This window comes from Rhizobium sp. ERR 942, assembly GCF_007828395.1.
In the GTDB taxonomy this organism is placed as follows: domain Bacteria; phylum Pseudomonadota; class Alphaproteobacteria; order Rhizobiales; family Rhizobiaceae; genus Rhizobium; species Rhizobium dioscoreae.
In genome coordinates, this window is the sequence record NZ_VIUA01000002.1 from 1,029,882 (window position 1) to 1,085,131 (window position 55,250).

A 55,250-nucleotide genomic window follows, 5' to 3' on the forward strand; every position below is an offset into this window, starting at 1 on the left:
GCAACGACGAGACCGGTATATCCGCCCAGGGAAAATCCGTAGAAGCCGATCCGCTGCGGATTGATCTTTCCGGCATCGGGAGACGCATCAAGCATGAAATCGACGGTCCGCTTGATGTCGGCAGGTCGCTCGATCAATACGCCAAGACCGTTTGCCCGGCTCATGTCGGCATGATTGGCGTGCGGATGATTGATGGCAACGACAATGAAGCCAGCGTCGGCAAGCGCTTCGGCGGTATCGTGATGGCCGAGATACCAGCCGCCATAGCCGTGCGAGATGATGATGAGCGGCAGCTCCTCGCCTGCAATTGGACAATCCGGCGTTGCCGGTATTGCGAGAGCACCGATCTTCACTTCTGTCGGAGGGGTAGCGCAAGGAGACCATATGGCGGCGTCGATCGCCGGATTATCCCCATCACCTGAGATGCGAATGAATTTCAAACCTGCCGCATATCCCGATGACGCGACAAGAAAGAGCGCGGCCGCGAGGGCAAGGCTAAAGCGGATCATGACAACTGCTCCATTTAACCAGAAATATACGCTGCGCGATGGGCTGTGATGGCAAGGCGCGCCGGTCGGTAGGTCAGTTGACGCGAAGGCGGCATATGTCGGCTATGAAAGCCATCGAGCTATCTTGCATAAACAGATAGCTTGTTATATTCGTTCTGTAAAGCTGAGGCGTTCATGACTGACTCGATCCAAGTTCAATTGCGGAAGGGCGTGCTCGATCTTTGCGTCCTGGCCGTGCTCTCGCGGGGCGAAAGCTACGGCTATGAAATTGCGAGTACGCTGGTTGCTGCGGTCGGCATGGGCGAAGGAACGATCTACCCGCTGATGCGCAGGATGCAGAATGACGGACTGGTTGCGACCCGCATCGTCGAGTCGAGCAACGGGCCGCCGCGTAAATATTATCGGCTCACGCCGCTGGGGCGCTCGATTTTTGAAGCGCATCGCCGCGACTGGCGCTCGCTAGCAGGCTCCGTCGACAAGCTACTCGAGGATTTGCCGTGACCAGGGAAGCATTTTTGCGCGCGCTGAGATTGGGACTTGCAGGCCTGCCTCCTCACGAGGTCGATGATATCGTGGCCGACTATGCCGCCCATTTTTCCGAATCCGAGGCCTCTGGCCGAAGCGAGGAGGAGGTTTCCGCCGCTCTCGGCGATCCGGCCAGGATTGCGCGAGAGCTGCGTGCGGATGTCGGACTGCGCCGCTTCGAGGCGCATTGGAGCGTGCCGAACCTGTTGGCTGCCATGATGGCGCTGGCCGGCCTTGCCATCGTCGATATCTTCTTCCTGCTGCCTTTGCTGTTTGCGGCGATATTCGTCACGCTCGGCCTTGCGATCGCATTGGTGGCCGTCGGCGCCGTTGGCCTGAAGATCATCGTCACGACCGTGTTGTTCCATATCGGCCTGCCTTCCGTCGGCATGCTGGCCCGCCTGCTTGTCGGTGCCGGGCTGGTGAGCTGCTTCGTGGGTGGCGGCGCTTTGCTGCTGATGGGTTTGAGTTTGGGTATCCGCATGCTCGGGCAATATGCCCGCCTGCATTTCCGCTTGGCGCAAGTGGACGAAGGTCGAGCTTGAGCGCCGGACTGCACATCGTTGGAGGAAACGGACAATGAACGGGAAATTGGCGACTGTCGCGACGACCGGACTGATTTGTGCATTCGTCTTTCTTGCGCTCGGCATCGGACTTTCCGGGCCGGATTGGGCAAACGCAGCGCATTGGTGGGGTGGCATGCAATCCAGCTGCGGATCTGCGGCTTCCGGCCGGCAGCAGGTTATCCTGCCTTTCAGCTCCAGTGGCAGCCTGACGATCGATATCCCGGCCTCTGTTCACTATCAGCCGGGCGGAAAGGCGGAGGCCGTCATCACCGGCGATCCCGCGCTTCTCGATCATGTGCGGCTCGAGGGTGGAAGGCTGAGCATGGATTGCAATCCGGGTTGGTCCAACTCCAAATTCGATGTCAGCCTGTCGGGGCCGCTCGTCACTGATTGGAGGGTGCGGGGCAGCGGCGATCTCGCTCTGTCGCAGCTCGATCAGGCAGATCTGCGCCTGAGGATCTCCGGAAGCGGCAGCGTCATGGCCACGGGAAGCGCACGCTCGGTGGATCTGGATGTATCGGGTTCGGGCACCGCACGTCTCAAGGACCTGGCCGCTCAATCCGTGAAGATCAGAATTCACGGCAGCGGCGATGCGGAAGTCGCCGCTGCGGCGGATGCAGACATCTCGATCAGCGGAAGCGGCAATATCGAATTGTACGGACGTCCCGTGCTGCGGCGTTCCGAGATCAGAGGCAGCGGTCGCCTGGTGCAGGTGCCGTAATCCATTGCGAGAAAGCGCACCGCGTGACGACGATCCTTGCCGTCGGCTTTGATCGATATCATGCGATCGCCTTGCTTTGAATGATTCTCATGTTAATCAGTGAGGGCCGTAATCGAAGCGAACATGCAAAAGATGCAAAACAGAACAGACAGTGGCGTGAGGCCGCGCCCCGAACCTGAAACCGCAGCAAAACAAGCTAAGCGGCCGCTGCGCGATCGCCGCCGCTCGCTGGCGATCGGACTTCTGCGTGCCCGTGAAGCGATCATGAGCCATTTCCGGCCGATCCTGGCGGCGCATGAAGTAACCGAGCAGCAGTGGCGTGTCATTCGCATTCTCTATGAAGGCGGCGAGCTTGACGCGACCGAATTGGCCGACAAGGCATCCATTCTAGCGCCGAGCCTCACGCGCATGATCCGCTCGCTTGAGGAGCGCGGCTTCATCACCAAGCACAAGGATGATGCCGACGGACGCAGAGTATTGCTGCAGATCACCCCGGCAGGGCAGGCGATCGTCGAGGACGTCATGCCGGAAAGCCAGAAAGTCTATGCCGATATCGATGCCCGTTTCGGCGAAGAGCGGGTGGAGAAGCTGCTCGATATGCTGGAGGAGCTTGCCTCGCTGAAATTGGAGAACGGCCCGGCCGGTGAGGAATGAGGTCTCTTCGATTTTATTAATGTGTTAAATATTTGATTGACGCGTCAGGAGATCTGTAGCAGTCTTCCGCGGTGCTGACACTGTTGGGAGGCGGAGTTGGACCTGCTACAAAATCGCAGCCTGGTCGACCGGACCTGGTCGCCGACGCCCTACGACCAGTGGGTTGACGATCTTCAGAGCATTTGCGGCAACTTCAATCCGCACACGGTGCAGCGCGGTGATAGCGTCATAGGCACGGCCAGCCGCATCGACGTCTGCGGCATGGAATTCGCCCATGTTTCCAATGATCTCGACTATGTTCATCGCGATTGGGATGACATTCGCCGCGATGCCAATGAGCACCTGTTCCTGATCCTGCAGCTGGAAGGCGTCTGCGGCGTCGAGCATTCCGGCCAGCAGAACATCCTCGATGTCGGCGAATGCATTCTTGTCGACTCGACGCGACCGACAACCTTCTATTTTCGCGGGCACTTCTCCAATCACCTGTCGCTGCATCTGCCCCGGCAGCTGATGTATTCCGAGAGCAAGATCGATTTTGATATTGCGCGCAAGCTCGAGGCGAGCGATCCGATGGCAATGATGCTGCGTGCATTGATCGCCAAGATGATGACCACGCCGGATAATGAAGCAGCTTCGCCCTATCTTCGCCAGCTGATGTTCGACACGACCCGTCAGGCATTCCTCTCCACAGGCGCCCAGACGGCAAGCCTGAATTCCCTGCATGAAAGTGCCAGCAAGCGCATGCAGATGGTCGATATCCTCATCGACAAGCATCTGACCGATAGCGACCTCAGCGCCAAATGGCTGGCGACACGGCTCGGCATTTCGATCCGTACCCTGCAGCAGGATTTTCAGGGCATGGGCATGACCTGCACGACGGTCATTCGGGACAAGCGGCTGCGCTTTGCGCGCGAAAAGATCGAGCAGCTCAAGGAGCAGCGCAGTCCGACGACGATAGCCGAAGTCGCCTATTCGGCCGGGTTCAATGACATTTCCTATTTCAATCGCAGCTTCAAGGAGCTGTTCGATTGTGCGCCAAGCGAGCTGCTGCGCGCCGCAGAGCCGGCCCATAGATCGGACTGAACCGCGGGGCTGCGCTTCAGTCCAAGACGAGGCGCGTTTCTCCCCAAGACGGGTTTTGGGGCAAAAGCCATAGTCCTCCCGAAAGTCACGGGAGGAAAATGTCGTGAAGCAGTACACCCTGCTTATCGGTGGCGAGCCTGTTGCCACGTCCCATCATGCGCCGGTAAAAAACCCATCGAATGGCGACGTGGTCGGCTTTATGCCGCTTGCCGGCGAAGCGGATCTCGATCGCGCCGTTGCCGCGGCCGCGCAAGCCTTCAAGGGCTGGTCGCAGGTATCGAGCGGGGAACGTGCGGCGGCCTGCCATGCCGTTGCGGAAAAGATCAGCGAGCACGCCGAGGAGCTGGCCCAGCTGCTCACACGCGAACAGGGCAAGCCGCTCAATGGTCTCGGCTCTCGCTTCGAGATCGGTGGCGCGCTGGCATGGACGCGCCATACTGCCGAGCTGGATCTGCCAATCGAGATCCTGCAGGACGATAATGAAGGCCGCGTCGAGCTGCATCGCAAGCCGATCGGAGTCGTCGGTTCGATCACGCCCTGGAACTGGCCCGTGATGATCGCGTGCTGGCATATCGTGCCAGCCGTCCGTGCAGGCAACACCGTCGTCATCAAGCCTTCGCCCCTGACGCCGCTGTCGACCATCCGTCTCGTCGAAATCATGAATGAGGTTCTCCCACCCGGCGTCGTCAACGTCGTCACCGGCGAAAACAGCATTGGTGCCGCCCTTTCCGCGCATCCCGGCATCGCCAAGATGACCTTCACCGGCTCGACGGAAACGGGCAAGAAGGTCATGGCGTCTGCGGTTGCGACCCTCAAACGCCTCACGCTGGAACTCGGCGGCAACGATGCCGGCGTCGTTTTACCTGATGCCGATCCGAAGGCCATTATCGAAGGCCTTTTCTGGGGCGCCTTCATCAACAACGGCCAGACTTGCGCGGCGCTGAAGCGTCTCTACGTGCATGACAGCATCTATGAGGAAGTGTGCCGTGGTCTTGCGGACTATGCTTCCAAGATCGCCGTCGGCGACGGGCTGGACGAGGCAAGCATTCTCGGCCCCGTGCAGAACGAGATGCAGTTCAACAAGGTGCGCGAACTGGTCGAGGATGCGCGCGCCAATGGCGGGCGCATCCTGACCGGCGGCGCACCGATGGATCGCCCGGGCTATTTTTATCCAATCACGCTCGTCGCCGATGTAGATCATGGCGTGCGCCTGGTCGATGAGGAGCAGTTCGGTCCGGCCCTGCCGATCATCCGCTACAGCGACATCGACGAAGTGGTTGCTCGCGCCAACCAGAATCCTGCCGGGCTTGGCGGCTCCGTCTGGTCCTCCGATGTCGAGAAGGCGAAGCGCTACGCGATGCAGCTCGAATGCGGCTCGGTCTGGATCAACAAGCATGGCACGATCCAGCCGAACGCACCCTTCGGCGGCGTCAAGCAGTCCGGCATCGGCGTCGAATTCGGCGCGGAAGGGCTGAAGGAATTCACCACGATCCAGACCGTATTGAGCTGAGCCATGACGACTTACGACTATATCATCGTCGGTGGCGGTTCTTCGGGTTGCGTGCTGGCAAATCGGCTTTCAGAAAATCCGGCGCATAAGGTGCTGCTGATCGAGTCCGGCCGCCGGGATTCCGACCCATGGATCCACATTCCTGCGACCTTCTTCAAGGTGCTGGGCAAGGGCATTGACATCCATCCCTATGCTTCGAACCCCGACAAGGGCCTGAATGGGCGTCCGAGCGTCGTGCCGCAGGGCAATGTGCTCGGCGGCGGCAGCTCCGTGAATGCGATGATCTATATTCGCGGTCATCGCAACGACTACGACACCTGGTCGCAGATGGGCTGCCAGGGCTGGTCCTACGAGGATGTGCTGCCGGCCTTCCGTTCTCTGGAAAACAATGAGCGGCTGAACGGCCAGTACCATGGGAAAAAGGGCGTTCTGCGTGTCTCGGACCCGCGCCATCGCCATCCATTGAGCGAGGCTTTCATCAAGGCGGCGACCGAAATCGGCATTCCGCATAATGATGATTTCAACGGCGCAGATCAGGCCGGTGTCGGCTTCTATCAGAGCACCACCTATGGCGGTCGTCGCTGGAGCTCGGCCCAAGCCTTTTTGCGCGAGGCGGAGAAGCGGCCGAACCTGACCGTGCTGACGGAGCGCAAGGTCGGCCGTATCCTGTTCGAAGGGCAGAAGGCCGTCGGTGTCGAGCTGCTCGATGGCACAGTCTTCAGGGCATCCCGCGAGATCGCGCTGACCGCTGGTGCTATCGCAACACCGAAGATCCTCCAGCTGTCCGGCGTCGGCGACGGCGCGCATCTTTCCTCGCTGGGCATCAAGATCGTTGCCGATCTGCCGGGTGTCGGTGCCAATTATCAGGATCATCTCGAGGTGCCGGTGCAGGGCGAGACGCGTGAGCCGATCTCGATCCTCGGCCATGACAAGGGGCTGCGGGCCGCCGGCCATATGCTGCGCTATCTGACTTCGCATCGCGGCCTGCTGTCGTCCAATGTCGTCGAATGCGGCGGTTTCATCGATACGTCAGGCACCGGCCAGCCGGATGTGCAGTTCCACGTCCTGCCTGTTTTGATCGGTTTCGTCGATCGTGATCCGGAACCAGGCCACGGCTTGAGTATCGGCCCATGCTATCTGCGGCCGCGCTCGCGCGGCTGGATACGATTGAAGAGCGCCGATCCGACCGAGCAGACGGATTTCAATGCCAATCTGCTTTCCGATCCGGCCGACCTTGAAACCCTGGTGCGCGGTGTGGAAACGGCGATCCGCATCCTCGACGCGCCGGCGCTTGCCAGGCTGGTCAAGCGCCGCGTGCTGCCGAAGCCGGGCGTCGAGAAAGATCCCGAAGCGCTCCGCGATTACATTCGCCAGTCCTGCAAGACCGTGTTCCATCCGGCGGGAACGGCCCGTATGGGCCGGGCGGACGATCGCATGGCCGTCGTCGGGCCGGATCTGAAGGTCCGTGGGATCGAGGGTCTGCGCGTTTGCGACGCCTCCATCATGCCGACACTGGTATCCGGCAACACCAATGCACCGACGATGATGATCGCGGCCAAGGCTGCGGCTTTCATGACTGGAAAGGCGATTTCCGGCTGAACCGGACGTCGGGGAAGAAAAGAGCCCGTGGGGAGCGGGACAACAAACTGGAGGAGACAATGCCTATCAATCTAAGAGGGCTGGCAATCGGCCTTTTGCTGACGCTCGCATCGGCGTTCAGCGCGCATGCGGCCGCATCCTGCGGCGACAACACCGGCAAGCCGGCAACCGGCAAACCGATCATCATCGGCGCCATTACCGGCAAGACCGGGCCGGATGATTTTTCCAACTCCACCAAGGCGGCAAAGGCCTATTTCGACTGCCTGAATGCCAATGGCGGCATCAAGGGCCGGCCGGTCAAATATCTGGTCGAGGACGATCAGTGGAATCCGGAAATCGCCGCGCAGCTCGCCGCCAAGCTCGTCAACGACGAGAAGGCCGTGCTGATGGTCGGCAATTCCAGTTATGTCGAGTGCGGAGCCAATGCCGATTTCTACAAGAAGTCGGGCATCCTTGTCGTCGCCGGCGTCGGCGTGCCGCGTGAATGCTATTTTGCTGAGAATTATGCGCCGACCAATGCCGGGCCGCGCGTCTCGATGCTCGGCGCCATGGGCTATGCGCTCGACAAGCTGAATGCGAAGTCCGTCGTCTGTATCGGTCCGAACATTCCGAATGTCGGCACCTGGTCCTGTGATGGCGTGATGCTGCTTGCCAAGGAGAAAGGTTTTGCCGCGCAGACGATCCTGATGGATCCGGGCTCTGCCGATGCCACATCGATCATCCTGCAGGCGGCTGCAAGCAAGCCGGATGTCATCGTGCTCGGCCTGTCGAAGGGCGTGGCCGTGCCGCTGCTGACGGCTGCCGAAGAGCAGGGGCTCAACCAGACGATCACCTTCCTCAGCGCGGCCTCGGCCTATGATCTCTCGGTTCCGGCTACCATTGGTTCGGGTTGGGACGACAAGTTCTATGTCAACATGGAATTCAACGATCTGAACGCGCAGACGCCGGACAATCAGAACTGGCTCGCCGTCATGGACCAGTACGGCCAGAAGTCCGACCCGCGCGATACCTTCGCTCAGGCCGGCTATCTCGCAGCTCGCATCGCCGAAAAGGCACTGATGACGCTTGACCCTGCCAAGATCGACCGTGAGACGGCTTCTGCCGCCGTGCGAGAGGTCAAGGACTTCAAGAGCGATATCTTCTGCGCTCCCTGGTACTTCGGCGATGGCCAGCCGCGCCACAATGCCAATTCGACGACACGCATGGCGGTTGCCGAGGGTGGAAAGTGGAAAGTCGTTTCCGATTGTGCCCTATCGCCCGATCCGGAGCTGAAGGACGTGCGTGCTTTTGAAAAGTCCGCCGGCATCAACTGAGCCCAGACGCTTGTCTCGGTTCCGCGGCAAATCCGCGGAACCGAACGACCCGAAAGGATCGATTTATGAACATCCTGCCTTTCATCATATCCGGGCTTGGGATCGGCGCTGTTTACGCGCTGTCCGGCGTCGGCCTGGTCGTCCTGTTTCGGGCGACTGGCGTTCTCAACTTCGCATTCGGTGCCTTCGGCGCGATCGGTGCGCATTGCGCCTGGCAACTGTTGGAGTGGAAGATGCCGCTCGCCGTCGCCATCCTCGCCGCCGTTGCCGTCTCGACGACGATCAGTTTTCTTTATGGTCGGGTCCTCGCGCCCATGCTGTCGCATCGCGATATCGTCGTGCGCGCCGTCGGGACCCTGGCACCGGCGTTGATCCTGATCGCGATCATGGGTGTCATCTGGGGCGAGCTGCCGCGCCGCCTGCAATTCCCGACCGACCAGATGTTCATCTCTCTTTTCGCCGTGCGCCTGACCTTTACGCGTATCATCGCCATCATTCTTGCCGTCGTCATGGTCATTGCCATCACTCTGCTTCTGACCCGCACACGCCTTGGTCTCGATATGAGGGCGCTTGCCAATGATCGCGATCTCAGCGCCATGCTTGGCGTGCGCATCCTTTACACGGAAACCGCCGCCTGGATCATGACCGGCATCTTCGCCGGTCTTGCCGGCCTGCTGCTTGCCGATCTCGTCCGGCTACAGGGCACCTTCCTGACCTTGCTGGTGATCCCGGCGATCGCCGCAGCGATCCTCGGTCAGTTGCAGTCGCTGTGGCAAACGGCCGTCGCCGGCATTCTGATCGGTATTGCCGAGGCCGTGCTGACGCCTGTCGCCTGGATATCGCCCTATCGCGCAGCAGCACCCTTCATCATCGCGCTTGTCGCGGTCACCATTCTCGGAGGCACGGCCAGGGCCGCGTTGAAGGACCGATGACCGTTCAGGAGCAAACAATCACCCCAACAGCCGGAAGCATATCGATGATGCGCCTGCCGAAGCAGCTTCTTCACGTGCCTGTGACGATGCTGATCTTCTCGCTCGTCGTCGCTTTGCTCGCCAATTCTTTCTGGCTCTCTGCCGCCACATCCGCGGTTGCTCTGTCGCTGTCCGTTGCCGGGCTTGCCATCCTCTATGGTCAGCTCGGTCTCGTCTCCCTTTGCCAGTTCGCGCTTGTCGGCGTTGGCGGCTGGGTGACGCTTCGTGTCGGCCATGCCTTTCATCCGCCTTTTGAATTGAGCCTGCTTGCGGGCGGTATGGTTGCTTCGATCGTGGGGCTGGTATTCGGCTTGCCCGCCTTGCGCCTGCGCGGTCTTTATCTTGCGCTGGTAACGCTGATGCTGGCGGGCGCTTTTCAGATCGTCATCAGCGCCTGGGGCTTTCCGGATGGCGGTCCCGGCTTCCTGGGGCGCGCCGATGGCTCCGGCCGTGCAATGCTCGCAAGACCAATAGTCGCCGATGGTGAGGTCTCCTATTTCCTCTATGTCTGTGTCGTGGCAGCGATCGGCCTGCTGATCGCGCAATGGCACAAACTTGCCCGACCCGGCCGCGCATGGGCGCTGATCCGCAAAGGCGAGACGGTTGCGGTTGCAAGCGGCGTCAATGTGCTCATTTACAAGGCCTGGGCCTTCGCGTTGAGCGGCTTTCTTGCCGGTCTTGCGGGTGGGTTGCTCGCAGGCAATGTCGGTCAGCTCGACGGGCGTGCCTTCGGCGCCTTCGAGAGCCTCAATCTCTTCGCACTTGCCATCGTCGGTGGCGTCTTCAACTGGTACGGCGCCGTCATCGCCGGTTTGTTGCTGCGTGCCGTGCCGGCCCTGCTCACGGATCTCGGCATTGATGGCTATGTTACGATCGGGATCTTCGGCGTCGCCCTGTTCCATGCGCTGGCGACCGCACCGACGGGCATTGCCGGCCAGATATCGGCTCTTATTGTCCGGTTGAATGCCGTTCTTTCCACGGGGAGGGCACGATGATCAAGATCGACAATCTCATCGTCCAGTTCGGTGGTGTCCGACCGATTAATGAGCTGAGCGCGGCGCTGACAGCGCCCGTCGCCGGTCTCATCGGCCCGAACGGCGCAGGCAAAACCACGTTGCTCAATGTGCTCTCCGGTTTCGTGAGGCCGATCCAGGGATCGGTCTCGCTCGACGAGCGGCCGCTGCTGGCGATGACGCCCCTGCAGCGCGTGCGCGCCGGCCTGCGACGCTCGTTCCAGACAGAGCAGGTGGTGGAGGATCTGACCGTTGCCGGCAATATTGCCGCGATCGCCGATCATGTCGTTGGCACTGGCCACCATGCCCGTGCGGTCGAGCAGGCCCTTGCCTTTGTCGGGCTGACCGATGTCGCCGAGAGGCCCGGCCAATCCCTCAATCTCTTCCAGCGCCGTCTCGTCGAGCTGGCAAAATGCGTTGTCGGCGAGCCGAAGCTTATCCTGCTTGATGAACCGGCAGCGGGTCTGACGGAAGAAGAGGGCAAGGCTTTTCGCGAGCTGGTGCTGCGCATCCCGGCGGAATTCAGAGCACAAGTGCTGATTATCGACCATGATGTCGATCTCATCCGCTCCATGTGCAGCGAAACGATGGTGCTCGACTACGGCAAGCTTCTGGCGCTTGGCCCGACACAGACCGTGCTTGCCGATCCCAATGTGCGACGCGCCTATCTAGGGGAGTTCTGATATGGACGCCACGTCGGAAATCAGCGTCGAAAATCTCGTCGTCGAGCGCGGCGGCAAGCGCGTAATCCATGACATTTCGTTTTTCGTCCCGGCTGGGAAGATCACGACACTGCTTGGGGCCAACGGCGCCGGAAAGTCGAGCACGGTTATGGCCATGGCGGGCGTCCTGCCGCGTGGCGGTTCCGTATGCCTCGCCGGCGCGGCGCTCGAAGGGTTCTCGCCTGACCGCATTCGCCGCGCTGGTCTTGCACTCGTGCCGGAGGGACATCGCGTGCTCGGGCAGCTTTCCGTCGAGGATAATATTCTCGTGGCAGCGCTGGAGACATCGGCGGCTGCCCGACGAGAGGGACTGGCTCATGCCTATGAGATCTTTCCCGAACTATCGGAACGGTGGCGTCAATCGGCATCGGATCTTTCCGGCGGCCAGAAGCAGATGGTGGCGATGGCGCAGGCCTTCGTCGCCAAGCCGCGCTTCATGATCGTCGACGAGCTGTCGCTCGGCCTTGCACCGGCCGTCGTCAAGCGGTTGGCCGAGGCGCTGAAAATCGCCGCCGCGCGCGGCATAGGCGTTTTGCTGATCGAGCAGTTTGCCAATCTCGCCCTCGATCTTGCCGATCAGGCTCTTGTGCTGGAGCGCGGACGCCTGGTCTTTTCCGGCGCCGCGGCGACGCTCAAGGCCCAGCCGCACATTCTGCACGGCGCCTATCTGGCAAGCTGAGGCGAAGGAGCCTTCATGACATTCTCTGCCGATCTTTTTGCGAGGCGAACGGTCGTCATAGCCGGTGGTACATCTGGCATAGGGGCAGCGACCGCGCAGAGCTTTGCTGATCTCGGCGCCCGTGTGGTGAGTTTCGGGCTCGGTGCCTCGATCGCGCCAACAAGTCGGCAGATCGAGTATCGCGAACTCGATGTACTGAAGCCTGGCGCGCTGGAAGCCTTCTTCTCCTCGGTCGAGACAATCGATATTCTCGTCAATTGCACCGGTGTTAGCAGGGATCGGGGCGAATGGCAGAAGACCGCATTCGACGAGGTGATGGCGATCAATCTCACGTCGATCATGGATTGCTGCCGGCTAGCCCGTCCGCGCATGCGGGCGGGGTCGGCGATCGTCAATATAGCCTCGATGTATTCGACCTTCGGCGCTGCTGATCGGCCGGCCTATGCGGCAAGCAAGGGCGCGATCGTGCAGCTGACGAAATCGCTCGCCCAGGAATACGCCCAGGCGGATATCCGCGTGAATGCGGTGGCACCCGGCTGGATCGTCACGCCATTGAGCCGCGCGCTGTTTGCCGATGAACGATCATCGACGCCGATCCTGCGGCGTATTCCCGCCGGCCGCTGGGGCGCTTCCGAAGAAGTCGCCGATGCGATCGTCTTTCTATCATCTGATGCCGCGCGCTATATCACCGGCGCCTGCCTGCCGGTCGATGGCGGTTATCTCACCTCCTGAGGACAGCAATCATGACCGCAGCACTTCACCGGCATGTCGATAGCGCCAGCGGTCGATCGTTCGCAGGGCTGGCGCGTAATCTCTTCGGTAATGTCCGGCTTGATTTCAGCACGGCGGATGAGGAAAAGAGCTGCATGACCTCTGCCATGCTGGGTACTTGCCGGCTGACGCGGCTGGAGGCGGATCGGCATGTCGTCTTCGGCGATCATGTGACGGCAACGCCGAATGATCCCGACGCGATCAAGCTGATCGTGCAGACTGAGGGCTGCGCTTCGCTGACGCAGGGCGGATTGCATGCGCCCGTCTCGCGGAATGCGCTTGTCGTCTACGATCCCAGCCGCCCCTATATGCTGACGAACAGTACGCCGGTCCGCCAATTGTTGCTGCAATTGCCGCGCCATAGCCTGCCCGCGACGGCCCTAGAACGGTTGTCGCAACCTTTCACGGCGCATGCTGATAAGGATGGCATGTGCCGGATCCTTTTGTCGCTGATGGATTCGACCATTCATGAGATCGATCATCTTGACGAGGCCAGGCGCGCAAGTGTCGGCCAGACCATGCTCGAGCTCGTGCGCACCATGATTGGTGCCGACCTGCAGCAGGCAACACCGGTCGCAAACCCCCTTCACACACTGCTGCAGCGGATCAGGGATTTCATCGATCTCAATCTCGAACGGCCGGATTTGACGATAACCATGATCGCGCGCCGCATGGGCTGTTCGGTGCGTTACGTCTATCGCGCATTCGAAGTGGAGTGCCTGACGCCTTCCGATTATATCTGGGATTTGCGCGTCCAAAAGGCTGCGGAAAAGCTGCGCGATGCCGGCGGCTACGCGGGAGAAATATCCGAGATCGCATTCGCACTCGGCTTTTCCTCCAGCGCGCATTTCTCGCGCGCTTTCCGCCTTCGATATGGTGTGTCGCCGTCGCAATGGCGCAAGGCCAATATGTCTTAGTTGATGAAGCGGCCCTGCCGGAGCCGGGCCGCCTCGTTTCTCATTTCATGGATTCAGCCACTCTCAGCGTGTCCGTGAACTGTTCGAAACGCCGGATCTTGCCGCCCGCCACGCCCCAGACATGCACGACCCGGGCCTTGAAGGTCTTTCCCGTCTGCTTGTTGGTGCCGCTATAGTCTCCTACGCCAACGACCTCGTCGCCGGCGTCGAGCAGGCGTTCGAGATTGAAGGTGTAGCCTTCGAAGGCCTCTCCGAGTGCCTGGAAGACGTTTCTGAAGATCTCCTGCGGGCCGACATAGGTGCCGGCGCAGGGGAAGCCATCCATCTCGGTCCAGCGGCAATCGGGGGCGATGTCGGCAAGCATGCCATCCATGTCGCGGCGGTCATTGGCGTCGTAGTGCGCCTTTACGATATCGAATGCTGTGCGCATGGCGTCCTCACACGGGTTCCTGGCCGGGCAGGTAATAGGTCATCGAGGCCTTGCGGATGAAGGCGCCGGCCGGGCTGTTCTGGATGCGCCCGTCGCCAGTGATGCCGAGGAACTTGCCTGTCGAGCGCATATCCTTGAAATTGTAGAAGAATGTGGATGCGACCGCGATTTTGAATTCACGGAAGGTGAAGATGTAGAGATTTTCATCAAACTTATAGGTCGTCGTGAGATCAACATCGCCGTGGCCGCGCTGCACGCCGACAAGGCATTGCCAGGCATAGCGCTGCGACGAGAGATAGGTGTGCTCGTAGACATGATTGGGGCTGTAGGTGAAATGAGCCCTGAGCCCGATCAGGTCGCGGCTCTCGTGCGGCACCGGCCCGCTTGCGGCGCCACCTTCAATAACACCTGGCCGGAAGATCTGCGCGACCTGCGGCTCGCCGACGGAATCCTTGAGCTCGCGAACGACCGAGTAAATGGAAAGCACGCGGCGCGTCTCGGTGCTGAGGATCAGCGTCTCGGCTTCCCTGGGGCGGCCGGCAAAGATGATCTCTACGAAATAAGTCTTCGGCGCGACTTCGATCACCTCGGACAAGTCGTTCCCGCTGTCCTTGCCATCCGACCATTTCACCTCACCCTTGGCGAAGGAGAGTTCCAACCTACGGCCATCGTCGAACGCGATCTTGTGCGTCGAGCCGGTCAGGGCCTCCGTGGCGGGCAGACGGTTCGTGTCGATGCCATAGGCGAATTCGTCGTAGGTTTTCCAGTCCTTGGGATTCTGATTCATCTCTATTTCCTCCCCGTTATTCTACAAAAGCCAGCGTCGGCAGGTCGACGGTACCGGCGCCGCCGTCGACGGTGAGCACAGCGCCGTTGATCATCGATGCCTCGCCTGAAGCCAGGAAGCAGACGGCATTGGCGACATCCTCTGCGGTTGCCGGCCGGCCGAGCGGCACGTCTTTGGTGACGAGCGCGTAGGCCTCCTCGATGCTGTTCAGCTTGTATTTCTCGACGATGAATTCCATCTGCTCATCGGCCATGGCGGTCGTGACCCAGCCCGGGCAGACGGTATTGGTGCGCACGCCCCTGCGGCCATAGTCACGCGCCAGCGATTTCGCGAGGCCGATGCAGCCATGTTTCATGGTGACGTAGCCCGCCGCATCCGGCCCGGCAAAGAGTCCGGCAATCGAGGCGAGGACGACGATGTTGCCTTGGTTCCTGATGAGATGCGGCAGGGATTCGCGGGCGCTGACGAAGGCGGTGTTGAGGTTGAGACGAACGGCGAGATCCCAGGTCTCGTCCGACATGCTGACCGTCGGCCCGACGCCGTGGCCGCCGGCATTGGCAATCAGGATATCGAGGCCGCCATGGGTCTCGACGACCTTCTCGACGGCAGCCTTCATTGCGGCGCCGTCGGCGGCATCGGCCGCGACGATGGTCGCGCCGATTTCATCGGCAACACTTCTCAGCGGCTCGGGACGGCGCCCGACGAGTGCGACATTGCCGCCTTCCTGCCTAATACGGCGGGCGACGGCCGCGCCGATGCCCGTGCCGCCGCCGGTGATCAGGGCAGTCTTGTTCTTGAAACGCATGTTGCCTCCTCTTGGCTTTCGGGTTCATCATGACCGATGCTCGCGGAGGCGTCGCGTCCAGCTGTGCAGTCCGTTTTGACTGAGCGTGCAAAAGGCTTTCTCCATGCCGAAATTTGCGTGATGAGGCGCAAAGTCACGCGACGCAGGGAGGGTGGCGTCGGCGCTTAATAGACCTTGACGTCTTGAGACGGCTTGGCGGCATCCGCCTTCTTGAAATCGTCAAGGAGCTTGATTGTGGCATTGGCAAGCAGGGTGACGTCGTTGCCGATCGCGACGAAAGTGGCACCAAGTTCGAGATAGCGTTTGGCCAGCGAAAGATCGCCGATCAGGATGCCGGCGGCCTTGCCATGCGACTGGATTTTTGTGAGCGCTTTTTCGACTTCTGCCTGAACTTCAGGGGCGCCCGACTTGCCGAGATAGCCCATGTCGGCTGCGAGATCGGACGGTCCGATGAAGACGCCATCGACGCCTTCCGTCGAGGCGATGTCGTCGAGCGCCGCAAGCCCGGCGCGACTTTCCACTTGCAGCAGCAGGCAGATCTCGTCATTGGCCGTCGCAAGGTAATCGGGAATGCGGTTGAAGGCGGAGGCGCGGGCAAGGGCTGCGCCGACGCCGCGCACGCCATGCGGCGGGTATCTAACAGCCTTGACCATGGCCTCGGCCATTTCCTTGCTGTCGACCATCGGGATCAGCAGGGTCTGTGCGCCGATATCGAGCATCTGCTTGATGATCCAGGTCTCGCCGACCGGCGGACGGATCACAGCATGGCTCGCCGTGCCCTTCATCGCCTGGAGTTGCGAGACGAGAAGCGGCACATCGTTCGGGGCATGCTCCGCATCCAGCAGCAGCCAGTCGTAGCCGGCGCCGGCGCAGATTTCGACCGTGTAGGCATTGGCGAGCGCCTGCCAGAGGCCAATCTGCGCCCGCCCTTCCTTCAGGGCCTGTTTGAAGAGGTTTTTCGGCGCAGGCATAGCTCCCTCCTTCATGCAAAAAACAGGCTAACCGATCCGTAGGGACCGAAATCGGCATTGATCGTATCGCCATGCCGCGCCTCGATCGGGCGGATGAATGAGCCGGCAAGCACGATCTGGCCGGCTTCGATGCCATCGCCATATTGCGACAGTCGATTGGCAAGCCAGGCGATGCCACGTGCGGGCTGGTTGAGCACGCCGGCGCCAAGCCCTGTTTCTTCCACTTCGGCATTGCGGCTGACGATCGCACCCATCCAGCGCATGTCGATCTCATCAGGCCGCACGGCGCGGCCGCCTGTGACGATGCCGGCATTGGCGGCATTGTCGGAGATGGTGTCGACGATTGTGCGCGCCCTTTTCGTATCGGGATCGACGCGAAGGATGCGCGTGTCGAGGATCTCAAGAGCCGGCGTCACATAGTCGGTGGCATTCAGCACATCGAAGATCGAAACGTTCGGGCCTTTGAGCGGCGCTTTCATGACAAAGGCGATCTCGGCCTCGATGCGCGGCTGGATGAAGCGGTCGGCCGGCACGGTGGCGCCATCTTCGAACACCATGTCGTCGAAGAGTACGCCGGAATCCGGGATGTTGATGTTCAGGGCATATTGCATTGCCTTCGACGTCAGCCCGATCTTCCAGCCGATCGGCTTGCGGCCGCTCGCAATCTTCTTTTTGACCCAGGCGCCCTGAACGTCATAGGAATCGTCCATCGTCATCTGGGGATGCTTGAGCGAGAGGAGCCCGGTCTGGACACGCGTCCGCTCCGCCTGATCGAGGCTTTCGGCCGCAGCCTGGATTTCGTCATGAGACAGCATCAGCGCACCTCGTCGGCAATGGTATTTTTCAGGATGCCGAGGCCATCGGCTTCGACTTCGACGACATCGCCCGGCTTTAGCCAGATCGGCGGATCGAAGCGGGCGCCGGCGCCCGTCGGCGTGCCCGTGACGATGACGTCGCCGGGAACGAGCGTAGTGAAAGTGGAGATGTAGTTGATGATCTTGCGGAAGGAGAAGATCATTCGGCTGGTGCGGTCGCTCTGGCGCACCTCGCCATTGACGCGGGTCGTGAGCGCTATGTCTTCAATCTGGGCCGCATCCGTGAAGGGGATCAGCCACGGGCCGATCGAGCCGGTATTGTCGAAGTTCTTGCCCTGGGTGACATTGAACTTCGCATGCCGCACCCAGTCGCGGATCGTGCCCTCATTGCAAAGCGAAAGAGCGGCAATATGCGAGAAGGCATCGGCCTCGGCAATGCGGCGACCGCCTTTGCCGATGACGATGACGACCTCGCCTTCATAATCGAGCTGCGGGCTTTCCGGTGGACGGATCAGGGGTTGATCGTGCCCGGTGAAAGACCGCGGAAAGCGGATGAAAAGCGAGGGATTGGGGGGAGCTGCCTGCCCATCCTTGTACTCCTCATTGCGATCGGGGAAATTGACCCCGACGCAAATGATCTTTTCCGGTGACGGAATGGGAATTTCGAAGCGGATGTCGTCGAGCGCGAAATCCGGCTTTAACGTCTTGGCTTCCTCGGCGAGTTGAACGAGGCGACCGGCCTCGATCACTTCGCGCAGCGTCGGCCACGTCGCGCCATGGCGAGCCGAGAGGTCGACGACACCGCCGTCGACCGCGAGCCCGTAGCCATTACGGCCGTTTCTCGAAAAAGACAGGAATCTGGGATGAGTCATGCTTTCATGGCCTTCTCTTGACCTCAGATGACGCCGCCGAGGCAGACATATTTGATTTCGGTGAATTCCTCGATTCCGTAGCGTGAACCCTCACGGCCGAGGCCGGAAAGCTTGACGCCGCCGAACGGCGCTTCGGCTGTCGAGATCAAGCCGGTATTGACGCCAACCATGCCATACTCCAGGGCTTCGGCGACGCGGAAGACGCGAGCGAGATCCTTGGCATAGAAATAGGAGGCAAGACCGAACTCGGTGTCGTTGGCCTGTGCAATGACATCGGCCTCATCCTTGAAGCGGAAGAGGGGAGCCACGGGACCGAAGGTTTCCTCCCTGGCTACGGCCATGGCAGGCGTGACGTCGGCAAGTACCGTCGCCTCATAAAAGCGTCCACCGAGCTGGTGGCGATGGCCGCCTGCAACGACGCGGCCGCCCTTGGAAAGGGCATCGGCGACATGCTCTTCGACTTTGGCAAGGGCCGCCTCGTCGATCAGCGGGCCGAGATTGATGCCTTCATCGAAGCCATTACCAGTCTTCAGCGAGCCGACCGCCTTCGAGAGTTTTTCGGCAAAGGCATCATAAACGCCGTCCTGCACGTAGAGACGATTGGCGCAGACGCAAGTCTGCCCATTGTTGCGGAATTTGGCGATCAGCGCGCCTTCGACGGCGGCATCGAGATCGGCATCGTCAAAGACGATGAAAGGCGCGTTGCCGCCGAGCTCCAGCCCGAGTTTTTTGATGGTCGGCGCGCTCTGCTTGTAGAGTTCTGCGCCGACTTCCGTCGAGCCCGTGAAGGTGAGCTTACGCACGACCGGGCTTGCGGTCATCTCGCCGCCGATGGCGCGGGCCGAGCCGGTCAGGACGCTGAAGAGGCCCTTGGGCAGGCCGGCGCGCTCGGCAAGAATGGCGATTGCAATGGCCGAGAACGGCGTCTGCGAGGCAGGCTTCAGCACCATGGCGCAGCCGGCGGCAAAGGCCGGGCCGGCCTTGCGGGTGATCATCGCATTCGGGAAGTTCCAGGGCGTGATCGCCGCGACCACGCCGATCGGCTGCTTCATGACCAGAATGCGCTTGTCCTTCTGGTGGCCGGGAATGATGTCGCCATAGACGCGGCGGGCTTCCTCGGCAAACCATTCGATGAAGCTGGCGCCATAGGCAATTTCGCCTTTGGCTTCAGGCAGGGGCTTGCCCTGTTCGGCCGTCAGGATACGTCCGAGATCGTCCTGGTTTTCCATCATTAGCTCGAACCAGCGCCTGAGGATACCCGAGCGTTCCTTGGCGGTGCGGGCGGCCCATTCCTTCTGCGCGGCTTCGGCTGCGGCAATCGCCTTTTTGGTCTCGGTGGCGCCCAGATTGGGAACGAGGCCGATGATCTCGCCCGTTGCTGGGTTGTCGACCTTGATCGCGTTGGATGGATCGGCCTCGATCCACTCGCCGCCGACCAATGCGGCCTGCCGGAACAATGTTGCGTCTTTCAAATTCATGACGGACTCCTCGCACTTTCGAACGTTGATGAGGAACGGGCGTTTTTCACCCGCTCTCAATGGTAACGCTTAAGGCGCGATAATCGGCTGCGCCTTCAGATCGGGCTCGGCGACTTCCGCACCGGCAAACAGGCTACCATGTTCGAACCAGGATTTGGGAGCGGGTGCGCCCCACAATGTCTGGCGCTGCGGATCCTTCAGATCCCACTTGATCGGCTCCAGATCGGGATCGACCGTCTGATAATCCGAGCAATAGATCTCGATGCGGTGGCCGTCAGGATCGAGAATATAGAGGAAGAAGGCGTTGGAGATGCCATGGCGGCCCGGGCCGCGCTCGATATTGGCAACCCAGCCCGTCGTCGCCATCAGGTCGAGCAGGTCGATGATGTTGAGCGGCGTCGGCACCCAGAAGGCGGTGTGGTGCAGGCGCGGACCGCGACCATTGGTGAAGGCAATGTCATGGACGCCGCCCTTGCGATGCGTCCAGGCGGCCCAGAGGCGGCCTGTTTCCGCATCCTCGGTATATTCGGTCACGCGGAAGCCGAGCTCGTTATAGAAGGCGACGCTTTCATCGACATTGGTAGAGAAGCAGTTGAAATGGTCGATGCGCAGCGGCTTCACGCCCTTGTAGAGGGCGTATTTCTGGTGGATCGGCGGCAGACGGTCCATCTTAGAATAGAATTCGAGGGGTATGCCATGCGGGTCGCGGGTACGGAAGGTGCGTGCCTGATATGGGCGCTCGATCCATTCGACCGGCAGGTCCTTGCCCTTGAAGAAATGCGCCGCCTTGTCGAGATCCTCGTCGCTGAAGACCTTGAAGCCGAGATCGCGGGCTTCGGCCTTGTCGGATTTCTTCAGCACGATGCAGTGATGGCCGCGTTCCTCCATTGCCCTGAGATAGATCGTATCGGCCGTTTCATCCGTCACCTGCAGGCCGAGCGTGTCGACATAGAAGGCGCGGGATTTGGCAAGATCGGTAACGCCGAATTCGACATGGCTGAGACGCACGATGTTGAAAGGCGGATAGAGATTGGGTTTCGGCAGGGGCATTTGTTCCTCCTCTTGGAGCAATTTCCAGGAAAAGTGCGAAGCGGTTTTCCGTCCGGAATTGCGTTAAACGAAAAGTTCGAGCGGTTCTGCGCTTCCTCGAAAAGCTGAACCGCTCCGGCGCGTATTGCGGCTCAGCCGCCGAGTTTCTGGATGGCGTGCTGCTTGGTGGCGAAGGCGATGTTCTTGGTTTCCATGTAGAAATCGAAGGACCAGTCGCCGCCGTCGCGGCCGATGCCGGAGCTTTTGACCCCGCCGAAGGGCGTCGGCAGGTGACGCACATTTTCCGAGTTCACCCAGATCATGCCGGCTTCGAGGTGATCGGTGAAACGGAAGGCGCGGGTGACGTCCGAGGTCCAGAGATAACCGGTCAGGCCGTACTGGACGTCATTGGCCAGCGCCAGCGCATCGGCTTCGTCCTTGAAGGGGATGGCGGTCAGAACCGGCCCGAAGATTTCTTCCTGAGCGATGCGCATCTGGTTGTTGGCGCCAGTGAAGAGCGTGGGCGAGACATAGCAACCGCCGCCAGGGCCGTTGACTTTCTCGCCGCCGGCGGCGAGCGTCGCACCTTCCGAACGGCCGATCTGAATATATTCCAACACCTTCTTTTCATGCACGGGATGGACGAGCGGGCCGACAACCGTTTCCGGATCAAGGGGATGTCCGACCTTGATGCGCTTGGCCTTCTCGGCGACGATCGCGGTGAATTTGTCGTAGACGCTTTCCTCGACCAGCAGGCGCGAGGACGAGGTGCAGCGCTCGCCATTCAAAGAATAGATCATGAAGACGGCAGCGTCGGCTGCACGCTCCAGATCGGCATCGGCAAAGACGATGACAGGGTTCTTGCCGCCGAGCTCGAAATGCACACGCTTCAGCGTGTCGGCGCCCTGCTTCATGATCATAGAGCCGGTGCGGCTTTCGCCGACGAAGCCGATCGCCTTGATCAGCGGGTGTTCGGTCAATGCGCGACCGGCATCCTCGCCGAGACCGTTGACGAGATTCCATACCCCCTTCGGCAGGCCAGCCTCCTCTGCGATCTCCACTAGAAGGCGCGCAGTGAGTGGCGAGAATTCGGCCGGCTTGTGGACGATGGTGCAGCCCGCAGCGAGAGCCGGCGCGATCTTCCAGGTCGACAGCATGAAGGGCGTGTTCCAGGGCGTGATGATGCCGACCGGGCCGATCGGCACGCGCGTTGTCAGGTTCACCTGACCTTCCGCACGCAACGTCTTGCCGTCGCGGGCTTCCGGGGCGCGATCGGCGAAGAAGCGGAAGTTTTCCGCACCGCGTAGAGCGGCCTTCGCCATGAATTTCAGGGATTGTCCGGTATCCATGCACTCGACGAAGGCGATTTCTTCGGCGCGCGCGACGATCGCATCGGCGATCTTATGCAGGAGCTTCTTGCGGGCTTCACCAGGCATCGCGGCCCACTCTGCGAAGGCAGCCTTTGCGGCCTTTGCAGCGCGATCGATATCGGCTGCCTTGCCGCGGGCCACGGTAGCGAGCGGCTTCAGATCGACAGGCGAAATCGTTTCGAAAGTGGAACCGTCATCGGCCGAGACATCCTCGCCATTGATGCGGTTGAGAATGCCGCGATCCTTGAAACGGGCGAGAAAGCCTTCCGCCTTTGCGATGTTTTCCTGCAGTTTGGACATCGTCTATTCCTTTGGTGTTATGTCGTCCCACGAAGGGAATGTCACTTGCCGCGAAGCCGCGGATGAATGGCGTTCTTCTTCCACCTGAGCTCCGCATCGATCTCGCGGATCTCAAGCGAAAGGGCGAAATGCGGCGTCTCGAAAAGCGGGCCGAGAACGTCGATCGCTGCGGCGAAGATTGCCTCGCCGGTGCGTTTCTTTTCTTCCTGCGTGCGGCCCTTGCCAATGCGGAAGTTCAAGTCGATGAAGGCGTTTTCGGGCAGCTTGTCGGCGATGGCGTAGTGCTCGGCGCGAAAGGCGCGCACGCGCACAGCCCCGACCTCGAAAAGTCCGGTCTCCAGCACCGTCTTCAGCAGTCGCTCGCAGAGCGCACCGATATCGGTGCGACCCTCCAGATTGGCCGAATATTCGATGGCGAGATGTGGCATTGAGTCCTCCCGATCTCTTATTTACTTAACACGTTAATAATTATGCGGAAGATGTCAAGCGGCGATATTGAGCTTTCTCGCCATCTCCATGCTTTCATTGACGTAACGCGACAGACGCTCGACACTGCCCGGAATTTCCGGACGTCCCGCGAGCCATCCAATATATGTAAGGCTCCTCAGCACCATGAATAGGGGCAGGGCCGCCAGCGCCGCGTCGGAGAGGGATCGCCGGCTGCGATAACCTGCTATCAGCGCTTGCTCGATTGCAGGATAGGCGGGCTCTCTGCGGTTCTTGAGTAGGGTCGTGGCAAGATCGAACAGGCGGAAACCATGTCCCGCATCGTCGAAATCGATGAAGGCGACATCGCCGTCGGCTCCCGTCAGAAAGATGTTTTCCCGCACCAGATCGGCATGGATCAGCCCGTAGTCGAGGCTTTGGCTTTCAGCTTTCGCAAAGGCACGGCGTAGTTCATTGCGTAATGCCGAGAGCGCAGTGGTGCTCTCGGACGAAATGCCCCGGCAATCCCAGAAGCGACCCCATAACGGCTTTTCGCCGACCAGACCCTCGACGTTCCATGCCGGGCGGCGAAAACGCTCCGGAGGCTCCCAAGCATCGGCAAGCTCGTGCATGGTCGCCATGCTCTGTCCGACGCGAAAGAAGATGTCGGCCTGCATCTCTGCCGAATGCGACAGCGGCACGCCACTTTGGCCAAGCGGCACGCCGTCGATCCAGCTCACCACGTCGGCATGCTGTTCGGCAAAATGCCTGTTGGCTGGCAGTCGGACGAGGCTCTGCTTTCTGCTTGTCGGAACGGGACTCGGCACATCAAGGCCGCCGAGCTTGAGCGCCGCCATGAAGTGCAGTTCCGAGCGCAAGCTCGTCTCGTCATGGTAGCCCGGCCGATGGAGCCGCAGTGCGGCGAACTGACCATCCTCCAGCGTGATGCGGAAGACGGCATTCTCTCGATATTTCATCAGGAGAGGTTCATGGGCCTGCACAGGCCAATGGTCGAGGGCCTCCAGCGCACGTCTCTGCAGGGCATCGCGGATGGCCTGAGGCAATTGATCAGCCATATTGCCTCACAGGCCGGATAGGACATCGTCGAAGATCGACAACATGTAGTCGGCATTGCTCCGGGTAAACGGCATGGGCGGTCGGATCTTCGTGGCACATTGGTGAATGCCGATCTTTCCCATCAGCACGCCGCGTTCGCGCATGGCGTTGATGATCCGGGTTGCCTCAGCGGCAGCCGGCTCCTTCGTTTGCCTGTCCAGCACAAACTCAGTGCCCATGAAGAGGCCACTGCCGCGCACGTCGCCGATGATCGAGTGCTTCTCGGCCAGCCGCTTGAACCCGTCGCGCGTATATTCGCCGACATTGCGGGCGTTCTCGATAAGGTTCTCGTCCTCGATGACATCGAGAACCGCCATGGCCGCAGCACAGGAGACTGGATTGCCGCCGAAGGTGTTGAAATAGCGGAACGCTTTGCGAAAAGTGTTGATCGTATCGACATTGGCAATGACGCCGCCGACCGGATGGCCGTTGGCCATCGGCTTGCCGAGCGTGACGATATCGGGAACGATGCCAGCGTGCTGGTGACCCCACATATGCGTGCCGGTCCGGCCGAAACCGGGCTGTACCTCGTCGGTAATCACGAGGCCGCCGGCCTTGCGCACAGCGGCAACCGTTTTGTCGAGAAAACCCGGCGGCAGATCGGGAAAGCCTTCATTGGCGAAGAACGGATCGATGATGATGGCCGAAAAGCCGTGCGGGCTCTCCTGAAGCGAGGCAATCGCTTTCTCCACTTCGGCCGCAAAGGCCGTAGCAAAGGCCTCTCCGCCTTCGCCGCCGAGCGGACGATAGCTGTCCGGCGCTGACACGTGGCGCACATGGCCGCCGAAGCCGCCGACCGGCGGCATGCGGGTCGACAGCTGCGACACGGCTGCCGTGTTGCCGTGATAGGTGTGGTTGGTGGCGATGACGCCGGTTTTGCCGGTCATGGCTCGCGCTATACGCAGCGCCACATCGTTGGCTTCGCTGCCCGTGCAGGTCAGGATCGCCGCGTTGAGGCTCTTGTCGAAGGTTGCCGTCAGCCGCTCGACATAATCAAGTATGCCTTCGTGCAGGTAGCGCGTATGCGTGTTCAGCGTCGAGGCCTGCCGCGCGATTGCTTCCACCACGCGCGGGTGGCAATGGCCGACATGCGGCACATTGTTGTAGCAATCGAGGTACTTTTTCCCATCGGCATCCCAGAGCCAGACGCCTTCGCCGCGCACCAGATGCACGGGGTCGTCATAAAAGAGCGACATGTTCCGGCCGAGAAGCCGTTCGCGACGCGCGATGAGGGCTGCATTGTCGGACATGATCAGCCCCTTGCCGCGGTGAGACCTGCGTCGAGCGCGGTCAGGATGGTCTGGACATTCTCCGCCGTCACGATGAGCGGCGGCGACATGATGACATTGGCGCCGGAGGTGCGGACCAGAACGCCGGCATCATAGGTCGCGTCCTGCACCTTCTGAATGACGTCCTTAGCTGCGCCACTTTTCTTTGCACGATCGCTGACGAGTTCGAGGGCGCACATCAGGCCCTTGCCGCGCACATCGCCCACCAGTTCGTGCTTGTCCTGCAGCTTTCTCAGGCCGGCGAGTAGCTCCTCCCCACGGGCCGCGGCATTGTCGGCGACGTTGAGCCGCCTGGTTTCCTTCAAGGTCGCAAGGGCTGCAGCCGCGCCGACCGGATGGCCGGAATAGGTGTAACCATGGCCGATGCTTCCGACCGCGCCCTTGTTACTTTCGAAGACCTGCGCCACCTTGTCGGAGATCATCACTGCGCCGAAGGGGAAATAGCCGTTGGTGATCGCCTTCGCCGTCGACATCATGTCCGGCTGCACGCCCCAGAGGCGCGATCCGGTCCAGGCGCCGGTGCGGCCGAAGGCAGTGATGACCTCATCGGCGATCAGCAGGATGCCGTGCCGGTCGCAGATCTCGCGCATCAGCGGCAGGAAGGTCTCGTGCGGAACGATGACGCCGCCGGCGCCGAGTACCGGTTCGACGATCAGGGCGGCGATGGTGTCGGCACCCTGGAAAGCAATTTCATCCTCGAAGAGCCTGCCGATTGCAGCCGCAATCTCCGCACCATCGGTGGTGTTGAAGGGATTGCGGTAGGTGAAGGGTGCCGGCAGGTGGAAGACGCCTGGAAGCAGCGGCTCGTAGTTGCGGCGGAAGTTCTGGTTGCCGTTGACCGAGGCGCCGCCGAAATGCGTGCCGTGATAGCCCTTCTTCAGCGCGACGAACTTGGTGCGCTCGGGCTGACCATTGACCTTGTGGTACTGGCGCGCCAGCCGCAGGCAGGTCTCGACCGAATCCGAGCCGCCTGAGGTAAAGAAGGAACGGCTGAGGCCGTCCGGCTTGAACCATTCCGCAAGCTCGTAGGACAGCTCGATCAGGGGTGAGTTCGTCGTGCCGCGGAAGGTCGAATAATAAGGCAGTTCGTCGAGCTGGTCGCGGATCGCCTTCTTCACCGGCTCGCAGGAATAGCCGAGATTGACGTTCCAGAGGCCCCCGACCGCGTCGAGCACTTTCTTGCCCTGGATATCGACGATTTCGACGCCTTCGCCTGAGTTGATGATGCGCGGCGGATTGGCCTGCATCTCAGCGGGATGAGCCATCGGATGCCACAGGTGACGGGCGTTGTTTTCGATGATGAAATTGGTCTCACGCATGTCAAATTCCTCTTGGTTCAGAGCCCCAGCATCGCAAGTGCGCGGGCATAGCTTTCGGCAGGGCGGGTCACGTCGAAATGCACGTGAGGCAAGCTCACGGCTTCGGCGCCCTCGATGTTCTTCTTCTGATCGTCGACGAAAACGCAGGCCTCGCGCGGGAGGTTGATCTCGGCAAGGACGAGCTCGTAAGCGCGGGGATCGGGTTTCAGGATCTTCGTGTAGGTGGCATCGACGATGACGTCGAAAAGCTCGATCAGCGGAAAGCGCTGACGGAATTCGACGCCGTAGAAAAGGTCGAGTTCGTTCGACAGGATCGCCAGCTTGAGGCCGGCCTCCTTGGCACGCAGGATGGCGTCGCGGGCTTCTGGCCGCAGGACCAGCTCCGGCTCGGCGCCGCGCGCCCGGCGCACGAAGGTCTGCATGTCCGTCCAGTTTTCGCCGACCAGCTTGCCGACTTCCTTCGTGCGCTTCAGCCAATAGTCGCGTTCGGTGATCTCGCGCTTCTGCATTTCGACCCAAAGCGGGTCCGTCGTCGTGTCGAACGGGCCGAGCCAGGTTAGCGATCCCTTGGGAAGGCCGAGTGTGCGCTCGGTGATATCATGGGTTTCGAACAGGGTGCGGGTAACGACACCACCGAAGTCGAGGATAAGCGCGCGGTCTTGGCTCATGGCCGCCCCTCCGGAATGACGCCTTCGGCAACCCATCGATCGAAGATGGCAAGCGCAGCGGCCGAGAAGGCCGGCGCGTTGATATGCGCATCGACCTCCTGCAGTGTGACACCAGGCGGAACGGCTCGGCGCATTTCATCGAGGAAGGCGTCAAGGCCTTCCGGGTCATGCAAGGGTTCATCCGGCTTGTCCCATTCCTGCAAGCCTTCAGTCGGCAGGAGGAAGGCGACATTCGCTTCGGCGCGCCGCAGTTTTTCTCCGATCACACGGGCCACTGCACGCCGCCCTTCCGGCGATGTCGTTACCGACCCGATCAGCCGGTTATGGGCGTGATACGGGCGATCCACAAAGATCTCTGGCAGGGCTTGCCATGCCTGAAGATCGACCATGTCGATCGCGCCGGGTGCGACGATCTGCGGAATGCCGGCGCGACCGGCGTTTTCGAGACGGTCGGGCCCAGAGGTGACGACGCTGCTATAATGATGATTGCTGACTTCCTGGATGCAGAAGTCGAAGACGGCGGCAAAGCCACCCTTCGAGGCGATCGCTTCGTAGGCCCGTCCGCCCATGCCGGTCGAATGAAACACGGCGACGTCGTAGCCGCGCTTTTCCAGCTCGGGCCGCAGATATTTCATATATTTCAGGCAGGAGGAGCCAAGGGAGGTCATGCCGACGAGGGGACGTTCGCGATCGGGCTTGGTGCCGTGCTTTGCAGCGCCGACCACTGCGCCGCAGGCCTGGGAAAGAACCGACTGGCAGATGCTGTTGAGACCATAGAGACCGCCAGCCCACAGGATCATCATAAGATCGGGCGCGATGCGTTCGGGCGGTATGAGGTGGGAGTAGGCGATGGTCGAAACCACGAATTTCGGCACGCCGAGCGGCAGGACGGCGGCGACATCGAGCGCCAGATCCGTGCCCATGGAGCCGCCGAGCACGATAATGCCGTCGACTAGTCCATCGTCATAGAGGCGGAGGGTCAGGGCCGATGCGCCCTTCGCCATAGCCGCCATGGCGCTGTTTTCGTCGCCGCTTTCGGTAATGGCTTCGATTGTCGTTGCGGCAGCCTTCGCAATGTCATGTTTGGAATAATCGGGGCTGTAAGGTGGGTCGCCGAGAATGCTCACATCCATCATGACCGGCTGGCCGCCGGCTTGCTTGATGACGGACGCCATGAATTGCAGTTCGTCGCATTTGGTGTCACCGGTTCCGATGACGAGTATCCGTGGTGAGGGAGCCTCCGGGCTCATCAATCCGTCCTCCTGAGTTTCGCAATGGTTCCCGTGGGTCTTTCCGACCCGTAATATTTTTCTGAGATCGCATTGGCCGTGGCGACGGCCTGCGCGCCGAATTCCTGGATGGCAGCCTTCGTGGTGCGAGAGAGCGGGGCGGCGATTGCCACGCAACCGATCGGGCGGCCGCTCGGCGTGCGCACCGGTGCCGCCGTGCTGATGACGCCGGCCTCGAGACCTTGATTAATGACGGAAAAGCCCCGTGCAGCGGTTTCATCGAGCATTTTATGCAGCAATTGGGGGTCGGTGACGGTGTGGTCGGTAAATTTTTCCAGCGGCTTTTTAAGCGCTTCGTCGATTTCTATCCGCGGGCAGTAGGCCAGAAAGGCGAGGCCTGATGCCGTCGCATGAAAGGGAAGGAGGCTTCCGACATCGACGATGATGCGGTGGGCGCGCGGTGAGTCTTCAACATGAATGGTCGAAAGCTGCCCGCCCGAAAATTCGGACAGATGCACGGTCTCGGTCGAGGATTCGGCAAGTGTCCTGATGAAGGGGATTGCGACCCGCAGGAAGGGAAAGCGCGCTTCCCGGATACGGGCGAGGCGAACCGGCGCCGAGCCGATGCGGTAGCGGCGTGTCTCTGGATCCTGCTCGACGAAGCCGTGTTTTTCCAGCTCTACGAGAAAGCGTCGTGCCGTCGCCTTGTCCAGCGCGCACCGGCGGGCGATGTCGGTCAGACCCGCCTCCTTGTCCAGCCGTGACAGGGTATCCAGCAATGCCAGCGCCTTTCCGATCGTGCTCATTATTCCTCCTCTTGGGTTGGTCAGGGTCTGATTCTACGCGTCCAGCCGGGGCTTCCCGTCAAATCAGCCTGTTGACCCTGCGCCGCGGCACGATAGCAGCGACCCAAGATACTTAACATGCGAAATAACTTGACAGAGGCCGGCAATGTTTGCAAGTCTATATTTGAAGCTGTGGTTCAAATAATGAACCATAAGCGCTGACGGCGGTAAGATCAACAAAACATAGGCCCCGATCGTCAGTCCGGTTTTTGGTGGAGGTCGCACGCGTGCAATCGCGGCGATGATCGGATGTTCTTAAACAAGGGGAACGAACGCAGATGAACACGCAAAATTCGCAAGGTGCGGCTGACAACCAGCTGCGCAAGAACAGTCTCGGCGTCGGTGCCGTGACCTTCCTCGTGGTGTCGGCTGCCGCACCGCTGACGGCGGTGGCCGGCGGCGTGCCGCTTTCGATGATGCTCGGCAACGGGCCAGGCATTCCGCTGACCTTTCTGCTGGTGACGGGTATTCTGCTGCTGTTTGCGGTCGGCTATGTCGCCATGGCGCGTCACATTCGCAATGCCGGCGCCTTCTATGCCTATACGGCCCAGGGCCTTGGCGGCTTGATGGGCGGTGCCGCGGCGCTGATCGCGATCCTCGCCTATAATGCCATGCAGGTCGGGGTTCTCGGGCTTTTCGGTGCGGCGACCAAAGGTTTCTTTGCCGAGCAGCTCGGTTTCGATCTTCCCTGGTGGGTCTGGAGCTTCATCGGCATCGCCTTCGTTGCCGTTTTTGGCTATCGACGTGTGGATCTGTCGGCGAAAGTACTGACGGTGCTCGTTATTCTTGAATATCTCGTCGTGCTCGTCATCGATGCTGCGATCTTCATCAAGGGTGGCGATGCCGGTTTGACGGCCGCGCCGTTCACGCCGACGGCCTTCTGGAGCGGAACGCCGGCAATCGGTTTGCTGTTCTGCTTTGCCGCCTTCATCGGTTTCGAAGCGACCACTATTTACAGCGAAGAAGCTCGCGAACCGGAAAAGACAGTGCCGCGCGCGACGTATATTTCCGTTCTCATCATCGGCCTCTTCTATATGCTGACGTCCTGGCTGATGGTGACTGGCGCCGGTGTCGACAAGCTCGTTCCGACCCTGCAGGGTCTTGCCGATCCCACGACCTTTCTCTTCGGCCTTGCCGAACGCTATGTCGGGCACTGGATCACCGTTGTCATGAGCGTGCTCTTCATCACCAGCCTGTTTGCCGGTATTCTCGCCTTTCACAACGGCGTTGCACGCTACATGTATGTTGCTGGTCGCGAAGGCTTGCTGCCGAAATCGATCGGCGTCACGCATCCAGTCTTCCAGAGCCCGCATGTCGGCTCGATCATCCAGACCGTCATTGCCGTGCTCGTCGTCGCGCTCTTTGCGGTGACGGGTCAGGATCCCGTGCTGGCGCTCTTCTCCTGGCTCACCAATGTCGCGACGCTGGCGATCATCCTGCTGATGGCGTTTACAGCCTTCTCGATCGTGGTGTTCTTCAGCCGCAATCCGGGACTTGAGCGCAATGTGCTCGCGATCAAGGTGCTGCCCATCTTGACGGGTCTGATCCTTTTGGCGCTCGTCTATTATATCTCGGCGAATTTCGGGGCGATTGCCGGCGCCAATGGTGTGCTGGCCGTGTTGTTGCCGGCGCTCGTGCTGATCGCAGGGATCATTGGCTTCATCGCGGCTGCTCGCCTGAAGTCGTCGGATGCAGCAGGCTATGCCCGTCTCGGCGCCGGCCAGGAAGTCTGAGTTCCAATCGCGGTGGCGGGAAGACCCGCCACCCTCTTTGTGAGAGAATGAGATGCAGGACAAGATCGACCAGCTCCGGACATTATCCGTTTCGCCACAGGCATTGTTCATAGCAGGTGCCTGGCGGCAGCCGATCAGCGGCGCTGCGATGGACGTCATTTCGCCGATCGATGGAACAAAGCTGACCACGATTGCCGATGCCGGAACGGAGGATGTCGATCTCGCGATCAAGGCCGCGCGGCAGGCGTTTGAAAAGGGCAGCTGGTCGAAGGCGGCACCGGCCGAACGCAAGAAAGTGCTGCTGAAGATTGCCGAACTGATTGAGAAGAACGCGCTCGAGCTCGCCGTCCTCGGCGTGCGCGACAACGGCACTGAAATCTCGATGGCGCTGAAGGCCGAGCCCGGCAGCGCCGCAGGCACGTTCCGTTACTATGCCGAGGCGATCGACAAGGTTTATGGGGAGATCGCGCCGACGGCGGAGAATATTCTCGGTCTGGTCCACCGCGAAGCCATCGGTGTCGTTGCCGCTATCGTACCGTGGAATTTTCCGATGATGATCGGCGCCTGGAAGATCGCGCCTGCACTTGCCGCAGGCAATTCCGTCGTGCTGAAGCCGGCCGAGGGCGCGTCGCTGACGCTGCTCAGGCTCGCCGAAATTTGCGCCGAAGCGGGATTGCCCGAAGGCGTGCTCAATGTCGTGACTGGCCGCGGTGCGGTCTGCGGCGAGGCGCTGGGGCTGCACATGGAGGTCGATGTACTCGCCTTCACCGGTTCCGGCCCTATTGGACGGCGGCTCCTGGAATATTCGGCGCGTTCTAACCTGAAGCGCGTCTATCTGGAGCTTGGCGGCAAGTCGCCGAACATCGTCTTTGCCGATGCGCCTGATCTCGATCATGCGGCCAAGGTTTCCGCCTATGGCATCTTCCGCAATTCCGGCCAGGTCTGTGTCGCCGGCTCCCGGTTGCTTGTGGAGAAGTCGATTCATGAAGCCTTCTCCGAGAAGGTGGCTCGCATCGCCGAAAGCATGAAAGCCGGCGATCCCCTGCAGCTGACGACGGAGGCAGGGGCGATTTCCAGCGAGATCCAGCTGAAGAAGGATCTTGGCTACGTCTCGCAGGCGCTGTCGGAGGGCGCGTCTTTACGCACCGGCGGCTCGCGTATTCTTGAGGAGACGGGCGGTTATTACATGCGGCCGACCGTATTCGACGTGACACCGTCGATGACCTTGGCGCGAGAGGAGGTCTTCGGCCCCATTCTGTCGATCATTCCCTTTGAAGGTGAAGCAGAGGCTCTGCAGATCGCCAATGCCACGGAATATGGCCTTGCCTCGGCCGTCTGGACATCGAACCTGTCGCGGGCTCATCGAATGGTCCGGGGCATCCGCGCTGGCGTGGTGCATGTCAATACCTATGGCGGTGCCGATAACAGCGTACCACTTGGTGGCGTCAAACAATCCGGCAATGGTCATGACAAGTCGCTGCATGCGCTCGACAAGTATGTCGATCTGAAGACGACCTGGATTCAGCTCTGACGGATTGTTTCATTACGCAAGAAGGGGTGCCGCGTTATCGCCGGCACCCCTTTTTTGCTCCCAAGATCGATAGCTGTTCCTGCGGCACCTAGCCGCCGAAGCTCCCCGTCTGGGTCGGCACATGCACATAGTTGCGGTCGAAATAGAGCAGCGCGTGCCCATCCTTGCGGCTGCGGATATCCATCACTTCGCCGATAAAGATATGGTGCGTGCCGACCAAGCGCGCTTCCGTCAGCCGGCAATCGAAGGAGACGATGGCATCGGAAAGCGCCTGGCTGCCAGAGCGGAAGTTGATCCATTCCGCGGCGGCGTAGCGCTCTTCCATGTCGGCGCGTTGGCCGGCGAAATAGCCGGCCAGTTCCTTGTGCTCCTGCGTCAGAACATTGACGCAGAAGCGGCGATTATTGAGGAAGAGGCTAGTTTGCGCCGAGCGGCTGTTCATGCAGACCAGCAGCGTCGGCGGTTCGTCGGTGACGCTGCACATGGCGGTGGCGGTAAAGCCGCCGCGGCCGGCGGGGCCGTTGGTGGTGATGACATTCACCGGTGCGCAAACCCTGGCCATGGCGTTGCGAAATTCTGTTTTCGAGAGTTGCTCCTCCATGGCAACGTCCTCACTCGGCGGCGTTGCGGACGGGGGAGGTGTCACCCAGCGGCGGCAGCCAGGTGTCCCCAGTCCAGCCGTTTTCGTCGTAATCGCTCATGCACTGATCCACGAGCGCTTCCATCTCCTTTAGCCTGCCGCCGCGCTCGGCGCCCTTCAGCACCTGCAGGCGAACTTCCTCCGGCGCGCCGGCATAGTTGAGCTCGTAAAGGGCGTGGCGTCCGCCGAATTCGGTGCCGGTCGCGTCCCAGAGCAGCTTCATGATCTTGATGCGCTCGATATGGCCCATGTCGTTGGAACCGCGCACATATTGCGCGAGATAGCGGTCGATCTCCGGATTACCGAAATCCTTGGCCGAGGAAGGCAGATAGATCAGCCCGGAAGCGATGACTTTGCGCACGGTTTCGATGACGCGGGGATAGGCCTCCGACATGAAGGTGCGGTAGGAGAGGGCCGCTTCCATGTTTGGCAGCACCGCGCCATTCGCCCAGGGCTGCGGATTGTAGGCCATGGCATTGGAGAAGGACCAGAACATGTGGCGAAGCGCAATGACTTCGCCGAGTGCCGCCTGATTGCCGCGGAAGGCATCGCCGCCGGTCGCGCGCAGCGCCTTGGCCAGCAATCCGGCGATGAAATCGAGCTTCACGGCGAAACGCGTGCAGCCCTGGAAGCAATAGCCATGCATGAAGCCCGAAGCCGGGTGGAAGGAGAGGATCTTTGCCGCGTCGCGCAGCACGAGCACATCCTCCCAGGGCACGAAGACATTGTCGAGCACCAGGATCGCGTCGTTCTCATCGAAGCGTGACGACAGCGGATAGTCGAAGGGATGTCCCACAGTATTGGCGGTCTGCTCATAGGAGACGCGGCAGAACATCTTAATGCCAGGCGCATTCATCGGAACGATGAACATGACAGAGAGCGACGGGTCTTCCGTGACCGTCGCCGAACTCTGGGCGAGGAAATTATAGTGGGTCAGTGCGGAGGATGTCGCCACCACCTTGGCACCGGAGACATAGATGCCAGCATCGGTCTCCTTGGTGATGTGGACGAAAACGTCCTTGACGGCATCGGCGGGCTTGTGGCGGTCGATTGGCGGATTGACGATCGCGTGGTTCATGAAGAGCACGGATTCTTGTGCGCGCTTGTGCCAGGAAAGTGCATTGTCCTTGAACGGGCCGTACCAGTCGGCATTGGCGCCGAGTGTATTCATAAGGGCCGCCTTGTAATCCGCGGTGCGGCCCATCCAGCCATAGGACATGCGCGCCCAATCGGCGATGGCGCCCTGCTGTGCCACAAGCTCGGCGGAAGATTTCGCCACTCGGAAGTATTTGTGGGTATAGCCGCCCGATCCCGTATCGGTCGGCGAGGTCAGACGTTCCTTGGTCTTTTCGTCATGCAGCGCGTCGTACATGCGGGCGAGCGAGCGGACGGAGTTGCGCATGGCGGGATGCGCAGTCACATCGGCGATGCGCTCGCCATTGATATAGACTTTGCGGCCATCGCGCAGGCTTTCCAGATATTCGGCGCCGGTAAATGGACGGGTCTTGTCGCTGCGGTGATCTTCAGCTCGCATCTCGTATTCCTCCCTTGAGATCATGATCAATGCTACGTCCGAACCCTCGGCGCGACCATGGACAAAGGGGGCAATTCGCTGGTACTTTTTCCGGCATGTCGCAGAAGAACGAAATCCCGAATTTCTTTGTCTATGGCGTGCCGAGCCGGGCGCTTGACGTCGGATTTCTGCACGTGGAAACGGTCATGGACCGTAAAACGCTGCATTTTGGGCATGTCGCGTCTCATAAACACCCGTTGATGGGGCAGATCACCTATTGGTACAAGGGCGGCGGTCGCTACCGGATCGAGGATCGGACTTGGAATTTTTCCGCTCCGACGATCAGTTTCGTCCCGAGCAACATCATTCACGGATTCGACGTCGACGATCAGTCCGATGCCATCGTCGTCTCGATATCGGACGATACTTTAAAGGCTTTGGTACCCCAGGTGGATCTAAGCCTTGACGTGCCGACCTTTCTGACGGCGCGGCCGGACGATCCTTCCTGGCAAAAGATCGACACGCTGCTGCAAATGGTCAGCGCCGAATATCGCGAGCGCGGCGGCCAAAGCGAAAAAGTCATGCTGGGGCTGATCGGCGTCGTGCTGTCGCTGATGAACCGGCTTGGCGGCAGCGCGGCGCTGCCTTCAGCTTCACCGACCGTGACGCTTGCCTTGGCGCTACGCAGCGCCATAGACCACCATTACAAGAGCGATTGGCCGGTCGGCAACTATGTCGACCTGCTCGCCACGACGCCGCATCTGCTCGACAAGGCGGCGCGCGAGGTGTTCGGACACAGCGTCAAGGAAATGCTTTTGGACCGGCGGCTGCTGGAAGCCAAGCGTCTGCTGATGTTCACCATCCGCTCCGTCGAGGACATTGGCCGCGAGGTGGGCTTTGAAGATCCCGCCTATTTCTCACGCTTTTTCCGCAAGCGGGTGGGGGAGGCGCCGGCGGCCTGGCGGCGCCGGAATTTGGAGCGAGCGCCATCGGGGAATGATGCGGCGTGACAAGGGCGGTTGCGACGTATTCGGCCTGTCTTGATCGATCAGCTTCTCCGGTAGCGGGCGCGAAAATCGCGCGGCGTGCAGTTTTCGCGCTCATGGAATAGCCGGGAGAAGTAGAACGGATCATCGAATCCGACTTTTGAGGCGATGATCTCGATCTTGTCGTCTGTCATCGTCAGCAACTCTTTTGCACGGTCCATGCGCAGGCGAAGCTGAAACCCCTTCGGCGGCAGCCCGACTTCCGCCGAAATTTTTCGGCGCAGCGTGGCGGGCGACATGCCGTATTCAGCGGCAAAAGCTGCCATGTCGAGGGTCTCCGTTGCTCGTTGGCGAAGCGCCCCGACGATTTCGCCGATATCCGAGCCCTGCCGAGGGGAGGGAACGGCCTGGCTTGCCTGCCGCGCAGCCAGAATGACGATCTGATGAAGAGCGGAGGCGGCAGCGGCTCTCGGTAGGTTGGTATCGGCGATGAGATCACCTTGGATCGCGCCGAAGAGACGCTGCACGCTGTCGAGATTGCGCAGGGTAATGAGCGGATTCTGCTCGCTGACGAGGCGAAGGCGCAGAAAGTCGCGCACGAGAGAGCCTTCGAAAAGCGCCCATCGTTCGCTCCAGCCTTCAGCATCGGGGCCATACGAATGCTGGCGGTTCGGGAAAAGCCAGAAGAGCGCCGGGCCTTTCACGCTTCTGCGGCCGCCGGCATCCGTTTCGAGAAAGCCCTGGCCGCTTTCGACGAGCACCACCGCATAGCTCGGCAGCTTGCGCGCAGTGACGGCATGCATGGCATGCTGCCTGCCTGTGCCGGTGACCGACAGTCCTCCGGCGGCGGCAAGTGGCGAGCGGTAGATGGCATGTGTTGTCGATGTCATGGTGAGCGAAAAGTCCAGTATTACTTTCGTCCATGTAATGAACCATCGCTGACTGCTAGATTCAATGGGCCATCAAATCAAAACAAAGGCGAGTGAAATGTCGATTCCCATGCAGAGCGTCCTTTCCGGCAAAAGTGCATTTAACCTTGTTGCCAATGGAATGGTTCTCTCCGCCGCGCCCCATCGGCTCGGTTATCTCACCCCGACCGATCCGAGCATCGGTGTCGAGGCAATCCGTACGCTCTACGAGGAGAACGGCTATGTGTGGCTCAAGGGATTTCTGCCGCGCAAGGACGTGATCGATTTTCGCGGTTGGGTCTTCGGTCACATGGCGAAGACAGGGCTCATCGAAGAAGGAACGGACCCTAGAGATGGAATATCCTCCGCTTCGCCGGCGGAAGGCCGGGATGTCGATCGTTGCCTGATGTCTCTCGTGCGCTCGGTCGCCTATGAGGGCTTCTGCGCGCAGCCGCGTCTTTCGCGCTTCATGGATGAATTCCTGTCGGGCATCTCCTATCTGCATAAGCGCAAGATCATGCGCCATGTGCGGCCGGGAACGGCGACGGCGACGCCGGCGCATTATGATCTGGTCTATCTTCGAGGCGGCACCAGCCGGATCGTCACGGCATGGATACCGATCGGCGATATCCCGATCGAAATGGGCGGGCTGACCTATCTGGAGGGATCGCACGCGATCGGCCTAGAGATGGAGCGGGAGTTTGGCGAAAAGAACAGGGATCTCAGCCCCGAAGAGCGTGTCAGCGCGTTCAACCGCAATATGACGGAGGGTGGCTGGGTTTCGAAAGATCTGCCCGACATGGCGAACCGCTTCGATACGCGCTGGCTGGTCGCCGATTATGAGGCGGGCGACGTCATGCTCCATTCACCGTTCATGATCCACGCCTCCACCACCAATCAGGACAGCCAGCGCAGACTGCGCCTTTCCACTGATATTCGCTATCAGAACGTCGAGGATGAGATCGATGCGCGATGGAACAATCATTGGACGCTGGGCGACATGCTGTGATTCAGATTTGATCGGGTGGCAGGCTCGTTCGAAGCGTGCCCTAATTGTCACCGTTTAGGACGCGCTCGATTTCCTCGACACGATCGCGACGGCGCTTCAGCCGTTTGCCGATGCGGCCAAACCAGCGTTTGCGCTTGGTCGCCTCGCGGCTTGCCTGGAGCTGTTCGATGAAGACCTCGCTGACGGCACCATTCTCGACCCGATCGAATATCCAGCAGAATGACGCAGGCAGTCTGGCTACACGGAATTGGGGCTTCGCGCTCGCTGCGTCCTCGGCGATGATTTCCTCCAGAACCACCTGATCCCACACGTCAGGCTTGGCAAGACATCCTTCCCGCCAGCGCTCGATGAGCTCCGCCGCGCCGGGCGTGTCGTTGATGAGAATCGTCGCGCTGATAAGACGGGCATCGAACTCATAGTAGACTGCAATATCGCATTCGAGTTTACGAAGCTCCGGCCAGGGATTGCGGTGGAAGACTGCATCGACGTCGACATAAAGAATAGGCCCGCGCAGCCTCGCCCTTTCCTGCAGAAGGAAGCCGGGTTTCAGCCCGGCATTCAGTACCCAGCTGCCGGCGCTGGGCACTGCCGTTGCATGTACCTTCAGCCCGATCCGCTCCGCCGAATGGGCCATACGCTCCTTTTCCTGTTCGTAAAAACTGCCTTCGGTAAAAAACGCCACAATCGGGCCGTCGGCGCTGGTTGCCGCGGATTTACGTTCGGCCAGATCCTGTTTTGCCGGGAAGGGGACGATCAATGCACGCTGCTGCGGGCTCCAGGGGCGAATTTTATTGAGGATATTCAAGAAGGCACCTTCGGGATGTGTGAGCTTCAATCGACTATCCGCCACCCCGAAGCGTAGCGGACAAGATTGAGAGTTTGGATGAATGGAGCATTTAGTCTGGCCGATGGCGGAAACGTCACATCGTTGGCGTTCGTACAGGATTGGCAAACCATTTGATCTTCGCTAATCGATTGTCATGTCCGATAATGTCATCAAGTTTGAACGCCGTCCGAAGCCGAAACCGCCGAGACAAACGCCTCCCTGGCTCAAGCGTTTGCTGGCGATTTTGGCCATCATTGCATTTTTCGTAGCAGCCTTTGCTTATTTCACGCTGAAGAACGGCGGAGCCGGCCCAACATTCTGACAGCTCGAGACCTATGCGATCTCGGGTCGATTGTCCGCTCAGGTATGGGGACGGCGGCGCTTTGATTTGCGCGCTTTGCGGCTGCATTATGGCCTTCGACGGCCGTTCCACCTTTAGGCCCCAAGCTTCCTTGTCACGTCATCGTCCCCATCGGGCGAGGTTCGCAACGCAGCTTTTTCGCAAAACAGCTGAAACTTGGGATAGGTTTGTTCGATAATCTATAGAATCTATAGAATTTAATCGCAATGGGTTGGAATCTTCATCCTTGTACTCGGCAGAGGACAATTCAAACCGGGAGATATCAATGAGCGATGCGAACAGAGACGCTTTGAAATTCGCCTACTGGGTGCCGAATGTGTCGGGCGGGTTGGTCATCTCGAACATCGAGCAGCGCACGAGCTGGACGATCGACTACAACAGAAAGCTTGCGCAGATCGCCGAGGCGAGTGGTTTCGACTATGCGCTGAGCCAGATACGCTTCACGGCGGGCTACGGCGCGGAGTTTCAGCATGAATCCGTTTCCTTCAGCCATGCCCTGCTGGAATCGACGACGAAATTGAAAGTCATTGCGGCAATCCTGCCCGGGCCATGGACGCCGGCGCTGGCAGCGAAGCAGATCGCCACCATCAACCACCTGACCAACGGCCGTGTCGCCGTCAATATCGTCAGCGGCTGGTTTCGCGGCGAGTTCGCGGCCATCGGCGAGCACTGGCTCGATCATGACGAGCGCTACCGCCGCTCGGAGGAATTCATCCGGGCGCTGCGCGGCATCTGGACCGAAGACAGCTTCACTTTCCGTGGCGATTTCTATCGGTTCACCGATTATTCGCTGAAGCCGAAGCCGATCGATCCGCAGCCGGAAATTTTTCAGGGTGGCTCGTCGCGTGCGGCCCGCGACATGGCCTCGCGCGTATCTGACTGGTATTTCACCAATGGCAATACGCCCGAGGAGATTGCCAAGCAGGTGGACGATATCCAATCCAAGGCAAAAGCGAACGGCCATCATGTGCGCATCGGCGTCAACGCCTTCGCGATCGTGCGCGAGACTGAAGAGGAAGCCAAGGCGGTTCTTGCCGAGATTGTCGAGAAAGCCAATCCCGATGCCGTCAAGGCCTTCGGGCACGAGGTGAAGAATGCCGGCAAGGCTTCACCGGAAGGCGAGGGCAATTGGGCGAAATCCAGCTTCGAAGATCTGGTGCAGTATAATGACGGTTTCCGCTCTAACCTGATCGGCACGCCGCAGCAGGTTGCCGAGCGCATTATCGCTCTGAAGCAGGCGGGTGCCGATCTGATCCTTCTCGGCTTCCTGCATTTCCAGGAAGAGGTCGAATATTTCGGCAAGCACGTCATTCCGCTAGTGCGTGCGCTCGAGGAAATTCGGGATGCTGTTGCTGTGGCTGCTGAGTAAGCGCTTCCCCCACACAACATCGCTTTGATCTCCCGCGCTTTTCAAAGCTGGCGCCCATATTTCGGCGAACAGCGGCAGCGAGATGCAAACAACCTCACTCACCGGCAAGATTTTCCTTTGCCGGTGAGTGAGAACTTTTCCCAGATATTTCAATCGATTGATGGAGATATTTCATACCGGCGCGGCCTGGTCACGGGTGGAAGTTCATCCCTAAGTTTCTATATTCCAGGGATGCTCATGGTCTGACAAACAGGAAGAGGAGCAGGACATGATATTGACTTCACAAGACGTCACCTCCGTACTCGGCCCTGTAGACGAGACCCTTATCGCTGATATCGTTGCGACAGGTGCAACGCCGACGGAACTGTCCGAGGCGTGGGCTTGGGTCAACAGCGATGAGGCTTTGATCGGCGAAGGCCGCCATCTGCCCGACGGCAAGGTGGCAGCGCTGGTGGATCTGCTTTCCGCCGATGACGAGGAATGGGAAGAATAGCAATTCGCGCCCTTCTCAGGGCTTGAGGCAAGCCATGCCGCCACCTATGCGCGGCATGGCTCCAGCTAAAGGCTAAAGCTCGACCTTTACATTGTCGCCCATGTCGGGTCTTCTATTCGAGACTGCGGCGGCCGCCATCTTGATGTAGCTGATGATGCTGCCGGGGCTATCCCAATATTCGGCGAAGACAGGCGTTACCTTCAAAACACGGATCGAAGGATCATCGGCACTATCCCACCAGGCCCTGGCGCCCGTGGACCAGAGATCTCTGACGCGTTCGCGGTCGTTACTGACTTCAGCCGTCCCGGATATCGAAACATATTTTTGACTCCGGGTGTCGGCAAAGGCAAGGCAGACATTCGGCCAGCGGGCGATCTCCTCATCCTTGTGGCCCGCAACATCCGTCAGGAAATAGATTGCATTTTCAATTGGCTCCGGATGCGCCGCCATCGGCCGGGCGCGCAGGCTGCCGGATATTTGCGTGGTCAACATGCAAAAGCCGATCTTGTCGACCAGCTCCCAAACGCGGGCGTTTTCGTCGGTCTCGGTCATGGCTGTCTCCTGTTCTTGATTGCAAAAGGATGGAGCGGGTGAAATCATCCCGATGAAGCCTACGGCTGCTCGCGGGTTCCTGGTGCAGCCTCACGCTCATCCGCATCTTCGAGATCGCTCTTTACGACGAAGGCATCGTCGTGCTGGCGCACGGCCTCCTTCTCCGCTTCGATATTGGGCAGGTCGTCGGGAGTGCGCTCCTTGACGTGCTCCGACGTCGCGTCGATCTCGCCTTTGGTCTGGTCGGCCGGAACGGATCCAATCCCATGATGCGCAGCGTCATGCTCGGTCCTTGCATTGCCTTTGTCTTGTTGCGTGTCCGTCATGTCGATTTTCCTGTTTGTCTGATCCGCAAGATCTCGCGTCACGTCGAATGCAGCAGGGCCGGGAGCTTTTCCGCGTGAAAAGGAGGCCGGGCCATATCAATCAAACCGTACGGCAGCCGCATTGTTCCGTATCGGCTGGGGCGTAATGACAAGGTTTCGCGGCCGGCGGGATGGGTAGAAGGGAACCTTGAACCCGAATTTGCGTCTTCCTACGTGAGTAGCAGTCGAGGCTTTATGAGCTCGACTGCAATCACGTCTGTTAGGAGTGACCAAAATGGAAGATAGAACCAGAACCATCGAAGACCTCACCGTCGAAGAGCGCGAGGAAATCCTCATCGACGCCGCCCGGACGCTGGAGGGCAACGCACGCGAGGCTCTCGTCGAAGGCAATCAGCAATTTGCGGCGCTTTCCACCAATATGGCGCAAGCGATCCGCATCCACGCCGACGAACTGGCGCGCGACGATCCCGAACAAGCGGAAGAATTGCTGCAGCAGGCTGTCGCAATGATCTCGCAGTTCAATGCTACTCATCCTTACCGGTTGATCAGCACGGCTGTTCACTAGTCGGCCCGATGCCCTACTTCTTGTCTCGACAACACCACCCGGAGGATTTCGATGTCAGAACTCATAGTGCTTGGTTTCGATGATGCCGATAAGGCGGATGCTATCCTTAATCGTCTCGTTCAGCTCGAGAAGGAATATCTGATCGATCTGGAAGATGCCGTTATCGCCATTCGCGACGAATCCGGTAAGGTCCGTCTCAAGCAGAGCGTCAATCTGACCGCTGCCGGTGCCGCAAGCGGCGGTCTTTCGGGTGCGTTGTGGGGTTCGCTCGTTGGCCTGATCTTCCTCAATCCTCTTGCGGGCCTGGTGGTCGGCGGTGCGATCGGTGCCGGCTCCGGTGCTCTCGCCGGGTCGATGGCCGATTACGGCATCGATGACGGCCTCATCGAAAAGCTCGCCGAAACCATTCCGGTGCATAGTTCCGCGCTCTTCCTGCTGATCCGCAAGGTTCAGCCCGAGAAGGTCCTCGCCGAATTCAAGGGCGAGCATGCGCGGCTGTTGCGCACCTCGCTTTCACCGGAACAGGAAGCACGGCTGCGACAAGTTCTCGTTGAGGAGACCTCGCCGACGTCTGCGGCGTCCGCCACCGTTTGAGCGTAAAATCCGATCCGTAACGGTCAGTCAAGGACGTGCTTCCGCAGAGGGCACGGCGAGCCATCGGATGATTTGCCATTATTCGCTCTCCTTCCATATCAGGCCGAACACTGCCATTGTAATTCGCGGGTTCATCCCGCGATCGGCGTTGCAGCAGGGGGAGGGGCAAGACCCTAACGGCCATTGTCAGCATACGTTTTCAGACCAAAAGTAGCGCGATGACCGAACCCGTATCGCCTCAAAGCCAGCCCCCGCCAAAGCCCAGGATATCGCTGATCCAGACCAAACGCGCGGCGGTGCAGGCGTTGCGTGTTATGATCGCCTGCACGATCACCTATGCCGTCTCCCAGCTTCTGCAACTTCAGCAAGGCTATTGGGCCGTCTTCACGGTGCTGATCGTCATGCAGGCATCGGTCGGCGCCACCGCCGGCATGGCTGTCGACCGTCTGGTGGCGACCGTCGCCGGAGCTATGCTCGGAGGAGCAGCGGTGTTCGTCACACCGCACGAGCCGCTCGCTATCGGGATCGCACTTATCTGTGTCGTCGGCTTTTCTAGCTTTGTGTCGGCGCGCGTGCCTCGCCTGCGCAATGCCGGGTTGACGGCGGCGATCGTCATGCTGACGCATTCCGCCGCCGTTCCCGTCGAGATTTTCGTCATCGACCGCATCGCCGAGATCACGTTGGGCGGTGTCGTGGGCGTGCTCGCCAGTCTCTTCATCCTGCCGACGCGTTCGCGGACCATGGTGCTCGATCGTTTCGGATCGGCCCTCGATGTCATGGCGCAGATATTGCGCACTCTGGCAACCGCAGTCGAAAAAGGCGAGCCGGTCTCGGCTTCCGAAGCCAATATCGCGCTGCGTCAATCGCTGATGGCAACGGAAACGCTTTTGACCGACGCCCAGCGCGAGCGCGCCTTTTGGTTGACGAAGCATGGGATTTCTGAGGCCATTCCTCGCTCCCTCTGGCGCATTCGCAACGACATGACCTATGTCAGCCATATCGTGGAAACGCCCTTCCCACCGGCGATCGTCGAAGCGATCGGGCCGCAAGCAGGACAAGTGCTCGAGGCACAGGCCTGCTTCGCGGAAGCATGTGGCCGGGCGCTTCGTTCAGGCGGCGAGATCGATCCCAAGGTGCTCTCCGCCGGTGATGAGGCCTTCGAAGCCGCTTTCAGCGCTCTGCAGAATTCGACAGAGGCCCAATCGATGGGCTTCAGCGAAACCGGCCGTCTATTCGGCCTTGATTTCACCTTGCGCCGGATGCGGCAGAATTTTTTGGATCTTGCCGACCGCATCCGCGAAAGCGATGTCAATGAAAAGGCCGGCGGGCTCGGGTAAGCCGGCCGGCCCTGAAACAATCACCAACTCCACATGGTCCCATCGGAAAGCCGCGCGACGTCGAGATAGGCCTGCCGATACGGATATTTCTCGGCCGCTTTCTCGTCGAAGTCGACGCCGTGGCCCGGCTTTTCGCCGCTGTAGAGGTGGCCGTCCTTCAGATGCCATTCATGCGGGAAGACGTTTTTGGCTTCGTCCGGATGGAAGGCATATTCCTGGATGCCGAAATTCGGCACCCAGCGATCGAAATGCAGAGCCGCGCCCATCGTGATCGGCGACATGTCGGCCGCGCCATGGCAGGCCGTGCGGATGTGATAGAGGCCGGCGAGATCGGCGATGCGCCGCACATGGGTAATGCCGCCGGCATGCAGCGGCGTCGTGCGGATATAGTCGATCAGCTGCTCCTGGATCAGCTGGCGGCAATCATGGATCGAGTTGAAGACCTCGCCGAGTGCGAGCGGCGTGGTCGAGTGCTGGCGGATGAGGCGGAAGGATTCCTGGTTTTCGGCTGGAACTGCGTCTTCGAGCCAGAAGAGCCTGTGGCGCTCCACATCCTTCGCAAGCCCTGCCGCTTCCTGCGGCGTCAGGCGATGGTGGACGTCGTGCAGCAGGTGGAGATCATAACCGAAGCGATCGCGCAGATGGTCGAGGAGCTTCGGCAGGAACCGCAGATAGGTCGGCGTATCCCATAGCGTTTCCCGTGGCTTGTCTTCCGCCTGGGCCAGCGAACCGACCTTTTCGACGCCATAGGTGATGGGCAGGCCGGGAACGGCGCTCTGCACGCGGATTGCCTTCCACCCCTGTTCCTTGAAGGCGGCGACCTTGTCACCCGTCTCTTCGATCGTCTCGCCGTTGGCATGGGTATAGGCCAGCATATGCGTGCGGCTGGCGCCACCGAGCAGTTGATAGAGCGGCATGTTGGCCGCCTTGGCCTTGATGTCCCACAGCGCCACGTCGACGGCGGCGATTGCCGCCATAGTGATCGGGCCGCGGCGCCAATAGGCGCCCTTGTAGAAATACTGCCAGATATCCTCGATCTGCGATGCATCGCGGCCGATGAGGCAGGGAACGAGGTGATCCTGCAAATAGGAAGCGACGGCCAGTTCGCGGCCGTTCACCGTGGCGTCGCCGATGCCGTAAATCCCTTCGTCCGTCTCGATCTTGAGCGTGACAAAGTTGCGTCCGGGCGAGCAGACGATGACCTTCGCATTGGTGATTTTCATGGGAACCCTTTCATGGTCTAAGGATCTAAATCATGCCTTCGGATCGGCGATCGGTTCGATGCGGCCGAGGACGAAGACATAGGAGACGATGCCGATCGCCAGCATCGCGCCGGCCAGAAGGAAGGCGCGGCTGAAGGACTGCGTGGCGCCGACGATGAAGCCTGTGATGATCGGCGCGGCGATACCGGTGACGCTGTTGAGGAAGTTCATGATGCCGCCAACCGTGGCCGCGCCACCTTTGGGAGCGATCAGCGCGGGGATCGACCATCCGGCCGGTGCGGCAGCGGCAAGGCCGCTCAGCGAAATCGTGATCCAGAGGATAGCCCAATAGGGATCGGCCGTGAGGCCGGCGCCGACGACGGCAAGACCCATCAGCATGCCGAAAACGATGATCGACTTGCGAACCTTGGATTCGTCGTGGCCCTTGCGGATGAGATGGTCGATCAGCCAGCCGCCGATGAGGAGATCCGAAATCGTCGCGAAGATCCATGGGATCGTCGTGAAGCTTGCCGATTTCAGGATGTCCATGTGCATCTCCTTGACCAGATAATCCGGCAGCCAGAAGATGAAGAGGGCGAAAGCATAGCCATAGGCGGCAAAGCCAATGGAAAGGCCCCAGACCTTGCGATTGCGCAGGAGGTAGCTGAGCATGCCGACGGCATTGGCCGAGGCTTCGCCTTCCTGGGCAGCGCCGCCGGCCTTCAGATAGGCCCGCTCCTCATCGGAAAGGTTCCTGTCGGCACTGGGGTCGCGGTAGAACAACCAGAACATGGCAAAGAAGACGAAGCTGATGATAGCCGTCGCCAGGAAGCCGCCGCGCCAGCCGAAATGCAGCATCAGGAAGGCGACCAGCGGGATGGCGATGACATTGGAGAATTTCGCGGCAGCATCGAAGAGCGCGGTTGCGAGACCGCGTTCATGGCGCGGGAACCAATAGCCGGTCGCCTTCGAATTGGCCGGGAAGCCCGGAGTTTCCGCTACGCCCAGAAGCATGCGGGAAAGAAAGAGCGTCTGCATGCCCGTCGAAAAGGCTGTGATGACGGAGGCGACACCCCAGGAGAATGTGCTCCAACGCATGACCCGCATTACGCCGAAACGGTCAAGCAGCATTCCGACGGGAATTTGCAGGAAACCGTAGGTCCAGCCGAAAGCGCTGAACAGGATGCCCATTTCCGCAGGGCCGATGTGAAAATCGTCCTGAATGAGCGGCGAAGCGACCGTCAGGTTCACGCGGTCGAAATAATTGACGAGAACGCCGAGCGCGAGAAGCGCGCCGATCCACCAGCGTCGATTGGTGGATGGCCGGCGTATGGCGCCAACGGCTGATGCGTGTTCGATTGCCATAGATTCCTCCCTCTAAGAAATATCACGCTACTAATCTGAAATTTCACATGAGGCAATGATTTTGATATAAGCAGCCAAAAGTCAATGCCGACCCTCGTGAATCGGGCGGGAGGGACGTTGGTGAGTTGGAGCGGGAAAAGATCGACAGCGCGATGGTTAAGAAGGAAAAACAGTCTCGAAGCCTATCGGAGGAGGCCTATGATCGCCTTGAAAGCATGATCGTTTCCACAGAACTGATGCCCGGCGCACGCTACACGATCCAGCAGTTGCAGCAGCAGGCGGGGCTCGGCCGCACACCCGTTCATGATGCGGTTAAGCGCCTTTCCGCAAATCAGCTCATCCATGTCAGTCCGCGCTCGGGCCTACGGATCGCGCCTGTCAATCTGGCGCAGGAGCGGACCTTGCTTCCCTTGCGTACGGAAATGGAGGCGATTGCCTGCGGGCTTGCGACCGAGCGGGCGACGCCTCAGGATCACAAGATCCTCAGAACCTTCATTACCGATCTGGAGGCTTCCAAGGCGGAACTCAGCCTTGAGCGATTCAATGTCACCGACCGGCTATTGAATAGAGCGATCCTGACGGCATCCGGAGAGCCGCTCCTGGCGAACACGCTCATTCCACTCCAGACGCTCTATCGCCGTACCGGATGGATCTATCACACCTATCTCGGCCCTGGCGCCCCGATGGAGACAACTGTCGAAAGCCATATATCGCTGCTGCGCTTCATCGTTTCGGGAGATCGCGGCCGCACGGAGAAGTTTGTGCGTGAGATGATGGAGGATCTCGGCAATATGTTGCTGAAGGTGCGCCAGTCGATCGATCCGGCAACACTCGATGTCAGCCTTGCCGATATAGCTGTCAGGACCGGTGTCGCCGGGCCGATCAACTGATCGAGCAGGTATCCCGCAAATTCGACATGGCGCGGGTTGAAGTGCCGCCTTACGACGGCGCTTTGGCGTCACGAATGTTGCAGGTTCCGCTCGACGGCCTTATCGGTCAGCCGGCGCCCGCCAGCATCGAACAGGCAGATCCGTTCCGTCCGCGGCTGCAGCCAGATCGTCTCTTCCGGTTCGATATCGAGCCGGTCATGGAAGACGGTGACGATTGTCTGCCCGCCCACCGTCGCCGTTATATGCGTCTCGGAACCAAGCGGCTCGACGACCACCACGCGCGCGGGAATGCCGATATTTGCGGGCGAGAGGGTGAAATATTCCGGCCGGATGCCGTAGACGCCTTCCACGCCGTAAACCCTGGGTGCATTGTCGGGCAGGGGCAGCAGGACGCCCTCATTGGTCTTGAAGACAGGCTTTCCGCCATCAGTGTCGAAGCGTCCATTCAGGAGGTTCATGGCTGGCGAGCCGATGAATGCGGCAACGAAGGTGCTTTGCGGGTTGTCGTAAAGCTCGAGCGGCTTACCGATCTGCTCGATATGGCCGCCGTTCATGACGACGATGCGGTCGGCCATGGTCATGGCTTCAACTTGGTCGTGGGTGACGTAAACGGTCGTCGTTGCCAGGCGCCGGTGCAGGCTCTTGATCTCGGCACGCATGGCGACGCGAAGCTTCGCGTCCAGATTGGACAGAGGTTCGTCGAACAGAAAGACTTGCGGATTGCGGACGATCGAACGGCCCATGGCGACGCGCTGGCGCTGGCCGCCGGAGAGCTGGCGGGGATAGCGCCCGAGGAGATCGGTGAGGCCGAGAATCTGCGCGGCATGTGCCACGCGCTTTTGCTTTTCTTCCTTGGCGGCTCCGGCAAGTGTCAGCGAGAAGGCCATGTTTTCAGCGACCGTCATATGCGGGTAGAGCGCATAATTCTGGAAGACCATGGATATGTCGCGTTCCTTGGGCGGCAGGTTGTTGACGACGCGCCCGCCGATGCCGATCGTGCCGCCGGTAATATCTTCAAGGCCGGCGATCATCCTGAGCAGGGTTGACTTGCCGCAGCCCGAGGGGCCAACAAGGACGACGAATTCGCCGTCGGCAATGTCGGCCGAGACGCCGTGGAGAACCTCCACGGCGCCATAAGCCTTGCGTGCCTTATCGATGATGACCGTTGCCATCATACTTCTCCGATCCGGATCTCATTCGACGACAAGGCGCCTTCATGGATGAGAAGGCCGACACCGCCGTCACGGAAGGCATCGGCGGCGGTATCGTTAGCCGTCACCGAAACACCGTCGGCCTCGAAGGTGATGCGTGCACCCTGCGCCGAGACCTTCATGGCGATATGCTTGTCGAACTCGGTCTTGAAGGCGGTTTCGGCAAGAACCTTGGTTTCCTCGTCGCGCACCTTGACGATCTGCATCTTGCCGTCGCGCGTCACGCGTGCGCCGTAGTATCGGCGCAGGCCCTGAGCGCGGATGGCAAGGCCGCCGTAATTGCCGAGATGGATCATAACCTGGCCTGAAGCCTGGTAATCGGTCCATTGGCGCGTGCCATGAATGATGATGCCTTCGCCTCGGTTCTGCGCGATGCGGAAGGCGGCCGGGAAGCGCTTGGAGAAGAAGCTTGCGCCGTTCACCCAGGCCATGCGCCAGAAATCGCCGTCGCCAGCCGGGCGCTTCAATGTCAGTTGGGGCGCGCCGTCCCAGCGGAGATAATCCAGGAACACGCGGCCATCGGCGCGCCTCCCGCTGCCGGCTACTGTGATGCCGATCTCCGCGATGGGCTGGCCGTCGGTCTCAGGAAGGGTCCATTCGAGAATGGCTTCCGAGCCGGGCTCTATGACAACCGGCGCCGAGTCGATGTCGCTCAATTGGTCGCGTTCATCATAGATCCGGATGCGCAAACGCGCTTCGATTGTGCCGCGGTTCTGCGCGTCGGCCTTGGCGCGGGCCTTTACCGTCTGGCCGGGATAGACGAGCGGCGTCGCCATCAGGTCGTAGGTGCGCATGTCGAGCATTTCTCGCGGCGAGAAGGTCGGCGTAGTCACCACGGCGCTTTGCGCCGGCCCGAGGGCTTCGTAATCGATTGTCAGCGCGCGCCCGCTTTCGAATTCGGTATTGCCGACACGCACGCCGCTTGCCGCGCCGAGACCTGTCAGTGGGCGGAAGCCTTGCTGGCTGCCAGGAAGCGAGAAATGAAACTGCGCGCCGTTCTTCGGAGCCTCGAGCGATTGATGGCCGGCAAGCTGTAGACCGAGATTTGTCAGGAAATAGGCCTGGCGCACGGCATCGTTGATGGAGTTGCCGCCGTCAGCTGAGGAGATCAGCATGCGGTCGGCGATGGGGCCGCGGAAGTCAGGGCCTTCGGCAAGTCCATCAAGGCCATTCATTATGCCGAGCAGGCAGCCGACATTGCCGGCGTTACAATCGGTATCCCAGCCCGATGTATTGACGATCATCTGCGCCTTCTGGAAATCGTGCGGCGCATAGAGCACCGTCATGATCATCAACGCGTGATTGGGCATGATATGGCAGTTGCCGGGATATTTGTCGTAGCCGTAATTGTCCTGGATCTTCTGGCGTGTGTCGCGCCAATCGGGATGCACCTTGTGCCAGGCCCTGATGTCGGCAATCAGCCGGGCGATCTGGCTATCGCTTGGGATCTGCTTGAGCCCGGTATCGATCAGATGGTCGATGTCGGAGGTGACGAAAGCCTCGGCTTCCATCGCTGCCCAGAGCATGGCGGCATAAACGGATTCGCCATCATGGCTGACCTTGCCGGCCTGTTCTGCAAGCTTGGCCGCGAGTTCCGGCTGACCGGGGGCAACCATCGCCCATCCATCGATGAAGATCTGGGCGCCGATCTGCTCGGCAACGCCCTGGCCATTGGTGGTGATCGAACCGGACTGCGGGGCCGGCACGCCCTTCTTGAGATTAAGCCAGGCGGTGTGTTCGGTGGAGTTGCCGTTGCCGCCCCACCAGAGGATCGCGCGTTCCTCGACGATGTAATTGAGCCAGGCCTTGCCGATTTCTTCGGCGGAGAGGTTCGGCTTGATGCCGTAATCTTCCAGCGCGCGGATGAAGGTGAAGGTGCCTGCGACATCGTCGTCGGTGACGACGAGCGGCTGGTTCAGGCGTTCATGCACGTAATATTCGATAGGGCCGAGTTCCTCCATGATCTTCTGGTAGGTCCATCCCTCGAAGGGACGGCCGAGATAGACGCCGATGAGCTTGCCCAGGACACCAGCATAGACGCGTTCGAGATAGTCGTTCGGAAGCTGCATTGCTTACTCCATTTATCGATAAATTCGTTCAGCCTTTGACGGAGCCGCCAGCCATGCCTTCGATGAAGCGCTTCTGCATGAAGACGAAAAGCGCGACGACAGGCACGACGATGATGAGCGCTGCGGCCATGATCTCCCCCCAATCGGAGCTGTACTGGCCGGACAGCAGGAAGAAGGCGATGACGGCTGTCATGTTCTCCTGTTTTTGCAGGAAGGTCGTGGCGATCAGGAACTCGTTCCAGGAGTTCAGACCGATGATCAGCGCCACGGTAAGGATGCCCGGCGAGACGATCGGCAGCATCACCCGCCAGAAGACCTGCCAATGCGTAGCGCCGTCGACGATCGCTGCTTCCTCAAGCTCCTTTGGAACCGCCAGGAAATAGGTTCTGAGCAGCATCACGGCAAAGGGGCTGTAGAGCGCTGTGTAGATCAGCGCCACGCCGAAGATGTTGTTGATGAGCCCGAGCTTGGCGAAGCCGAAATAGAGCGGGAAGATATAGAGCTGGATCGGTGCGGTCGTGGTCGCCAGCAGATAGAAGGTGAAGATCTTCCAGCTTTTGATCTTGCGGCGCGCGATGACATAGGCCGTCAGCGATGATGTGGTGCAGACGAGCGCGATCGTCGTGCCGGAGACGATCAGCGAATTGACGAAAGTCTTCGAGAATTTCGCGTGGTTCCAGGCATTGGCAAAATTCTGCCAACGGATCGGCTGCGGCAAGCCGAGCGGATTCTGCACGATCTGAGCCGCCGGCTTCAGTGAGTTCAGCACCAGAAGCGCGATCGGGAAGAGGGCGATGAAGGCGAATATGCCGAGAAGGATATAGCAGACCCAGAGGGTCAGGCGGCTTTCCACGAGCCTCATTGCTCGCCCTCCCTGGTCTGGATGCGCACGTAAAAGAAGGTGCCGATCAGCCCGAACAGGCTGATTACGAGGGCTGCGGCGGCCGCTTGTCCGACGTTCAGATCATAAAAGGCCTTGCGATAGGCGAGTGTCGAAAGCAGTTCGCTGGAGAAGGCTGGGCCGCCCTGGGTGAGGATGTAGACGAAATCGAAGGCGAGGAACGACCAGATGACGGTCATGATCATCATCAGCGTGATCGTCGGCCGGATGCCGGGAAGCAGCACATAGCGCATCATCTGGACATAGGTCGCGCCCTCGATGCGGGCCGCCTCGATCTGTTCCTGTGGCACCTGGCGGAGTGCGGCGAAGAAAATGACGCAGAGAAAGCCCCACCAGTGCCAGAGGTCGACGGTCGCGACGCCGAACAGCGCGATCGGCGGTTGGGTCAGCGGATTAGGGATCGGCAGCCCGTATTTCTTGAGGAGGCCGAAGACACCGGTCACGGGGCTATAGATCATACCCTGCCAGATGCGGGCCGTGATCGCGGTCGCGATGACGACGGGCAGGAAATAGACGACCTGAAAGAAATTGCTGCCGCGGCGCACGATCAGCAGCATCGAGGCGGCAAGCAGCCCCATGAGGATTGGCACCGTCAGGAAGACGATGGTCCAGATGATGTTGTTGCCGAGCGCCAGCCAGAAGACGCGGTCACCGGCAAGCGCGCGGAAATTGTCGAGGCCCGCAAAGGTGGGCGGGGAAATGCCGTCCCAATTGCAGAAGGCGAGTGCCACCGTCAGCAAAGCAGGGACGAGGACGATGATGATATTAATGATCATCGTCGGAACGAGATAAAGTCGGTGCATAATATCCTCCGGACGAGGACGGTGCTTTCAACGCCGTCCTGCGGCGGCTTGTCAGGTGCGGGGTGGGACCGCCGGCGCCTTGCCGGCGTCGCGTTCCTGCTTGAAGGTCTCGTCAAGCTTCTTCAGGAAGTCGGCCGACTTCGTTTTCTTGAGCCAGACCTCTTCCATGCCGCTGACCAGGTATGTGTCTGTGGCCGGCGGCAGGAAGGTCCAGGTCGTGTAGCCGTATTTGCCGGCGGCGACTGCGCCTGCCAGCTGCTTCATGGCGTCCTCGTAAAGAGGCAGGACTTTATCGGAGAGCTTGACCTTGGAGAGATCGGCCAGCGGCAGGTTCCATTCGCCCTGCCAGACCGAGTTCATCTTGCTGTAGTAGTCGTCGGTGAACATGTAATCGAGAACGGCAGCGGCGCCATCGGCATTGCCTGACTTGGCGTTGATCGACAGCGTCGAGCCGATGCCAAGTGCGAAGATCGGATCGCCCTTCTCGCTCGGGAAGCCGACGAAGCCGGGCTCCGCGTTGTTCTGCGGAAAATAGGTCTGGACGTTGGTGAAATTCCACGTGCCTGTCGGTGCCATTCCGGCCTGGCCGCTGGCGATCTGCGCGAAGGCCTGTTCCAGTGTCAGCGAGAAGTAGTTGTCGCCGAAATATCCCTTGTCCCACCACTCCGCGAGCTTGTCGATCGAGTGGACAAAGGCGGGATCTGTCCACGAAATGGCGCCTGTCAGCGCCTTGTAGACATTCTCGGGTCCGGCAATAGAATTGATGGCGATCGAGACATAATGCTCGTTGGCCGGGCGCCAGTCGGCATTGCCGGCACCGAATGGGGTCAGGCCCTTGGCCTTCATCTCGTCGGCAAGCGCCTCGAAATCAGATATGGTCGTTGGCACCTTCCATTTGTTCTGGTCGAACAAGGTCTTGTTGTAAAAGAGGCCGAGCGTTTCGTATGTCTTCGCGAGCGCATAGAGCTTGCCGTTGTAGCGGCCGAGATCGAGGAAGAGCGGCAGCAGACGCTCGTCCCATCCGTATTTCTTGGCGTAGTCGTCAAGCGGCATAAGCTGACCGGCCTGTGCCATTGCCGCGACATAGCTCGGGCCGGCCGTGAAGACGACATCGGGGCCTGTGCCGGCCAGCATCGCGACGCGCAGCTGCTTGTCGAGATCCGAGCCGCGGAAATCGATACTCAGGAGGTCTTCGGGATGTGCCGCATTGAACGGGTCGATCAGAATGTTCTTGAGGTTATCCTGGTTCTCCGGCGAAGCGGATTCGTACCAGAAGGATACCGGCTTCTGATCCGCCGCGAAGGTGAAGCGGGACATGAGCGGCAGGGCAGCCAGGCCGAAGCCGGCTTTCAAAACTGTACGTCTGTGCATCGGTTTTCTCCTCCCGATTTGGTTTTATTCGTTGCTCGTCGAACCCCTGACGATGAGATCGAAGGGCATTTCAACGGCGGTTCCAGCACCGGTCTTCTCTCCGCGCAGGCGGTCCATCAGTGTCTGCGCGGCACGTTCTCCCATTTTCCATTGAAACTGCGCGACCGTCGTCAGCGTTGGGGTGACAAGCTTGGCGGCGGAAATATCGTCGAAACCGACGACGGCGATATCTTCGGGGATGCGGATGCCGCGCTCGCGCAGCGACTGCATCACCCCGATCGCCATCAGGTCGTTTGCGGCGAAGACGGCGGTCGGTCTGAAATCGCCGCTGAGGATGCTCTCGGCCGCGCGGACGCCGCCCATCTCGGAAAATTCGTCATCGATGACAACATGGTCGGGATGGCCGAACTCTGCGAGCGCCTTACGATAACCCTCGATACGGTGTGCCTGCGGACCGCCGCGCCCGGCGACGAGCGCGATGCGCTTATGACCGAGGCCCAGCAGATATTCCGTCACCGTCTGCGCCGCCGCCCTGCTGTCGACATAGATGTCGTCGATCGGGATTTCGCCGCCGCGTTTCTTGGATGATTCAATTCTTACTATGGGAACGCCGGCTTCGACCAATGGATTGAAATCCTTGGCCTTCAGCGTGAAGAAGACGCCGACCACGCCATCGACACGGCCCTGTCGGGCCCAATCGAGAAAATGACGTTCCCGCTCGGGCGTCCCGTCGGTGTTGACCGTGATCACATCGTAGTTCTGGCCGTCAGCGACCGACTGAATGCCGCGGATCAAAGACGGATAGAACGGATTGGTGATGTCAGGCACGATGCAGGCGATGGTCATCGTGCGGCTCGTCTTGAGCGCTTGTGCAAAACGGTTTGGCACGTAGCCAAGGTCCTTTGCCGCCTTGGTGATACGCTCCCATGTCTCCGCCGGGATGGATGCTCCGCCGCCGCTCAGCACCATGGAAACGGTAGCCTGCGAAACCCCCGCAGCCCTTGCGACATCCTTTTGCGTTGCTCGTCCGTTTTTCATCACTCACTTTGCTTATACGTATTAGTTATACGTATCAATAAAAGTTCGCAGGCTGAGTGTCAAGCGTCGTCATCGCCTCTGCCCATGCTTTTGGCGGAGAGGCTGCCGTGCTTTGGAGAGGTGCCGTTTATCGATATGGGCGTTCGCCTCAGGGCGCTCTGGCCTGCTCGGCCGAGCTTCATGGAAGCTTGCCCTTCCAACGCGAAATTTTGAGTAGCTCACTACATAATCAATTAATGGTTGAAATCTAAAATGCGAAAATATGGAGAGACCATCACGTCGGCATGATTTGGATTTCATCAGGGTGGCAGCATTTTTGCTGCTGATCGTCTACCACGTTAGCCTGATTTATAAT

General features: G+C 60.2%; 57 protein-coding genes (2 of these 57 cut by a window edge). 26 read left to right on the forward strand and 31 right to left on the reverse strand.

The features are described 5' to 3' along the window. Positions 1-509, reverse strand: the 5' portion of a protein-coding gene (locus FBZ97_RS11630) for a dienelactone hydrolase (protein ID WP_145319645.1). It extends 475 nt beyond the left edge of the window; only the first 509 of its 984 coding nucleotides appear in the window; the start codon lies at positions 507-509; its stop codon lies off the left edge, out of view. Between the two features lie 174 nt (positions 510-683). Between FBZ97_RS11630 and FBZ97_RS11635 the strand changes: the two genes are divergently transcribed. The 14 genes from FBZ97_RS11635 (at position 684) to FBZ97_RS11700 (ending at position 13,553) form a co-directional block, all read left to right on the forward strand. Further along, positions 684-1,010: a PadR family transcriptional regulator gene (locus FBZ97_RS11635; protein WP_092707768.1), complete on the forward strand. Its 327-nt coding sequence runs from the start codon at positions 684-686 to the stop codon at positions 1,008-1,010. Beyond that, complete coding sequence (locus FBZ97_RS11640) at positions 1,007-1,579, forward strand: DUF1700 domain-containing protein (RefSeq protein WP_145319648.1); 573 nt, start codon at positions 1,007-1,009, stop codon at positions 1,577-1,579. The genes FBZ97_RS11635 and FBZ97_RS11640 overlap by 4 nt, the downstream gene beginning before the upstream one ends. Before the next feature lie 34 nt (positions 1,580-1,613). Beyond that, positions 1,614-2,321 carry a DUF2807 domain-containing protein gene (locus tag FBZ97_RS11645; protein ID WP_145319651.1) on the forward strand — a complete coding sequence of 236 codons (708 nt, stop codon included), beginning with the start codon at positions 1,614-1,616 and terminating at the stop codon, positions 2,319-2,321. A gap of 132 nt (positions 2,322-2,453) precedes the next feature. Beyond that, entirely contained in the window at positions 2,454-2,975 is a 522-nt protein-coding gene (gene hpaR, locus FBZ97_RS11650; RefSeq protein ID WP_145320049.1) for a homoprotocatechuate degradation operon regulator HpaR, read from the forward strand. Positions 2,976-3,071: 96 nt separating this feature from the next. Next, positions 3,072-4,058 carry a helix-turn-helix domain-containing protein gene (locus tag FBZ97_RS11655; RefSeq protein WP_145319654.1) on the forward strand — a complete coding sequence of 329 codons (987 nt, stop codon included), beginning with the start codon at positions 3,072-3,074 and terminating at the stop codon, positions 4,056-4,058. A 103-nt stretch (positions 4,059-4,161) separates the two neighbouring features. Continuing rightward, positions 4,162-5,568, forward strand: coding sequence for an aldehyde dehydrogenase family protein (locus FBZ97_RS11660; protein ID WP_145319657.1), 1,407 nt, complete (start codon positions 4,162-4,164; stop codon positions 5,566-5,568). A 3-nt stretch (positions 5,569-5,571) separates the two neighbouring features. Then, positions 5,572-7,167, forward strand: coding sequence for a GMC family oxidoreductase N-terminal domain-containing protein (locus tag FBZ97_RS11665; protein ID WP_145319659.1), 1,596 nt, complete (start codon positions 5,572-5,574; stop codon positions 7,165-7,167). A 59-nt stretch (positions 7,168-7,226) separates the two neighbouring features. Continuing rightward, positions 7,227-8,480, forward strand: a complete 1,254-nt coding sequence (locus FBZ97_RS11670; protein WP_145319662.1) for an ABC transporter substrate-binding protein — start codon at positions 7,227-7,229, stop codon at positions 8,478-8,480. 65 nt (positions 8,481-8,545) lie between these two features. Continuing rightward, positions 8,546-9,412 carry a branched-chain amino acid ABC transporter permease gene (locus FBZ97_RS11675; RefSeq protein ID WP_145319665.1) on the forward strand — a complete coding sequence of 289 codons (867 nt, stop codon included), beginning with the start codon at positions 8,546-8,548 and terminating at the stop codon, positions 9,410-9,412. 44 nt (positions 9,413-9,456) lie between these two features. Further along, positions 9,457-10,446 carry a branched-chain amino acid ABC transporter permease gene (locus FBZ97_RS11680; RefSeq protein WP_246661742.1) on the forward strand — a complete coding sequence of 330 codons (990 nt, stop codon included), beginning with the start codon at positions 9,457-9,459 and terminating at the stop codon, positions 10,444-10,446. Next, positions 10,443-11,147, forward strand: coding sequence for an ATP-binding cassette domain-containing protein (locus FBZ97_RS11685; RefSeq protein ID WP_113329294.1), 705 nt, complete (start codon positions 10,443-10,445; stop codon positions 11,145-11,147). The genes FBZ97_RS11680 and FBZ97_RS11685 overlap by 4 nt, the downstream gene beginning before the upstream one ends. A 1-nt stretch (position 11,148) precedes the next feature. Beyond that, positions 11,149-11,865, forward strand: a complete 717-nt coding sequence (locus tag FBZ97_RS11690) for an ABC transporter ATP-binding protein (protein WP_145319672.1) — start codon at positions 11,149-11,151, stop codon at positions 11,863-11,865. A 15-nt stretch (positions 11,866-11,880) separates the two neighbouring features. Continuing rightward, positions 11,881-12,597: an SDR family oxidoreductase gene (locus tag FBZ97_RS11695; RefSeq protein WP_145319675.1), complete on the forward strand. Its 717-nt coding sequence runs from the start codon at positions 11,881-11,883 to the stop codon at positions 12,595-12,597. Positions 12,598-12,608: 11 nt separating this feature from the next. After that, a complete protein-coding gene (locus FBZ97_RS11700; RefSeq protein WP_145319678.1) occupies positions 12,609-13,553 on the forward strand; it encodes a helix-turn-helix domain-containing protein in 945 nt (314 codons plus the stop codon). Between the two features lie 40 nt (positions 13,554-13,593). Here the strand turns inward: FBZ97_RS11700 and FBZ97_RS11705 are convergent, their stop codons facing one another. The 16 genes from FBZ97_RS11705 to FBZ97_RS11780 form a co-directional block, all read right to left on the reverse strand. Continuing rightward, positions 13,594-13,983 carry a nuclear transport factor 2 family protein gene (locus FBZ97_RS11705; protein WP_113329290.1) on the reverse strand — a complete coding sequence of 130 codons (390 nt, stop codon included), beginning with the start codon at positions 13,981-13,983 and terminating at the stop codon, positions 13,594-13,596. 7 nt (positions 13,984-13,990) lie between these two features. Then, a complete protein-coding gene (locus tag FBZ97_RS11710) occupies positions 13,991-14,770 on the reverse strand; it encodes a MoaF C-terminal domain-containing protein (protein WP_145319681.1) in 780 nt (259 codons plus the stop codon). Positions 14,771-14,786: 16 nt separating this feature from the next. Beyond that, the gene (locus FBZ97_RS11715; RefSeq protein ID WP_145319685.1) at positions 14,787-15,575 is read right to left on the reverse strand and encodes an SDR family oxidoreductase; all 789 of its coding nucleotides are present in this window, start codon (positions 15,573-15,575) and stop codon (positions 14,787-14,789) included. Between the two features lie 164 nt (positions 15,576-15,739). Then, a complete protein-coding gene (gene hpaI, locus FBZ97_RS11720) occupies positions 15,740-16,546 on the reverse strand; it encodes a 4-hydroxy-2-oxoheptanedioate aldolase (protein WP_145319688.1) in 807 nt (268 codons plus the stop codon). 11 nt (positions 16,547-16,557) lie between these two features. Then, positions 16,558-17,361, reverse strand: a complete 804-nt coding sequence (hpaH, locus tag FBZ97_RS11725) for a 2-oxo-hept-4-ene-1,7-dioate hydratase (RefSeq protein WP_145319691.1) — start codon at positions 17,359-17,361, stop codon at positions 16,558-16,560. Beyond that, on the reverse strand, positions 17,361-18,233 hold the full coding sequence (locus FBZ97_RS11730) for a fumarylacetoacetate hydrolase family protein (RefSeq protein ID WP_145319694.1): 873 nt from the start codon (positions 18,231-18,233) through the stop codon (positions 17,361-17,363). Before FBZ97_RS11730 ends, hpaH begins: the two co-directional genes overlap by 1 nt. A 23-nt stretch (positions 18,234-18,256) precedes the next feature. Continuing rightward, on the reverse strand, positions 18,257-19,711 hold the full coding sequence (gene gabD, locus FBZ97_RS11735) for an NADP-dependent succinate-semialdehyde dehydrogenase (protein ID WP_145319697.1): 1,455 nt from the start codon (positions 19,709-19,711) through the stop codon (positions 18,257-18,259). A 69-nt stretch (positions 19,712-19,780) separates the two neighbouring features. Continuing rightward, the gene (gene hpaD, locus FBZ97_RS11740) at positions 19,781-20,761 is read right to left on the reverse strand and encodes a 3,4-dihydroxyphenylacetate 2,3-dioxygenase (RefSeq protein ID WP_145319700.1); all 981 of its coding nucleotides are present in this window, start codon (positions 20,759-20,761) and stop codon (positions 19,781-19,783) included. 131 nt (positions 20,762-20,892) lie between these two features. Continuing rightward, the gene (hpaE, locus tag FBZ97_RS11745; protein ID WP_145319703.1) at positions 20,893-22,410 is read right to left on the reverse strand and encodes a 5-carboxymethyl-2-hydroxymuconate semialdehyde dehydrogenase; all 1,518 of its coding nucleotides are present in this window, start codon (positions 22,408-22,410) and stop codon (positions 20,893-20,895) included. Between the two features lie 41 nt (positions 22,411-22,451). Continuing rightward, positions 22,452-22,838, reverse strand: a complete 387-nt coding sequence (locus FBZ97_RS11750; protein ID WP_145319706.1) for a 5-carboxymethyl-2-hydroxymuconate Delta-isomerase — start codon at positions 22,836-22,838, stop codon at positions 22,452-22,454. A gap of 54 nt (positions 22,839-22,892) precedes the next feature. After that, on the reverse strand, positions 22,893-23,912 hold the full coding sequence (locus FBZ97_RS11755) for a homoserine kinase (protein ID WP_145319709.1): 1,020 nt from the start codon (positions 23,910-23,912) through the stop codon (positions 22,893-22,895). 6 nt (positions 23,913-23,918) lie between these two features. After that, the gene (locus FBZ97_RS11760; RefSeq protein WP_145319712.1) at positions 23,919-25,202 is read right to left on the reverse strand and encodes an aspartate aminotransferase family protein; all 1,284 of its coding nucleotides are present in this window, start codon (positions 25,200-25,202) and stop codon (positions 23,919-23,921) included. Positions 25,203-25,204: 2 nt separating this feature from the next. Continuing rightward, entirely contained in the window at positions 25,205-26,560 is a 1,356-nt protein-coding gene (locus tag FBZ97_RS11765; protein ID WP_145319715.1) for an aspartate aminotransferase family protein, read from the reverse strand. Between the two features lie 17 nt (positions 26,561-26,577). Continuing rightward, complete coding sequence (locus tag FBZ97_RS11770; RefSeq protein WP_145319718.1) at positions 26,578-27,228, reverse strand: HAD-IA family hydrolase; 651 nt, start codon at positions 27,226-27,228, stop codon at positions 26,578-26,580. Next, on the reverse strand, positions 27,225-28,478 hold the full coding sequence (locus FBZ97_RS11775) for a Tm-1-like ATP-binding domain-containing protein (RefSeq protein WP_145319721.1): 1,254 nt from the start codon (positions 28,476-28,478) through the stop codon (positions 27,225-27,227). The genes FBZ97_RS11770 and FBZ97_RS11775 overlap by 4 nt, the downstream gene beginning before the upstream one ends. After that, the gene (locus FBZ97_RS11780; RefSeq protein ID WP_145319725.1) at positions 28,478-29,263 is read right to left on the reverse strand and encodes an IclR family transcriptional regulator; all 786 of its coding nucleotides are present in this window, start codon (positions 29,261-29,263) and stop codon (positions 28,478-28,480) included. Before FBZ97_RS11780 ends, FBZ97_RS11775 begins: the two co-directional genes overlap by 1 nt. 317 nt (positions 29,264-29,580) lie before the next feature. Here FBZ97_RS11780 and FBZ97_RS11785 point away from each other — a divergent pair, with 317 nt between their 5' ends. Together FBZ97_RS11785 and FBZ97_RS11790 are read left to right on the forward strand one after the other, a co-directional pair. Further along, complete coding sequence (locus tag FBZ97_RS11785) at positions 29,581-31,035, forward strand: APC family permease (RefSeq protein ID WP_145319728.1); 1,455 nt, start codon at positions 29,581-29,583, stop codon at positions 31,033-31,035. 52 nt (positions 31,036-31,087) lie between these two features. Further along, entirely contained in the window at positions 31,088-32,566 is a 1,479-nt protein-coding gene (locus FBZ97_RS11790) for an aldehyde dehydrogenase (RefSeq protein ID WP_145319731.1), read from the forward strand. A gap of 88 nt (positions 32,567-32,654) precedes the next feature. On the opposite strand, the gene FBZ97_RS11795 is transcribed toward FBZ97_RS11790, so the two are convergent. Next, on the reverse strand, positions 32,655-33,167 hold the full coding sequence (locus FBZ97_RS11795) for a flavin reductase (protein WP_145319733.1): 513 nt from the start codon (positions 33,165-33,167) through the stop codon (positions 32,655-32,657). A gap of 10 nt (positions 33,168-33,177) precedes the next feature. Then, on the reverse strand, positions 33,178-34,740 hold the full coding sequence (locus FBZ97_RS11800; protein ID WP_145319736.1) for a 4-hydroxyphenylacetate 3-hydroxylase N-terminal domain-containing protein: 1,563 nt from the start codon (positions 34,738-34,740) through the stop codon (positions 33,178-33,180). Positions 34,741-34,835: 95 nt separating this feature from the next. On the opposite strand from FBZ97_RS11800, the gene FBZ97_RS11805 reads away from it, so the two are divergent. Beyond that, entirely contained in the window at positions 34,836-35,729 is an 894-nt protein-coding gene (locus FBZ97_RS11805; protein ID WP_145319739.1) for a helix-turn-helix domain-containing protein, read from the forward strand. A 38-nt stretch (positions 35,730-35,767) separates the two neighbouring features. On the opposite strand, the gene FBZ97_RS11810 is transcribed toward FBZ97_RS11805, so the two are convergent. Next, positions 35,768-36,595, reverse strand: coding sequence for an AraC family transcriptional regulator (locus FBZ97_RS11810; protein WP_145319742.1), 828 nt, complete (start codon positions 36,593-36,595; stop codon positions 35,768-35,770). A gap of 97 nt (positions 36,596-36,692) precedes the next feature. Here FBZ97_RS11810 and FBZ97_RS11815 point away from each other — a divergent pair, with 97 nt between their 5' ends. Beyond that, positions 36,693-37,622 carry a phytanoyl-CoA dioxygenase family protein gene (locus FBZ97_RS11815; RefSeq protein WP_145319746.1) on the forward strand — a complete coding sequence of 310 codons (930 nt, stop codon included), beginning with the start codon at positions 36,693-36,695 and terminating at the stop codon, positions 37,620-37,622. Positions 37,623-37,662: 40 nt separating this feature from the next. Here FBZ97_RS11815 and FBZ97_RS11820 read toward each other — a convergent pair whose 3' ends face one another. Further along, positions 37,663-38,457 carry a putative nucleotide-diphospho-sugar transferase gene (locus FBZ97_RS11820; protein ID WP_145319749.1) on the reverse strand — a complete coding sequence of 265 codons (795 nt, stop codon included), beginning with the start codon at positions 38,455-38,457 and terminating at the stop codon, positions 37,663-37,665. A gap of 145 nt (positions 38,458-38,602) precedes the next feature. Here FBZ97_RS11820 and FBZ97_RS34385 point away from each other — a divergent pair, with 145 nt between their 5' ends. From FBZ97_RS34385 to FBZ97_RS11830, 3 genes are all read left to right on the forward strand, one after another. Next, the gene (locus tag FBZ97_RS34385; protein WP_173002466.1) at positions 38,603-38,770 is read left to right on the forward strand and encodes a hypothetical protein; all 168 of its coding nucleotides are present in this window, start codon (positions 38,603-38,605) and stop codon (positions 38,768-38,770) included. Between the two features lie 304 nt (positions 38,771-39,074). Continuing rightward, on the forward strand, positions 39,075-40,178 hold the full coding sequence (sfnG, locus tag FBZ97_RS11825) for a dimethylsulfone monooxygenase SfnG (RefSeq protein ID WP_145319752.1): 1,104 nt from the start codon (positions 39,075-39,077) through the stop codon (positions 40,176-40,178). Between the two features lie 268 nt (positions 40,179-40,446). Next, positions 40,447-40,671, forward strand: coding sequence for a hypothetical protein (locus FBZ97_RS11830; protein WP_113329267.1), 225 nt, complete (start codon positions 40,447-40,449; stop codon positions 40,669-40,671). 72 nt (positions 40,672-40,743) lie between these two features. On the opposite strand, the gene FBZ97_RS11835 is transcribed toward FBZ97_RS11830, so the two are convergent. Beyond that, complete coding sequence (locus tag FBZ97_RS11835; RefSeq protein WP_113420920.1) at positions 40,744-41,223, reverse strand: pyridoxamine 5'-phosphate oxidase family protein; 480 nt, start codon at positions 41,221-41,223, stop codon at positions 40,744-40,746. A gap of 59 nt (positions 41,224-41,282) precedes the next feature. Next, positions 41,283-41,549: a hypothetical protein gene (locus tag FBZ97_RS11840; protein WP_145319755.1), complete on the reverse strand. Its 267-nt coding sequence runs from the start codon at positions 41,547-41,549 to the stop codon at positions 41,283-41,285. Between the two features lie 274 nt (positions 41,550-41,823). Here FBZ97_RS11840 and FBZ97_RS11845 point away from each other — a divergent pair, with 274 nt between their 5' ends. From FBZ97_RS11845 to FBZ97_RS11855, 3 genes are all read left to right on the forward strand, one after another. Then, complete coding sequence (locus FBZ97_RS11845) at positions 41,824-42,114, forward strand: hypothetical protein (protein WP_145319757.1); 291 nt, start codon at positions 41,824-41,826, stop codon at positions 42,112-42,114. Between the two features lie 51 nt (positions 42,115-42,165). Then, complete coding sequence (locus FBZ97_RS11850; RefSeq protein WP_113350918.1) at positions 42,166-42,708, forward strand: DUF1269 domain-containing protein; 543 nt, start codon at positions 42,166-42,168, stop codon at positions 42,706-42,708. A gap of 218 nt (positions 42,709-42,926) precedes the next feature. After that, the gene (locus FBZ97_RS11855) at positions 42,927-44,045 is read left to right on the forward strand and encodes an FUSC family protein (RefSeq protein ID WP_145319759.1); all 1,119 of its coding nucleotides are present in this window, start codon (positions 42,927-42,929) and stop codon (positions 44,043-44,045) included. 20 nt (positions 44,046-44,065) lie between these two features. On the opposite strand, the gene manD is transcribed toward FBZ97_RS11855, so the two are convergent. Both manD and FBZ97_RS11865 read right to left on the reverse strand, forming a co-directional pair. Beyond that, positions 44,066-45,268 carry a D-mannonate dehydratase ManD gene (gene manD, locus FBZ97_RS11860; RefSeq protein WP_113389521.1) on the reverse strand — a complete coding sequence of 401 codons (1,203 nt, stop codon included), beginning with the start codon at positions 45,266-45,268 and terminating at the stop codon, positions 44,066-44,068. Between the two features lie 30 nt (positions 45,269-45,298). After that, positions 45,299-46,612, reverse strand: coding sequence for an MFS transporter (locus tag FBZ97_RS11865; protein ID WP_145319761.1), 1,314 nt, complete (start codon positions 46,610-46,612; stop codon positions 45,299-45,301). Between the two features lie 152 nt (positions 46,613-46,764). Between FBZ97_RS11865 and FBZ97_RS11870 the strand changes: the two genes are divergently transcribed. Further along, a complete protein-coding gene (locus FBZ97_RS11870) occupies positions 46,765-47,502 on the forward strand; it encodes a GntR family transcriptional regulator (RefSeq protein WP_145319763.1) in 738 nt (245 codons plus the stop codon). 68 nt (positions 47,503-47,570) lie between these two features. Here the strand turns inward: FBZ97_RS11870 and ugpC are convergent, their stop codons facing one another. The 6 genes from ugpC to FBZ97_RS11900 are packed head-to-tail and all read right to left on the reverse strand — an operon-like array spanning position 47,571 to position 54,895. Next, positions 47,571-48,674: a sn-glycerol-3-phosphate ABC transporter ATP-binding protein UgpC gene (gene ugpC, locus FBZ97_RS11875; RefSeq protein ID WP_145320051.1), complete on the reverse strand. Its 1,104-nt coding sequence runs from the start codon at positions 48,672-48,674 to the stop codon at positions 47,571-47,573. Continuing rightward, complete coding sequence (locus FBZ97_RS11880) at positions 48,674-50,782, reverse strand: ADP-ribosylglycohydrolase family protein (protein WP_145319765.1); 2,109 nt, start codon at positions 50,780-50,782, stop codon at positions 48,674-48,676. The genes ugpC and FBZ97_RS11880 overlap by 1 nt, the downstream gene beginning before the upstream one ends. Positions 50,783-50,810: 28 nt before the next feature. Continuing rightward, positions 50,811-51,644, reverse strand: a complete 834-nt coding sequence (locus FBZ97_RS11885) for a carbohydrate ABC transporter permease (RefSeq protein ID WP_069609990.1) — start codon at positions 51,642-51,644, stop codon at positions 50,811-50,813. Further along, positions 51,641-52,486, reverse strand: coding sequence for a sugar ABC transporter permease (locus FBZ97_RS11890; protein WP_112342902.1), 846 nt, complete (start codon positions 52,484-52,486; stop codon positions 51,641-51,643). The genes FBZ97_RS11885 and FBZ97_RS11890 overlap by 4 nt, the downstream gene beginning before the upstream one ends. Before the next feature lie 51 nt (positions 52,487-52,537). Then, entirely contained in the window at positions 52,538-53,857 is a 1,320-nt protein-coding gene (locus tag FBZ97_RS11895) for an extracellular solute-binding protein (RefSeq protein ID WP_145319767.1), read from the reverse strand. A gap of 24 nt (positions 53,858-53,881) precedes the next feature. Continuing rightward, entirely contained in the window at positions 53,882-54,895 is a 1,014-nt protein-coding gene (locus FBZ97_RS11900; RefSeq protein WP_145319769.1) for a LacI family DNA-binding transcriptional regulator, read from the reverse strand. A 262-nt stretch (positions 54,896-55,157) separates the two neighbouring features. Between FBZ97_RS11900 and FBZ97_RS11905 the strand changes: the two genes are divergently transcribed. Next, positions 55,158-55,250: the 5' end (the start) of an acyltransferase family protein gene (locus FBZ97_RS11905; protein ID WP_145319772.1), read on the forward strand. It continues 1,053 nt past the right edge of the window; only the first 93 of its 1,146 coding nucleotides appear in the window; the start codon lies at positions 55,158-55,160; its stop codon lies beyond the right edge, outside the window.

Bases quoted from the DNA above. Each gene is read 5' to 3' on its own strand.
- FBZ97_RS11790 (WP_145319731.1), top strand. From the start codon at position 31,088: ATGCAGGACAAGATCGACCAGCTCCGGACATTATCCGTTTCGCCACAG.
- hpaH (WP_145319691.1), bottom strand. From the start codon at position 17,361: ATGCTGTCTCATGACGAAATCCAGGCTGCGGCCGAAAGCCTCGATCAG.
- FBZ97_RS11890 (WP_112342902.1), bottom strand. From the start codon at position 52,486: ATGCACCGACTTTATCTCGTTCCGACGATGATCATTAATATCATCATC.
- FBZ97_RS11695 (WP_145319675.1), top strand. From the start codon at position 11,881: ATGACATTCTCTGCCGATCTTTTTGCGAGGCGAACGGTCGTCATAGCC.
- FBZ97_RS11680 (WP_246661742.1), top strand. From the start codon at position 9,457: ATGATGCGCCTGCCGAAGCAGCTTCTTCACGTGCCTGTGACGATGCTG.
- FBZ97_RS11770 (WP_145319718.1), bottom strand. From the start codon at position 27,228: ATGAGCCAAGACCGCGCGCTTATCCTCGACTTCGGTGGTGTCGTTACC.
- FBZ97_RS11805 (WP_145319739.1), top strand. From the start codon at position 34,836: ATGTCGCAGAAGAACGAAATCCCGAATTTCTTTGTCTATGGCGTGCCG.
- FBZ97_RS11850 (WP_113350918.1), top strand. From the start codon at position 42,166: ATGTCAGAACTCATAGTGCTTGGTTTCGATGATGCCGATAAGGCGGAT.
- FBZ97_RS11800 (WP_145319736.1), bottom strand. From the start codon at position 34,740: ATGCGAGCTGAAGATCACCGCAGCGACAAGACCCGTCCATTTACCGGC.
- hpaE (WP_145319703.1), bottom strand. From the start codon at position 22,410: ATGTCCAAACTGCAGGAAAACATCGCAAAGGCGGAAGGCTTTCTCGCC.
- FBZ97_RS11685 (WP_113329294.1), top strand. From the start codon at position 10,443: ATGATCAAGATCGACAATCTCATCGTCCAGTTCGGTGGTGTCCGACCG.
- FBZ97_RS11760 (WP_145319712.1), bottom strand. From the start codon at position 25,202: ATGTCCGACAATGCAGCCCTCATCGCGCGTCGCGAACGGCTTCTCGGC.
- FBZ97_RS11785 (WP_145319728.1), top strand. From the start codon at position 29,581: ATGAACACGCAAAATTCGCAAGGTGCGGCTGACAACCAGCTGCGCAAG.
- gabD (WP_145319697.1), bottom strand. From the start codon at position 19,711: ATGAATTTGAAAGACGCAACATTGTTCCGGCAGGCCGCATTGGTCGGC.
- FBZ97_RS11855 (WP_145319759.1), top strand. From the start codon at position 42,927: ATGACCGAACCCGTATCGCCTCAAAGCCAGCCCCCGCCAAAGCCCAGG.
- FBZ97_RS11730 (WP_145319694.1), bottom strand. From the start codon at position 18,233: ATGACTCATCCCAGATTCCTGTCTTTTTCGAGAAACGGCCGTAATGGC.
- FBZ97_RS11895 (WP_145319767.1), bottom strand. From the start codon at position 53,857: ATGCACAGACGTACAGTTTTGAAAGCCGGCTTCGGCCTGGCTGCCCTG.
- FBZ97_RS11690 (WP_145319672.1), top strand. From the start codon at position 11,149: ATGGACGCCACGTCGGAAATCAGCGTCGAAAATCTCGTCGTCGAGCGC.
- hpaR (WP_145320049.1), top strand. From the start codon at position 2,454: ATGCAAAACAGAACAGACAGTGGCGTGAGGCCGCGCCCCGAACCTGAA.
- FBZ97_RS11870 (WP_145319763.1), top strand. From the start codon at position 46,765: ATGGTTAAGAAGGAAAAACAGTCTCGAAGCCTATCGGAGGAGGCCTAT.
- FBZ97_RS11835 (WP_113420920.1), bottom strand. From the start codon at position 41,223: ATGACCGAGACCGACGAAAACGCCCGCGTTTGGGAGCTGGTCGACAAG.
- FBZ97_RS11765 (WP_145319715.1), bottom strand. From the start codon at position 26,560: ATGCGTGAGACCAATTTCATCATCGAAAACAACGCCCGTCACCTGTGG.
- sfnG (WP_145319752.1), top strand. From the start codon at position 39,075: ATGAGCGATGCGAACAGAGACGCTTTGAAATTCGCCTACTGGGTGCCG.
- FBZ97_RS11705 (WP_113329290.1), bottom strand. From the start codon at position 13,983: ATGCGCACAGCATTCGATATCGTAAAGGCGCACTACGACGCCAATGAC.
- FBZ97_RS11885 (WP_069609990.1), bottom strand. From the start codon at position 51,644: ATGAGGCTCGTGGAAAGCCGCCTGACCCTCTGGGTCTGCTATATCCTT.
- FBZ97_RS11795 (WP_145319733.1), bottom strand. From the start codon at position 33,167: ATGGAGGAGCAACTCTCGAAAACAGAATTTCGCAACGCCATGGCCAGG.
- ugpC (WP_145320051.1), bottom strand. From the start codon at position 48,674: ATGGCAACGGTCATCATCGATAAGGCACGCAAGGCTTATGGCGCCGTG.
- FBZ97_RS34385 (WP_173002466.1), top strand. From the start codon at position 38,603: ATGTCCGATAATGTCATCAAGTTTGAACGCCGTCCGAAGCCGAAACCG.
- FBZ97_RS11715 (WP_145319685.1), bottom strand. From the start codon at position 15,575: ATGCGTTTCAAGAACAAGACTGCCCTGATCACCGGCGGCGGCACGGGC.
- FBZ97_RS11830 (WP_113329267.1), top strand. From the start codon at position 40,447: ATGATATTGACTTCACAAGACGTCACCTCCGTACTCGGCCCTGTAGAC.
- hpaI (WP_145319688.1), bottom strand. From the start codon at position 16,546: ATGCCTGCGCCGAAAAACCTCTTCAAACAGGCCCTGAAGGAAGGGCGG.
- FBZ97_RS11880 (WP_145319765.1), bottom strand. From the start codon at position 50,782: ATGCAGCTTCCGAACGACTATCTCGAACGCGTCTATGCTGGTGTCCTG.
- FBZ97_RS11700 (WP_145319678.1), top strand. From the start codon at position 12,609: ATGACCGCAGCACTTCACCGGCATGTCGATAGCGCCAGCGGTCGATCG.
- FBZ97_RS11840 (WP_145319755.1), bottom strand. From the start codon at position 41,549: ATGACGGACACGCAACAAGACAAAGGCAATGCAAGGACCGAGCATGAC.
- FBZ97_RS11635 (WP_092707768.1), top strand. From the start codon at position 684: ATGACTGACTCGATCCAAGTTCAATTGCGGAAGGGCGTGCTCGATCTT.
- FBZ97_RS11810 (WP_145319742.1), bottom strand. From the start codon at position 36,595: ATGACATCGACAACACATGCCATCTACCGCTCGCCACTTGCCGCCGCC.
- FBZ97_RS11865 (WP_145319761.1), bottom strand. From the start codon at position 46,612: ATGGCAATCGAACACGCATCAGCCGTTGGCGCCATACGCCGGCCATCC.
- FBZ97_RS11645 (WP_145319651.1), top strand. From the start codon at position 1,614: ATGAACGGGAAATTGGCGACTGTCGCGACGACCGGACTGATTTGTGCA.
- FBZ97_RS11780 (WP_145319725.1), bottom strand. From the start codon at position 29,263: ATGAGCACGATCGGAAAGGCGCTGGCATTGCTGGATACCCTGTCACGG.
- FBZ97_RS11665 (WP_145319659.1), top strand. From the start codon at position 5,572: ATGACGACTTACGACTATATCATCGTCGGTGGCGGTTCTTCGGGTTGC.
- hpaD (WP_145319700.1), bottom strand. From the start codon at position 20,761: ATGCCCCTGCCGAAACCCAATCTCTATCCGCCTTTCAACATCGTGCGT.
- FBZ97_RS11845 (WP_145319757.1), top strand. From the start codon at position 41,824: ATGGAAGATAGAACCAGAACCATCGAAGACCTCACCGTCGAAGAGCGC.
- FBZ97_RS11815 (WP_145319746.1), top strand. From the start codon at position 36,693: ATGTCGATTCCCATGCAGAGCGTCCTTTCCGGCAAAAGTGCATTTAAC.
- FBZ97_RS11775 (WP_145319721.1), bottom strand. From the start codon at position 28,478: ATGAGCCCGGAGGCTCCCTCACCACGGATACTCGTCATCGGAACCGGT.
- FBZ97_RS11900 (WP_145319769.1), bottom strand. From the start codon at position 54,895: ATGAAAAACGGACGAGCAACGCAAAAGGATGTCGCAAGGGCTGCGGGG.
- FBZ97_RS11750 (WP_145319706.1), bottom strand. From the start codon at position 22,838: ATGCCACATCTCGCCATCGAATATTCGGCCAATCTGGAGGGTCGCACC.
- FBZ97_RS11670 (WP_145319662.1), top strand. From the start codon at position 7,227: ATGCCTATCAATCTAAGAGGGCTGGCAATCGGCCTTTTGCTGACGCTC.
- FBZ97_RS11710 (WP_145319681.1), bottom strand. From the start codon at position 14,770: ATGAATCAGAATCCCAAGGACTGGAAAACCTACGACGAATTCGCCTAT.
- manD (WP_113389521.1), bottom strand. From the start codon at position 45,268: ATGAAAATCACCAATGCGAAGGTCATCGTCTGCTCGCCCGGACGCAAC.
- FBZ97_RS11755 (WP_145319709.1), bottom strand. From the start codon at position 23,912: ATGGCTGATCAATTGCCTCAGGCCATCCGCGATGCCCTGCAGAGACGT.
- FBZ97_RS11675 (WP_145319665.1), top strand. From the start codon at position 8,546: ATGAACATCCTGCCTTTCATCATATCCGGGCTTGGGATCGGCGCTGTT.